Here is a 55,527-nt window from a genome sequence, read left to right on the forward strand (position 1 = left end):
ACCGTCGAGCATGTCGCGGAGGCGGCGAAGACGATGATCCCTTCGCTTTCGCGCGTTCGTATTCTTCGGTCCTGGGGGGGTATCATGGACATGTCCATGGACGGTTCGCCCATCATCGATCGAGCGCCAATCGAAAATCTCTATCTCAACGCGGGCTGGTGCTACGGCGGATTCAAGGCGACGCCGGCATCCGGCTATTGCTTCGCCCACTTGCTCGCTCGCGGGACATCGCATGCGACCGCATCGGCATTCCGGCTCGACCGTTTCGAGCGCGGTTATCTGATCGATGAAACCGGAAGCGGCGCACAACCGAACCTGCACTAACCCCTGCCGATCTGGATTGAACGAATGGCAAGTCTTATTCCCTGCCCACATTGCGGCGGCCGCCCGAAGGAAGAGTTCACGGTAAAGGGGGCCGCCCTCCCACGCCCAGAAACGCTGGCCAACCCGGAAACGTGGTTCGAGTATGTCTATTTGCGCACGAATCCCCGCGGCCGTCATGACGAGTTTTGGCACCATACGGCCGGATGCCGCCGCTGGCTGATCGTCACCCGCGACACTGCAACCCATGAAATTGAGGCGAGCCGGGATGCTACGCTCGAAGGAGAACACCCTCGATGAGCACCCATCGTCTACCGGCCGGCGGTCTCATCGACCGTGCCGCACCACTAGCATTCACCTTCGACGGAAAGTCGATGCGAGGCTTTGCTGGTGACACGTTGGCATCTGCGCTTCTGGCCAACGGTCGTCAACTTGTCGGTCGCAGCTTTAAATATCATCGTCCGCGCGGCATCCTTACAGCCGGTGCCTCCGAACCGAACGCACTGGTTACGGTAGGCCGCGGCGGGCGCTCTGAGCCCAATACGCGGGCCACGACGCAGATGCTGTACGCCGGTCTGGAAGCCTCCAGCCAGAACCGCTGGCCCTCCCTTGAATTCGACCTTGGCGCGGTGAACGGTCTGCTCTCTCCCTTCCTGGGCGCCGGTTTCTACTACAAAACCTTCATGCGGCCGTCGTGGTTCTGGGAAATGGTCTACGAACCGCTGATCCGGACAGCGGCGGGTCTCGGAAAAGCGTCGGGCGAAGCGGATCCTGATCGCTTTGAAAAGACTTGGGCGCATTGCGATCTTTTGGTGATCGGCGGTGGACCCACCGGCATAGCGGCCGCTTTAACGGCCGCGCGATCAGGTGCGCGCGTTGTGCTCGTCGACGAGCAGGCAATGATTGGCGGCTCGCTTCTTTCGGAAACCGCAACGATTGGCGACGTGTCAGCCCCGGAATTCGTGCGGCAAGCCGTGGGCGAGCTGAACTCCTTCCCCAATGCGCGGGTGCTGGCCAGTACGACCGTATTCGGTTGGTTCGATGGTAACGTTTTCGGCGCGGTGGAGCGTGTCCAAAGGGGGGATAGCGTTGCCGATGCCGGCCGGCTCGCGGAAAGGCTCTGGCGCATCGTTGCCAAGAAGGCGCTCTTGGCCAGCGGCTCGGAGGAACGCCCGCTCGTCTTCGGTGGCAATGACATTCCGGGCGTCATGATGGCGACGGCAATGCGAACCTATTTGAATCGCTTTGCTATCGCACCGGGCACTCGAACTGCGATCTTCACGACGAATGATAGCGGCTATGCTCTTGCGCGCGATCTCGAAGCGAGGGGGCAACCGGTTGTTGCCGTTATCGACAGCCGAAATGACGCGAACCCGCCATATTTCGGTGAATTCCGGGTCATCCGCGGTGCGGTGGTTTCGGACGCCCGCGGCGGCAAGATGTTATCTTCAGTCGATATCTGGCACGGCAATCGGAGAGAAAACCTGAAGGTCGATGCCTTGGCAATGGCTGGAGGTTTTAGCCCAATCATACACCTTGCCTGCCACCGCGGCGGCAAGCCCGATTGGTCTGATCAGTATGCGGCATTCCTCGCACCGGAATTGAGCGGGCTCGTCGTTGCGGGCTCTTGCAATGCTATTTCCGGGATCGCCGCATGTCTGGACGATGGTGCTGCAAAGGCAGCGAGTCTCGTTGGCGATCTCGGTTTTCGCGTAGAGCAGCAGGATTTTGGAACCATCGAGGATGATATTGTTGCCCCGCCGGCGCGCGCCTTGTGGTCGATTCCGCGTATCCGCGGTAAAGCCTTCGTGGATTTTCAGAATGACGTTCACCACAGAGATCTCGGTCTTGCGGTCCAGGAAGGCTATGGCCATGTCGAGCACGCGAAGCGATACACGACGAATGGGATGGCAACAGATCAGGGCAAGCTGTCGAATGTGAACGCGATCGGTCTCCTTGCCGACGCGCGCGGCGTGTCCCCTAGAGAGGTCGGCACAACGACATTTCGCCCGTTCTATACGCCTGTCTCCTTCGGATCGCTAGCGGGTTCCTACCATGGGGAGCATTTCCAGCCGGTCCGGAAGTCGCCGCTCCACGATTGGGCGGCAAAGCACGGCGCCGTGTTTGTAGAATCCGGTCTATGGTATCGCTCCGCCTGGTTCCCGCGTGACTACGAAACGACCTGGCGGGAGAGCGTCGATCGAGAGGCAACCAATGTTCGGGCGAATGCCGGCCTTTGCGATGTTTCCATGCTTGGCAAAATAGAGGTCCTCGGAACAGATGCGGCGGAGTTCCTCGACAGGGTGTACTCGAATGGCTTGCGCAAGCTGCCCATCGGGAAAGCGCGCTACGGCCTCATGCTGCGCGAAGACGGTATGATCTACGATGACGGAACCGTCAGCCGGTTCTCTGAAGACCATTTCTTCATCACCACCACGACAGCCTATGCAGCAGGCGTTCTGAACCATCTCGAATTCTGCGCCCAGGTGTTATGGCCGAATCTCGACGTTCATCTTTCGTCGTCTACCGACCATTGGGCGCAAATGGCGGTTGCTGGACCCCAGTCACGAAATATCCTGCAGCAGATCGTTGATGAAGACCTGTCGAATGCGGCGTTTCCTTTCCTCGGCGCTAGGGAGATATCACTTTTCCAAGGTCAACTTCATGGGCGGCTGTTCCGCATCTCCTTCTCAGGGGAACTTGCCTATGAACTTGCGGTGCCCGCAGGTTACGGCGAGAGCGTCGCCGATGCGCTGATGATCGCCGGCCAGAACCACGGCCTTCAACCCTATGGGGTCGAGGCGCTCAGCGTGCTCAGGATTGAAAAAGGCCATGTAACCCATAGCGAGATTAACGGTACGGTCGTTCCGGCTGATCTCGGCTTTGCCAAGATGGTCTCACCTTCCAAAGCGGATTTCATCGGCAAGCACATGCTGGCGCGCGAGGGCCTCCGTGACCCGGAGCGGCCGCAACTTGTCGGGATCGTTCCCCTTGATCACCAAGCCGCAATCCGGAGTGGCGCGCACATCCTCGAAAAGAATGCTTCGTGGACGCTGGAGAACGATCAGGGCTATGTGACCTCGACGGCGTTCTCACCGCATGTCGGCTCCAAGATCGGGTTGGCCTTGGTCAAGCGTGGGGCGGCTCGACATGGGGAAGAGGTGATCGCCTACGACAGCCTTCAGCAAGAATTCACTCCCTGCCGGCTTTGCAGCCCGGTCTTCTACGATTCAGAAGGTGAAAGACTCCATGGCTGAGGCTGGTATCAAACATCGGGCCGTCCTTGCTGGTCTAAGACCGATCAACGTGAAGCAAGTCGATCTTCGTGCTTTGCCGGAGGGGTCGATCATTCAAATTCTAGCCCGAAGGGGAGCCGGTGATCTCGCACCGCTCCTGGCAGATCTCACGGCCGACAAAGAGTGCGAGGTTCGACCGGCCGCTCCGGGCGAGTGGCTTCTCGTCGGGAATACTGCTTGGGCGCGGGAGGAACTGGACAGTCTTGAAGCAAGTATTCATGCGGTAGGTTATGCCGTTGACCAGAGTCATGGGCGCGTTCGCCTATCGCTTGCCGGATCGGCCGTCGAGGACGTCCTCGCAAAGGGAAGCGCGGTCGACTTCGACGCCGCCGCATTTCCCATCGGGAACTCCACGGTGGCGTTGATCGGCCATGTTTCCGTCCACCTTACCCGCGTGAAGGACAGCGGATTCGAACTTATCGTCGGGCGCAGCCTTGCAGAGGGTCTTTGGCAGGACCTGGCTCGCATGTCCTCCGAACTCGCCTGATAACCCCATATCCCAGGGAGAGAATTTCAATGTCGCACTCGAGCAAGAAAATCGGAACCAATACGCAGCTTGGCCACGCCGGCTATGATCCGCTGTCATTTCATGGTTTCGTCAACCCGCCGATCGTGCGCGCCTCCACAGTTCTTTTTCCGGATGCCGAGACGCTTGCAAGCGAGAACCAGAAATACACCTACGCAACACATGGCACGCCGACGACTGATGCTCTTTGTGCGGCGCTGACGGAACTCGAAGGTGCTGCCGGAACAGTTTTGGTGCCGTCCGGACTGGCCGCGATCTCTGTCCCGCTTCTGACCTTTCTCTCGGCAGGGGATCATGTGCTTATCACGGATTCCGTCTATGGCCCGACCCGTCGGTTTGCGAACGAGGTGCTGCCGCGAATGGGGGTCGCGGTCGAATACTACGACCCGTTGATCGCCGGAGATATCGTCTCTCTGTTTCGCCCGGAAACGAAGGTTGTGTTCTTGGAGACGCCCGGCTCGAACACCTTTGAGATGCAGGATGTGCCGGCGATCGTCGCGGTGTGCAAAGAACGCGCTATCGTCACGATGATCGACAACACCTGGGCGACGCCCCTCTTTTTCAAGCCCATCGGTATCGGCGCGGATATCGTAATCCATGCGGCAACCAAGTATTTTGGAGGACATTCAGACGTTCTGATGGGTACGGTCTCCGCCAACGAGGCATGCTGGCCGAAACTCAATCGCGGGCACATGGTTCTCGGCATGTGCGTAGGGTCTGATGACGCATATCAAATCCTCCGCGGATTGCGGGGAATGGGCCGAAGGCTCGACACGCACCAGCAATCAACGCTTGCCATTGCCAAATGGCTCGAAGGCCACCCCAAAGTCGAGCAGGTCTACCACCCTGCTCTTGAAGGCAATCCTGGTCACGCAATTTGGCGACGCGACTTTTCCGGCTCTTCCAGTCTTTTCTCGTTCGCCCTGCCGCGTGCCGCAGATCCAAAGAGTTTCCTGAATGCATTGGAGATCTTTGGCCTTGGCTATTCCTATGGTGGCTATGAGAGCCTTGCAGTTCAGGTGGGCCTCTCCGACCGAATTGTTCGACGGCCTGATTTCGAGATGTCGATCATCCGCCTCCAGGTGGGACTTGAGGATGTGAACGATCTGATCGACGACCTCGATCGTGGATTCGCGGCGGCCTTCGCATGACCGAAACGGCGGAACTCCCCGAACGCGAGAGTATGGAATTCGACGTGGTGATCGTAGGTGCCGGTCCTGCGGGGCTTTCTGCGGCGATCCGGCTGAAGCAGGCCAATCCGGATCTGACGGTCGTCGTGCTGGAAAAGGGTTCGGAAGTCGGCGCGCATATCCTGTCCGGCGCGGTTGTGGATCCGATCGGCATCGACCGCCTGCTGCCCGGCTGGCGTGAGGATGACAGCCATCCGTTCAAGACCGAGGTGAAGGACGACCATTTCCTGCTGCTCGGCCCGGCCGGCTCGGTGCGGCTGCCGAACTTCGCCATGCCGCCCTTGATGAACAACCACGGCAACTACATCGTCTCGCTCGGCAATGTCTGTCGGTGGCTCGCCACCAAGGCGGAAGAGCTCGGCGTCGAGATCTATCCCGGCTTTGCCGCGACCGAGGTGCTCTACAATGACGAGGGCGCCGTCATCGGCGTGGCCACCGGCGACATGGGCATCGAGCGCAACGGCGAGCCCGGCCCGAACTTTACCCGCGGCATGGCGCTGCTGGGAAAATACACGCTGATCTCCGAGGGCGTGCGCGGCTCGCTCGCCAAGCAGCTCATCGCGAAGTTCGACCTTCAGAAGGATCGCGAACCCCAGAAATTCGGCATCGGCCTCAAGGAACTCTGGCAGGTCAAACCCGAGAACCACAAGCCCGGCCTCGTGCAGCACTCCTTCGGCTGGCCGCTCGGCATGAAGACCGGCGGCGGCTCGTTCCTCTATCACCTCGAAGACAACATGGTTGCCGTCGGCTTCGTGGTGCACTTGAACTACAAGAACCCCTATCTCTTCCCCTTCGAGGAATTCCAGCGCTTCAAGACGCATCCGGCGATCCGCGGCACCTTCGAAGGCGGTAAGCGCTTGTCCTACGGCGCACGCGCCATCACCGAGGGCGGCTACCAGTCGGTACCGAAACTGTCGTTTCCGGGCGGTGCGCTGATCGGCTGCTCGGCGGGCTTCGTCAACGTGCCGCGCATTAAGGGCAGCCACAATGCGGTGCTCTCGGGCATGCTCGCCGCCGAAAAGCTCGCGGATGCAATCGCGAGTGGCCGCGCCAATGACGAGCCGATCGAGATCGAGCAGGGCTGGCGCGACAGCGCCATCGGCTCGGACCTCAGGAAGGTGCGCAACGTCAAGCCGCTGTGGTCGAAGTTCGGCACTGCGGTCGGCGTGGCGCTCGGCGGCCTCGACATGTGGACGAACACGCTCCTCGGCTTCTCCTTCTTCGGCACGCTGAAGCACGGCAAGACCGATGCGCAGTCGCTGGAGCCGGCGGCCAAGCACAAGAAGATCGACTATCCGAAGCCGGATGGCGTTCTGACCTTCGACCGTCTGTCCTCGGTGTTCCTGTCGAACACCAACCACGAGGAAGACCAGCCGGTCCACCTTCAGGTGAAGAACCCGGAGCTGCAGAAGACCTCCGAACTCGACGTCTATGCCGGTCCGTCGACCCGCTACTGTCCGGCGGGCGTCTACGAATGGGTGGAGAAGGACGGCAGGCAAGTTTACGTCATCAACGCGCAGAACTGCGTGCACTGCAAGACCTGCGACATCAAGGACCCCAACCAGAACATCAACTGGGTGCCGCCGCAGGGCGGCGAGGGGCCGGTCTATCCGAATATGTGAGCCAAACCCTGGCCGAAAAGGTGAATCCCACCAAGAACATGGTGGTCGCATCTCACTCCATGGAGATTTGCGTGCGATCACCGATTTGCGAAGGCGAATATCAACGAAGGATATGAACATGGACCAGTCTTTGCTTGGGCAGACGATCTTGGTTACTGGTGCCTCAGGTGGGATCGGAGCGGCGGTCGTAGAGCGACTTGCGTTGGAAGGGGCGAGGCCGATCATTCACTACAGGAAGAATGAGGATAAAGCGCAAGAATTGCTGGCCAAGATCGGTGGCAACGGTCTCATCGTACAAGCTGACCTTTACGAAGACGAGGGAGTATCCGCGCTTTGGCGGAAATCGGTTGATTTTGCGGGCCGAATCCACGGCCTCGTCAACAATGCTGGCAATCGCTCGGAAATTTCGATTGAAAACTCGCACGGCGAGTGGAAGGCACTATGGCAGAAGGAGTTTCAGGTAAATCTCTTCGCCGCCGCCGATCTTTGCAAGGAGGCGGTTCTTCATTTCAAAACCGAGGGCGGTGGGCGCATCGTGAATATTGCTAGCCGCGCTGGTCAGCGCGGTGGGGCACGGGATTCGATGCCTTATGCTGCGGCGAAGGCGGCTATGATCAATCTCACGAAATCAATCGCTCGCAGCTTCGGTCGGGAAGGTGCATCTGCAGTCTGTATAGCCCCCGGTTTGGTACGCACCGACATGGCAGAGAAGTTCATCGCTACGCATAGCATGGCAGAGGCGATAGATGACATCCCGATCGGCGACATGGCCGAACCCAGAGAAATTGCGGAACTCGTCGCCTTCGTGCTGCGCTACGGCCAAGACTCGCTGAACGGTGCGACGCTTGACGTCAATGGCGGTAGCTATCTCCGCTGAGATGTCGGAATAGTGTAACGCGGCCCATCGCGGTGGCCATCGACCAGCCTTTTAATGTCCGTGTTAAAGTGTTCCGGATGTTGGGCTATTCGTCGGAAAATACCGATGCGACTTCCCTTTGGACTTTTTTGGCCGCCCGTTTCTTGACGGGCGTGCCGCCAAGCAAAGTAAGTATCCTCTCGAGGGACTTGTCCGCGTTCGCTTGTCGCTCTGCACTCCTCTTCATGGCAAATCTAAAGTCCGGCTCGTCGCCGCCGGCTTCATGAACGGCATGCTGAGAATCAGCTACCACCCGCTGCGCATCATTTCGGTTGTCGGGAATACGTGCAGTGGACGGTGTTCTCGATGGCTCGTTGCCGGCTTCGAAACTCTTGGCGACAAACGTTGCTCCAGCGAGCGAAGGCGCTGGGAAGTGCAGCTCAGAGGACAGAGCGACCTCGAAATCCGTATGTTTGGCGCCGATTGCGACTGTGACACCCTGCTCCTTTTTCGGCGTTCGCACACGCCACCACGCCCGCTTCATCAACCCGCCGTCGGCATAGTAGAAATTGCGCACGCCGAAGATCGGCTGCTGGTTCCGCAGCTTGATGACGCATCGCGTCTCGTGCATTGCACCAAGCTCGTCGGGCCGCATGAGCGGGCGCATCGTGGTCTTGTGCGACATGGTAGCGCCCTTGCGATCGAACAGGGTCACGCCCGTCGATACCGCTTTATCGACGGTCACCTCTTTTCGCTCGCCGAGAAGCTGCGAGACGTATCGCTGATCTTCTGGATCCTGGGCGCCAAGGAAGATCTGCGCGCGTGCCGAATTCACCAGCGTCTGCCGGCCCTCGCGGGTGTAAACGTTGTCGAGCGAGCGCAGGGACTGGACGAAGAACCAGCACGGAATTCCATAACCGCCGAGGACGGTGGCGACGGTCAGGGCATTTTCCAGCTTGCCGAGATTCTGGAACTCGTCGAGCAGCACGAGCACGCGGCGTTCGCCCCGCTTCATCATGTTGCGCGACATGTAGTCCATGAACTGGACCATCAGCACGTTGAAGATTGGCCCGATCGAGGCGATCTGCTGGATACGGAAATCCAGGTAGAGGCTCATATTTTCGCGGCGCATCGCCCGGATGTCGAAGGTGGACCGCGCCGTCGCGCGCAAAATGCGATTGTTCTTGAAGGGCCGCACGGCGGCGGCGAGGGAACCATAGACGCCGTCGAACTGCTTGCTGGCCATGACGGCGAAGCGGGCGAGGGTGGTATAGGTGAAGGAGCTGATCCACTCGGCACGAAGCTCGGGATTGGCAACCTCCTCCAACCATTCGCGCAGCGGCTGGTCGCCACCCTCGACGACATTGAGGACCGTTCCAAGGTTCTTGTCCTTGTCGATGATATCAGGGTTTTCGAGCACCCAAGATGTGACGCCAGCGAACAGCGCTCGAGCATCGGAAATCCAATAGGCATCGCCTTTGGGCGTCGGCAGCAGCGCGGTCGCAATCGAGTTGATGTCGATATCGCGCTGATCTGGATCAATGGCCACGAAATCCAGCGGGTTATAGCATTCGGTATCGCCATTCTCATCTGCCGGTGAGAAGCGCAGTACGCGCGAGAATTTCGAGCGATAGCCCGCCGTCGCCTCATAGGTTTCGCCGCGCATGTCGAGCACGACGATGCTGTCAGGCCAAAGCAGGCAGTTGGGCACAATCAGCGAAGCACCCTTACCGGACCTCGGCGGGCCGATGACGAAGCCGCCGACGTCATCGCCATCGATCCAGAGCTTCTTGCCGCCGAACAGCATGGGCTTCAAGAACCGCCGCCGGCCGGACCCGCGCTGCGTGAACCCGCCCGGAACCTTGATCAGACTGCCGCCGATCCGTCCGACGAACACGCCGCCCGTGCGGGTAAGCCCGAGGGTCCGCGCTTCCAGCGGGCTCAGAAACCGCGCATCCGTCGATTTCTTTTTGCCGGTCATCGCCGTGATGAGCATTGCGAAACCAGCAACCGCGCCAGCGCCAGCCGCAATCGCAGGCCGATGCCAGTCGCCGGCGGCGAGATCGAGACGCGCCGCTCGATAAGATGCGAGCATATCGTCCTGCAGCGCCTGGAACATCCCGGTCGAGTTATCGAAGGCGTAATAGAGGCCGGCATAGGCAAGCGAGGCGACGAAGGCCGCCATCGCGGCGGCGATGACCAATCCGAACAGCAAGATTGCCGGGTTCACAGTACGTCTCCCTTGGTGAAGACGATTTCCGACACGACCCGCCGACCGTCCGGGAAACGATGAAGCTGAACAACCACCGGGATCACCTCCTTCAGGTAGTCGATGATCTCGTGCTTCTGCAGCCGGACGCCACTCTGCATGACCATCAATGCCAGACGGTCATAGGCGTCACGGGCGGAATTGGCATGGACCGTGGTGAGCGAGCCGGGATGTCCGGTATTGATCGCCTGAAGGAAGGAGAACGCCTCCTCGCCGCGAAGTTCGCCCAGCATCACCCGATCCGGCCGCATGCGCAGCGACGCTTCCAGCAATTGCTGTGGCGTCACCTTCGCCCGGCCTTGATCACCCTTGGAGGCGAGAAGGGCGACGGTGTTCGCAGTCGGCGGTCTCAGCTCGCGGGTGTCCTCGATCGTTACGATGCGCTCCTCGTCCGGAACCTCCTTCAGCAGAGCATTAAGGAAGGTGGACTTGCCGGTCGAGGTGCCCCCGGAGACGGCGATCGAGACCCGCGAACGCACGGCGGTCCGCAGAAACTGCATGACGTCGACATCGCCCTGCAGCATGGCGGCAAGGGTCTCTTCGGCCGGAGAAAGCCGGAGTTGGCGACCGACGCGCGTATCGTCGAAGGCGCCGCGGCTCTTGTAGACGTCCAGGCCGATGTCATGGATGACCTGCTTGCGGATGGAGATCGCGCCTCCGGCAGGTGCCGCCGGCGGCAGCACGCACTGAAAGCGCTCGCCGGTCGGAAGTGAGGCCGACAGGATGGGATGTTCCTCGTTGACAACCTGGTTGGTGGAGCCCGCCACCCGCTCGCTCAGGGTTCTGATCCAGTCGGCGGTAAACTGTGCGTCGACAACGCGTTCCATGCCGGCGACGCCAAGTCGCTCGATGAACACCTCGCCAGGGCGATTGACCGAGATTTCGGAGACGCGATCATCCGAGAGGAACGGCTTCAGCCGCTCCAGGGCTTTGTCGAGAAACGGGAACTGCTTCATTTGTAGACCGGCGCGATCGGATAGTAGGGCGTCGGGTCGACATTGCGCCGGATCTGGCCACCGCGCTTGAGCCGCATCATCTCCTGCCGGACCGGGTCGGCATAGAAGGCGGAGAAGTCGAGATCGCGCCTGAGGAAGACGATGATCGACTCGCCCTGCGCGACATAGATCGTCGGCGGAATCTTCGAGCTTTCCTTGAAGGCTTCGTTGGCGATGTCCTGGAGGACGGCCGACGATTTCTCGGCGGCGATCGAACGGGCTTCAGCAGCCGTGCGGCTCGGCTCCGTGGTGACCGTCGTCACCGCGCCGGTGAGCGGATCGACCGTCGAGATTGAACGAGCGCTTTCCGTGGCGGTATCGCCCAGCGCCGAGACATATTCCGCAGCTCCGCCGATTACCGACAGCATGATGGCCGAACCGAACCGCTCCCAGAAATGCGTGTCGATCTCGCCGGTGAGCCCGGCGCGGCCGAGGCGATCGGCGCCAGGGGAGGCGATCTCGACGGAGACGCCATCCGAGCGGATGACGCGGGACCAGACGATGAAGATGCGCTTCTGGCCGCGGGCCAGGCCGGACTTGTATTCCCCGACCAGCCGCGAGCCCTTCGGAATGAGGATGCGGCCGCCGTCGAGAGAGCGGACATCCTCGCGCACGATAGCGCGCACCATACCGGGCAGGTCGGTATTGATCGCCGTCTCGAGGAAGCCACGGATCATAGTGCCTTGTGCGACCAGCGCATCCGTCCGGTCGAAGCGGGTCGCCTTCACGATGCCCGCGGTCTGCTTTTCCGACTGGGCGAGAAACGCCTTGTTGGCGTCGCTTTCCGCGCCGGGGACGGCGACGAGCTGGCCGTCGTCGGCGATGGTCACGGCCGGGTCGCCGGACAGCGTCTCCCGGTTCGAGCCATCGAGGACGATTTGCTCGGAGCGCAGCCGTTCCCACCGCGCCTTTTCCTCATCCGCCAGCCGCTTGGCCTCGAGTTCGGCGAGACGAGCGTTTTCTTCCGCGCGCCGGCGAGCCTCTTCCATTCGTAGCCGCTCTTCCTCGGCCTTGCGACGTGCTTCCTCGATCTGCCGCAGCTTTTCGAGATCGTCGCCCTGGTTGACGGTGACGTCGACATCAGCGGAATCCACTGGCTTCTTCTCCGCGACGGGGATCTGCACGAGGTTGGGATCGGCGGCCTGCTTCACCGGCTCGTCAGGGAAATCGCGAATGCTGGAGTTCGAAGTCTCGAAGCTCTCGCCGCTGCCTTCGGAGAGGCTGGGGTTCTGTGGTCCGGTCGGCCAGTTGACGTATGCCAGGACGCCCACGCCGACGACGAGCAGGACAGGAAGGGCCAGCTTGCCGAGGCGACCATTGCGGTCGCTTGCCACGCTGCTTTGTCCATCGAGATGGTCGAAGTCGATTTTGCTCACCGCTGGCGCTCCTCTTTGTGGCCGAGGCGCTTCGGCCCGTAGGCGTCCTCGATGAGATCGAAGGATTGGCGATTGGCCTGCCGATTATAGAGGCACAGCCACTTGTCGCCGGCGCGCAGGGTGAACTGAGCCGCGATCTTGTCGACGACGACATATTTGCCTTGCGTGCGCAGGTTGACGAGCGACTCCTGGCGCTTGCCCTCGACCACGAAGATCGCGGGAATATCGCCGGGAAATTCCAGATACATATGCGTGCCGTCATCGAAGGCGACGCGCGGCTTCAGGCTGGTGTCGCCCTTGAAGACATAATCGTAGTTCAGGCGGTTCGGATCGAGATCCTTCAGCAATGGATCCTTGGCGCTCTCCTGCGCGGCGGCCAACAGCCGGGCATTGACGTCCTCATCAGGATATTTGAACCGCACCTGAAACGCGGCGCGCAGGTCGGCCGCGGCGGAACCTTTGAGGAGCAGGGCATAGACGCGCTGGTTCGTGACGATGTTGACGTTCGTTTCGGCGTTTTCGCGCAGAGGCTTCACGAACAGGATGCCGGAGCCCTTTTTCGGCACGATCGACCAGCTGGCGGTATCGCCGGCCGAAATCGTTTCGATCACTTCTGAGCTGCCAAGCTGGATCATGGTGGAGACACCGAGGCCGGCCGGGACGGTGACGACGGCATTGTTGTTGAAGGTGATGTAGCGGATGCGGGGATCGGCCGCCGGCGAGGTGGTCGCAGTGGCGAGCAGCGTGAGCGTCGCGAGGGCGAGGACAGGTTTCCGCATCATCGCACCGCCTTGTCCGCCGGCAGAACTTCCGGCAAGGATTCCTGGTCGCGCCTATATTCAGTTGCTTGGAAGCCGAGTGGATTGTCAAAACGATATTCGTTCTTCAGCGGCGCGGTCGTGTAGCGGAAGCGAACCACCGAGACCCAATGCTCACGGCGCAGGGTGTTGTCGCGTCGCGTTTCCGTCGAAAAGCGCACGGTTGCCGTGGAGGCATTGAGGAACGAGACCGACTTGATGGTGACGGCAATACGCGTGTCGCGGCCGAGCAGCTTGTCCTTCGATTGCGGGTTCGACGGCTCGAATTCGTGGCGAAGGTCGGTCGCGGCCTGTCCCGTCGAATAGAGCTGGGCGAGATCGAAATTATCCTTCAGCGCCCGCGGATCATAGGTCTCGCGCGCCCGGATATAGCGGACGATGTTGGCGGTCTTGATGGCGTCGTTCTCGGAAAGCTTGCTCTCGTTCAGGGAACGGGCGACCTCGACGAAGCCGGTGGTCTTGTCGGCGATCACCACCACGGCCTCGAACTGCTTCAGGGGAACAAGGAGATTGAGGGCCGACAGGCTGAGCAGCGTGGAAATGCCGGCGACGGTCGCCACGGTCCAGGCGATTTTCCGGGAGCGGCGTTCCTTGCGATAAAGCTCGGCCTCCCAGGATGCGCCGGCTTTCCAATAGGCGGTGAGATCGATCGGCGGGGTTTCTGGCGTTTTTGCGGCGGCATCTTCGTTGGTCATTTAGGTATCCGGTGATCGCCGACGGCGAAAAAAGAAACTATAGTTTATTCACTTAGCCGAGCGATCTCCTCTGCCGGGTGGACCAGCGTCAGGATCAATCCGCAAAGCCTGGGATTAGGGAGCGCTCAGCTCCTCGGTGCAGCGGCTCTAGGTCCTAGCTGCACAAGCGCATCAGCGTTTTCTTGGACGCCGTATTGGAGAAGAAGAAGGAGCGATCGTCCTTCACCTCGATCGTGACGGTATCGCGGTCGCCATCCGCTTCGTCGGCGCCGGCCTCGATCCACAAGACATCGAGCGTATAGGTGCTGCCGTCCTGTTTGACGGACAGCACCTTGCCGGCGGTCTTGTTGGCGCCGATCGCCTTGTCCTCGACATAGATAAACGCGGCGGCCGCGGCTTCGCAGCCGCCTTCAGCGGGTGCATAGGCCCCGGTCAGCACTGGCAGGATCGAGCTTGGCGATTGTGCCTGCGCCGCGCCGGGGAGCAGCAGGCCGAGCGCGAGCATCGTCGATACGATTTTCTTCATTCTCAAGCCTCCTTGTTCAGAAACCGAACAATGCGCCGAGGCTTTGAGCATAGCCGGCGAGCGTGTTGTAGAGATCGATGCAATATTCCGCGAACGGCTTGAAGAAGATAACCGCAAGGATGAACAGCAGATAGCCGAAGCCGCCGCCCTTTTTGGATTCAGCGCGAGCGTGTTCCGCAGCTTCTTCGTTGATCTGAGCCTGCTGATGTAAGGCCGCCTGGTAGCGACGGGGATCATTCCAAGGGTGCATTCAAGCCTCCTTCATATAAACTATATTTAACGAGCAGCGACCTGTCTGGCTAGCCTAAAATTGCCCGTTCCTTTCGGTTTCCCGCTGTATCGCACGCGCCCGTGCTGCCTGAACGTCGGCGGATGTTCGGCGACGCCCGAGGCCAGTTCGGAGAATCTGCGCTCGGTTGGTGAATTGGTATCCGGTGCGCCGCAACGATTCCCTTCCCCCCTGGAAGGGGACATCGCCTTGGCCTGGCGCTGTGCCCCCGGTAATCGCGGCAGCAAAGGCCGGAATAAACCGGAACACCACAATCCCGAGCAGGCAGACGATTACGAAGGGCGCGACATAGGAGAGCTTGCTTTCCGTCGCCGTGTTGTTGGCCGTGTTGATGGCGAGCTCAATCAGCTGGTAGAGGAAGGCGAGGAACGCCATCATCAGGGTCTGCGTCACCATCAGGTTGACCATCAGCAGCAGCCAGCCGTCGGTGAAGCGGAAGGTCCAGCGATAGAGCGCCAGGATGATGAACACCGGCGCCAGTGCAAGAGTGATGAACAGCATCAGCTTGGCGGCGAGGATCGCGGCCGCTGCGACGGCGATGAAGATCATGGCGACGACAAAGACGATCGCACCGATCAGCGCGCCGACATATTCGAAGGTGCCGGTCGCCACCTGCTCATAGATCTTGCCTGCGGTCTCGAACACGGCGTCGAGGATTCTGACGACGCCGGTCGTGTCGCCTGTGCCGCCATCGAGTGTACCACCGGAACCCGCGATCGACTCGATGATGGTATCGGAAATCAGGTTGGGCACGGACTGGACCAGCTGGTAGAGCGTGGCGGAGAACGCCCCCCAGTTGGTCGCCATATAATAGATGGCGAAGGCGCGCCCGAGCCGCCAGGCCGCCTCGGGTACGGAGAAGCCATCGCGGCCGGCAAGGATCATGTATCCCCACCAGATGACATAGAGGGTGAGCATCGACCCGAACAGGACATTCACCTGGAGCGCGAGGCCGTCATAGGCGTTCTTGATGAACGTCTCGCCGATGCCGTCGAGCTTGGCAAAAATGTCCGAGATGATCGTGGTCGCTGCCATCGGCCTATTCCTTCAGCACGGGCGCGAACACGTCATTGACCGGCATTGCCCGGCCGCACAGGTCATCGGCTTCCGCATATCCGGAGATCGGCGGGCAGGGGGCCTTCTTCTCCCCCTTCGTCTGACAACCGGCGAGCAGGACGAGACCTGCCAGCATCGTGACAACGAGGAAACGCATGCGGCCTCACTTGAAGGGGTTGATGTCTTTGTATTGCAGCATCTTGGCGGTCTCCGATTGCTGGGTCAGCCGCATCTGCATCTCGGTGTTGAGCGCCGAGACCGCTCCATTCGAGACGCCGATCAGCTCGTTGATCGTGCGCGCCGTCTCCAGCTGCATGCGGGTGTTGGCGTCGACCGAGCCCTTGACGTCTTCGGCCGAGCCGATCTGACCGGTGGCCGACTGCAGCGATTGCTCGCGCTGCGTCACGCCTTTCGTCGCCTGCTGGGTCAACGCCGAGAGCAGCGCCACCGTGTTGACCGCGCCCGAGAAAGCATTGTTCATCGCGCCGGCATCCTCGCCTTCGACGATGGCCTTGACCTGTTTCACCAGCTGTAGGCCGTTGATCAGCGTGGCGGCGATATTCTGGGCGTCGGAGCCAAGACCGCCGAAGGACAGTGTGCCGCCGTTCATGATTGACGAGAAGGACGGCGCGGCCGAGACCGACATGTTGCCGCCGAGACCGGTCGAGGAAATGCCCATCGATCCGTCGCGGCTGCCGGAGAGCGCGCCGAGGATTTCCTTGGTCTTTTCCAGGATGTTGGTGTTGGTCTTCATGATCTCACCGGTGTTTTCGGCGTTCTTCTTGGCGATGGCGAGATTGGTGTTGTCGATCACCGGAATGTCCGCGAGCGCCGGCGTCGCGAAGGTGAGGGCGGCGGTGACGACGAGAAGCTTGTTCATGGAGAACCCCCTTAATCGGCCGCGTTGGCGGCGTTCTGGATGGATGAGAGATTGTCACTGACCGAGCGATCCGAGCCTCCCGACGAGAGGATTTCGCTGTCGGCGTCGGCGGCCGCGACCACCGCGCAGCGCGGCCAATCCTCGCGCGGCACCTTCATCGCCTCAAGGATGACCGGATCGCAGCTATAGGGATTGACCTTGCTGTCGGACTTCAGCGTCTTGGCGGTCTCGGATGTTTTCGAAAGCCGCATCTGCATGCGCGCCTGCAGGAGCTCGTTGAAGAGGTTGCGCGCGGTGATGAGGTTGTTCAGAAGCTCGGCATTGACGGCACGAGCCTGCGTGTTGTCGTCCCAGGCATCCTGATAGATCTCGGAGGCGCCGACCGACGCCGACAGCGCATCGATGCGCCGGCCCGCCTCCTGGACGCGCGCGGAACTTGCGTCGATGCCGGAAACGGCCCGGTCGATCGCGTCGGCCGCAGCGCTGCTCGAGCTGCGCGTCGCGCCCGAGCCATAGTCGACATAGGATTTATATGAAGGCGAGGCGATGTCCTCGATGTTCGAGCCGCCGGCATAGGCGTTGAACCAGGTATGGTTCCGGCCAACTTTGCCGGCCCAGTTCTTCTGCTCGGCCGCGGTCGATCCGTTGTACCAGGAGGCGAGGCAGGCATAGTTGGTGCTGCCGCATTTGTTGACGCCCATGCCGAGGTATTTGACGCCGCCCTCGATATTCTCCTCGTTGATGTCGCGGTCGAAGCCCATGCCCTTGCCGGTCCGCTTCGTCAGCTGCATGACGCCCTTGACGCCGGTGGGCGAGCCAGAGCACGTCGAAATCCCGGACTCGGCATGGGCGACCGACAATGCGAGGCCGACGGGGACATTGTGCTTTTCCGCATAGTGCTTGATCAGTTCGACGTTCTTTGCGTCCTCTTTCACGGCTTGCGCCGGCGAGCGGTAAAGCCGCCGTTTCTTCTCCTTCTGGGAGATGTTGCAGTTGGTGATCTCCTGCCCCTCGAGCTGCTCGGCTTGCGTTTCCGTGTCCTTCTTCGAGTGCTCCTCGTCCTCGGCACGCTTGTCCTCCACATCGTCGTCGTAGACCGGAATATCAGCCCGGACCGAGGGCGCCAGGGCTCCGGCGATTGTGGCGGACAGCAAAAGAATGATCGCTCTACGCATCGGTCGCCTCCGGAATGGTCCAGCCGCAGAAATGGGGAAGCCACGCCGCCGGCGCCTCGCCATACGTCTCGCGCAACGCCTGGCATTCGCGCACGGTCTCCGGCCGTCCGGAAAGCACCTTGACCAGATCGGGCATCGCCGAGAGGTCGAGCCGGGCGATGATCGAATCCTGCGCGTGTTTGATGAGAAAGGTGCGGCTGGCCTTGTCCGCTTGCTTCACGAAGCGGAATTCCTTTTCCGAGAGGCCGAACGCCTTGCGGTAGCTTTCCTCGTCGGCGGACGCGTTCGGGAAGAAGATGTTGGTCATCGTCTGCTCGATGATCGTGTTGCGCAGATCGGAGCGCACGACGTCGGCCGCCGATTGCGTGCCGAAGCCGACGATGCCGTTCATTTTGCGGATAGTTTTGAGCCAGTCCTTGATGAAACCGGAAAAAACCTCGTCATCGAGCAGCCGCCAACCCTCATCGAGAAAGATCATCGAAGGACGGCCGTCTAGGATTTCGCCAATGCGATGAAACATATAAAGGAGGGCGGCCGAGCGCGTTCGCTTGTCGGAGAGGATCTCCGTCATGTCGAAGCCGATAACCGAGCCGTCGAAGTCGAGCTTGTCCGTGGGGTTATTGAACAGCCAGCCCTTGTCGCCCGTGGTCCATTCCTTCAGCCGGTCGGCCAGGTCGCCGATCCCCGACCGCATCCGCCCGCGCATCGCCTCGGCAAGCATGTCGAGCCGGCGCTGTGGCCGCTCGAAATCGGTATAGATGCTGTCGACCGCATCGGAGATCACAGCCATTTCCTCGGCATTCAGAACCCGGTCCGAGGGCGTGACGAGGTACGAGACCAGCGTCTTGCCGAAGCTCCGGTTGGCCGGCGTGTCCTCAAGCTGCAGCGGTGCGAAGCCGGTCGGTTCACCGGGCGACAGCCGCTCGTAGCGTCCGCCCATCGCGCGCACGAAAATCTCGCCACCCCTGTCCTTGTCGATGAAGACGCAGCGCGGGCGCGGCTGGATGCGCATGCCTTGGGCAAGCAGGAAGGAGAGGGCGACGGTCTTGCCCGAGCCGGTCGGACCGATGACGGTGAAGTTGCCGACATCCGCCTCATGGAAATTGAAGAAATAGGCCGTCTGGCTGGTGGTCTCCAGCAGCGAGACGGGCATTCCCCAATGGACCTTATGCGTCTGCCCGGACGGGAAATTGTGCGCCGAGAACAGGCCGGCGAAATTCACCGACGAGATCAGGCCCTGCCGGGCGATATAGGCGAAATTCGTCGGCAGTTGCGCCCACCAGGCCGCTTCCTGATTGAGGTCTTCGCGTACGGCGACGACGCCCATGCGCGCCAATTCGGCGGTGACGTCGGCCACCGCCCGGTTCAGCCGCGGCAGGTCGCGCTCGAGCACCGCGACGGTCATATGGTGCTTGCCGAACACGACTTCGCCTGACGCCAGTCGGTCGCGGGCCGTCTCGATATCGTCTTCGACGGCCGTGCCGCCGTCGTCGGAGTTGGAAATCTGCCGGCTGATCGTGGCGATCGCCTCCGTGACCGTGGTGCGGTCTTCCGGCGCGAAGGAATGGGTGAGAATGAACTCGTAGGGAAGACGCAGCAGGCCGTCGAGCTGGCCGGGTGTCGTCATCGGCGGATATTCCTTGATCGACACCATGGCGGCGACCTTCGACGTCGCGCCATCGGCCGACCAAATCTCCGTCGCCTTGCGGCCGAACATGATCCGCCCAGTTCCGATATAGTCGGCAAGCGACATGCGGGGCAGGGGCATGCTGCGCTCATCGCCGGCGGCGAGGATCTTCGCGAAGAATTCGGCCGGTTCGGAAAAGAGGCCGCCATCGCGCGTCACGCAGGAGAGGATCTCCGGGCGGTAGGTGCGGAAATCGCCGACGATGCCAGAGACCATGTCCTTGAGGTCGCGCAGCGCCTCGCCCCTGGCTTCGACCTCGTTGTCGGCCATGCGGAAGATGTCGAACATGCGATCGACCTTGCCGGCGCGCCCGGTCATGGGGCGCCGGATCACCGTCAGATAAAGCTCGTTGACGAACATCGTCCGGTGCTGGAGGCCGTCCATGTAGCGGGCGTTCAGCTCGTCCGCGAAGGGATTGTCGAAATCGCCATCGATGGCAGGTGCGATCTTGCGCCGGATAATGGTGGCATAGAGCGCGAAACGCGACGAGCCGAGCGAACGGACCGTCATGTTGCGATTGGCAAGACGCGCATTGATCTCCGCCTGGTCCATGGTCTGGTAGGGCAGGCCTGACAGCCGGATCACCTGCAGCAGCAACCCGGACTTGGTGACGATCGTCTCCTCGTCGACATGGCGAAGGTAGGGAACATGCGTGCCGATCCCCAGATCGCGGGCACGCTCCCGCCCGAACTTCAGATCGTGATTGACGATGTTCATGGGGCATAGCTCCCCGCTTTCCAGAAGCGCCGGTTACGGATCGCCCGGCGCATCGACAGAAAGACCTGCGCCACGCGGACGATGTGGATGTCGCGCTGGCAGAGGTAGAGCCCGATGAAATGAACCGGCAGGACGACCAGTGGCGCGAGAAAGCTCGACGATGCGATGAAGATGACGATCCCGAAGATGCCGTTCACCACGAACACGATGATGTCGACCCCGAAATATGTCGGCGGCCGGGTCAGCGGCTGGATGAGCGGTTCGACATCGGGTGCATCATCACGCATGTCAGACACCCCCTGCCGCCTTCATGGCGTCGACCAGTTCGGCGGCGCCGAAGATGATGGCGATGCCGATGACGATGGAGATCGCGCCCTGCCAGGCCATGCGGCCGGTTAGGAACAGGAAGCCGAGGAAGCAGACGGCTATGATGGCGAGCGAGCGGGCGACACTGCCCTGGAGGACACCGACGAACCATTCGAGGATGCCTTCGACGGGCGCTGCCGACTGCGCATAGGCGAGTTCGGGGACCAGCGCGATCGTGGTCGCGAGCAGCGCCAGCGACAGGACGGCCTTGCCGCGCCGGCGCGGCGTAATCGGGGAAATGCTCATGCGAAGTCCTTCATGTCTTGGGAGGATGATCGGGGGGCCGGCGCTATTCGGCGGTCCAGACGTGCTGGTCGCGCCAGGGCGAGGGCGCCAGCGCAACGGTCTCTTTTCGGGGGAGGCGGTTTCCGGCGCGCTTTTCCTGCGCCACTGACGCCTTGGCGTTCAGCGTCCAGCGGTTCATCACCTTGACGATGTACTGGGCGGTCTCGTTGAATTCGGGAATGCCGCCTTGTCTGTAGACGCGCTCAGGGCCGGCGTTGTAGGCGGCGAGCATCAGCAGCGGATCGTCGAATTCCCCGTAGAGCTTTTTGAGGTAGCGGACACCGGCGCGGATGTTTTCTTCGGGGTCGCAACGGTCCGTGACGCCATAGTCGGAGGCGGTCTCCGGCATCAGCTGCATGATGCCGACGGCACCCGCCTCGGAGACCTGGTGCTGGCCGCCCGCGCTCTCGACGTCAACCACAGCGAGCGCCAGATCGGGATCCAGGTCTTCTTCGGTGGCGATGGTCCGCACCATCTCCAGAACGCGGTTCGTATCGACCGGATCGCAGGCTTGCGCCGCGATCGGCGAGGTCGAGACGAGGAGGAAAAGCAGGGTGGTTTTCAATTCGAATGTCCGGGTTGCCGCGTTTGCGAATAAACTATAGTTAATTCGCGAAGGATTCCTCTGTCAATTCAGAAATGGCTTTTTCTGCAATGCACAAACAACTCAAGGTTCTCGAGATGGCCGCTTGGCTCCTCGTCGGAGGCGCTGGATTCGCCGTTGCGGAGGGTGAAGATCCCTATGGTGAGCCGTCGCCAAACTACCTTCGTCAGTTCCGGGATGAGGGGGCGAAGACGTTCGTACTGGAGCGCTTCGACGCCGAAGGAAGACTTGCGGCGCGGTCTGTGGAAAAGCTCGATGGGGAGGTCGAAATCGGCGGCCCGGTCGAGCGGATGATCGCCGGCCGGCGGTTTACCCTGCGCGGCCTGAACGCCTGCCCGACGGAGAAGGTCGTCTATAACCGGGTGCAGTCCTGGAGCTGCACCGACGCGGCGCGCGACTACGCCGGGGCGGTCTATCACAGGCGCGCCAGCGTCATCCTCTGCAAGACCCTGGTGCTGACGCCGGCCGCTGGCGAGACCACTCCGGCCTCATGTTTCGTCCTCGTCGGCGGCAAGGGCGAACCGTTCAAGACCGTCAACGATGACGACAGCATGGTCTTCCTCGGCCTTGCCGCAATCGGGCGGACAGCTGAGGGCCGATCCCGTCGGCCGGACCTCGAAGCATCGCAATCGCTTTCTCGATCGATGGGGTTCCAGAATGCGGATTGAGCTTTCCATTGCCGTGGCCTTAGTGCTGGCGACGACGGCGCGTGCGCAAGAGGAGACGATCTCGTTTCCTGCGGCCGTGAGTTTTGAAACGGGCGATAGCTGGCAGTACGAAGGCCGGAAATTCAGGCTGTTCGCCGTGCAAGCGTGCATTCGAGGCACGATCTATCGTGCCCCTGACGGCGCGGAAAGCGATTGCGGCATGCAGTCGATTGCGTCTCTTGCGGCACTGTTTTCGACGGGTATGGTCGGGTGCCAGCCGGTCGGCCGGGCGAAGGACGATGCGACCTTCGTCGTCTGTGCCGCCCAGCTCGACAACACCACCGTCGATGTCGGGACCGCGCTGATCTCTTCCGGCGCAGCCTTCGCCGCAGTGTTTCCGTCCGGTGCCCCGGTGTCCGCGGCCTATGCAGTCGCCGAATCATCCGCCAGGGATAAGGCCAGCGGCTTATGGTCGGGGACGTTCGCCCATCCCGTTTCCGTGCTTCTGAACAAGTGACCAGATCGCGGTGAAATCGACATGCAGGCACTCGGCGATCGCGCCGATCTCCTTGACCGTCAGGCGATGCCAGGCGCCGGCCTGAAGGTATTCCAGCCGCTCTTCCGAAATACCCGTCATCTCCGAAAATTCATGGAGCTTCGTCCCGCGCTGTCGAAGCTCCTCCGCGAGGAATTGCACAAGGTCGGCAGCACTCTCAATGGCCATTTGCGGTCATCCTTTCCTTGTCCCGTCGCACGGCGTCCGAGGGGCGGGAACCGCTGGCTCTGATCGCGAAGTATGGCGGAGGATCGTCGATAAGCTGATGGCGGAGCGGGCGGATACGGTACCGCCAGCCTCCAGTTTTGTCGCGCAACCTCTACACGAGCAAAAAGCGGCGTTTTCGCGGCGGCTCGGCTTTTTGGTTGGTCTACAAGTAAAATATAATTACTGTCGTGACTCGCTTCATAAGCAATCGAGCGGTGGAGGTGCCATGCCGTAGACAAAATAAAACCCGCCTCGGAGAGACGGGTCGAGTGACACACGAAGATGTGCGCAAAAGTCTTATAGCCACTGATTTTTTCGCACATTGACGCCGCCGCTGCAAGCTAATTCTTGCCACGGATACGTGTGTCCTGCGCGCCGGTCCCTCCGTTGTCATCATTGAATATGGAGAGATCATGCCTGCCACGATCCGAACGGCCTATGGGCCGAGCCTATTGGCGCGCCTGCTTGCAGCCGGTACGCAGCAACAAGTCGATGAATGCGCGAAAGCTGCCTGGATACTAAACGGCGAAGGACTGATCGCCGACGAGGAGATGGAATATCTTGCTCCTGTGATCGAGCACCGGCGGCTGTCGATCAGCGCAATGATGCGAACGGTTCGGGCGAAGGGATGCACCCGTCATTGCCGTCCGGCGATTCCTTTGCAGAAGCGCGCTGCTTGCTGGCTTCGCCGGCGGGGGCTCGCCAAGGACTGCATCATTCCAACGTGCCTGGCTCAGGCCTTCACCGTCAGCAAGCTGGCGGTGCTCTCCGTCATCGCGCGGGCGGTCATGGAGCGAGGCCAATCGACGATGTCATTGCCCGAAATCGCTGCGCGTGCGGGTGTCGGATGCACGACAGCGCGTTATGCGATTCGCGATGCTGCAAAGATGGGTCTCATCAGCGTGTCTGAAAACCGCATCAATGGATTTTGGAACCGCCCCAACACGATAAGGATCGTCTGCGGCCGCTGGCTACGATGGCTGAAGGTGTGCGCGGCATCCCGCGCACAAAAATCTGCGCGACCGGCGGGTCGGGGCGATCTCAGCACCCCCCTCAGAAATCTGATCCCCACGATTGAAATAGTAAGATTCTCCCTGCGAGGTGCGATAAGGCAAGGGACGAGTAGACCCGTATTGCCGCCCTGCTGGCGAGTTTGCCTTGGATCGAGTGAGGAAGGGTGGCCCTTGTAGCAACGATCCGGCTGGCGGCTCGACCTATATCGCAGGCATATCCGTAGTCGTTCGGCTAATTGCGATGCCGCAACGCGTCGACAATGACCTTGAACGCCGGAAGGTTCTGGCGGCGGCTGGGATAGTAGAGGAAATAGCCGTCGAAAAACGGCGACCAGTCGTCCAGCACCTGCACCAGCGCCCCTGAAGCGATATGCGGCTCGACAATATTCTCCGGCACATAGGCGATGCCGTAGCCACTCACCGCAGCGTCGATCATGGCATAGGAGTTGTTGAAGGTGAGCTGGCCGCTGACGCGTACGCGCAGTTCCTGTCCGTCTTTCTCGAATTCCCATGCGTAAAGGCCGCCGGCAGTCTCGTGGCGCATGTTGATGCAGGCATGCCCGACCAGGTCCTGCGGATGGTCCGGCAAGCCATGTTCGTCGAGATAGCCGGGCGAAGCGACCGCGACCAGCCGCCAGTCCGGCCCGATGCGCATCGCGATCATATCCTTCTCGACGCTTTCGCCGAGCCGCACGCCCGCGTCGAAACCGTCCTCGACGATATTGCGGAAGGTGCTGTCGAGGATCAGTTCGACGTTGATATCGGGATAGGCCTTGAGCACCGGCTTCAGCTTCGGCCAGACGACGCTTTCGAGCGCGTGGTCGGAGAGCGTCAGCCGGATCGTGCCCGTCGGCGTGTCGCGGAACGTCGATAGTGCAGCAATCTCATCCTCGATCTCCGCCATGCGCGGCGTGATCGTCTGCAGAAGCCGCTCGCCCGCCGGCGTCGTGGCGACGTTGCGCGTCGTGCGCGTCAGAAGGCGAATGCCCATGTTCGTCTCAAGCTGCCGGATGGCGTAGCTGAGGGTGGACTGCGCCACGCCGATCCTCGCCGCCGCCTTGGTGAAGCTCTTCTCCTCGGCGACGATCCGGAACCAGGTGAGTTGGTTGAAGTCCGTCTTCTCCATGTTCCCTCGCGATGTTCGATGAGCGGAGATTAATCGATGACATCGATTGATCCAATCAAATTGCGACGGCTAATCGCCTCAGTGTCGACGAGCTATATCCGCATCGAACCCGATGGACAGGAGAATGCGGACAATGGTTTCCGCCGTGGAAAATGCCGGCAGCAAGCCTGCCGCCTGGGGCGCCGTCCTTTCGATGGCGCTTTGCGTGGCGATGCTGATCGCCTCGGAATTCATGCCAGTCAGCCTGTTGACGCCGATGGCCGAGGGGCTGAACGCGACCGAGGGGCAGACGGGGCAGGCGATCTCGATCAGCGGGCTGTTCGCCGTTGCGGCCAGCATGCTCGTCACCACCGCTGCCGGACGGCTGAACCGGAAATGGGTGCTGATCGCGATGACGGCCTTCATGCTGCTTTCGCTGGCCCTGGTCGCCGCCGCGCCGAACTTCCTCGTGCTGATGGCCGGTCGCGCGTTGCTTGGCATCTGCATCGGCGGTTTCTGGGCACTGGCGACCGCCGTCATCATGCGGCTGGTTCCGGCCGAAGACGTGCCCCGCGCGCTCGCCCTGATGTATGGCGGGCAGGCGATTGCCGCCGCCTTTGCGACTCCCGTCGGCAGCTATCTCGGAGGCCTGTTCGGCTGGCGTGAGGTGTTCTGGGCGCTAACGCCGATCGTCGCCGTCAACCTCGTCTGGCATGCGGTCGCGCTGCCGTCGCTGCCCGCGCACCGGAAGCAGGATTTCCGGGCGATGCTCGGCCTGCTGAGGCGTCCGTACTTCATGCGGGGTCTGATCGCCTGCATGCTGTCCTGGGGTTCGGCCTTCACCATGTTCACCTATCTGCGGCCGTTTCTGGAGCAGGTGACAGGCGTGGATGTGACGACGCTGTCGGTCCTGCTGCTGCTTCTCGGCTGCGCGGGGTTCATCGGCACATGGGCTGCTGGCCGTTTCCTCAAAGGTAACGTCGCTCCCTTCCTGAAGCTGCCGGCGCTCGTCATGGGCGGAGCCACCGTCGGGCTGCTTCTTTTCGGTTTCTCGGTCGCCGCCATTGGCTTCTTCATGATGATCTGGGGTGCGATGAACACCATGTTCTCGGTGATCTGGATGACGTGGATGTCGCAGAACGCCGACGATGCGCCCGAGGCCGCAGGCAGCCTGATGGTCGCGGCGATCCAGGCCTCGATCCTGCTCGGCGCGCTCGTCGGCGGGCTGCTGCTGGACGGCATTTCCATCGAGGCGACATTCATCGGCAGCGTCGTGCTGGCGGTGCTCGCAATCGCCCTGATCGGCGATGGCCAGCGCCTGCTGAAGCCGGAGGCAATCTGACATGGGCTCGTCCGTACCGATCTCCCGGCGTCGATTGCTGGCAACAGGCGTCGCCGGCCTTGCCCTGCCGATCTTTCTGCCCTCGACCACCCAAGCCCAGGAAGGAGCGATCATGCGCCTCAAACTGACCTTCGCTGACCAGGATTTCTCGGCAACGCTGGAAGACAATGCCGCGGCGCGCGAGCTGTTCGCGATGCTGCCGCAGGATCTCACGATCGACGACTATTCGACCAACGAGAAGATCGCCTACCTGCCGCGCAAGCTGAGCGATGACGGTAGCGCACGCTTCGAGAACGAGGCGGTGGGCGACCTCTGCTACTACGCGCCCTGGGGCAATCTCGCGATGTTCCATGGCCCCTACCGCTGGTCGCGCGGGCTGGTTCGGATCGGCCGGCTGGATCAGGGCGCAAAACCTCTGCTGGTGCGCGGCGAATTTCCGCTCCGCATCGAAGCGCTGACCTGACGCGCGGCGCGCGCCCCCTTTCTCACAACTGCAAGGAGAACCTGCCATGAACCGGAACACCGACTCTGGAATCGAACTCCATCATCTGGACGCGCCCAATGCCGGCCGCCGCAACCTGCTCAAGCTGACCGGCGCGGGTGTTGCTGCCTTCGGTGCAGCGTCATTTCTCAAAACTCCCAACGCAAAGGCTCAGAACATGTCACAGGAATGGGACAAAGTTTTCCCCAAAAGCGAAAAGGTCGACCATCAGAAAGTCACCTTCAGGAACCGCTACGGCATCACCCTTGCGGGCGATCTCTACCTGCCGAAGGACCGGGCGAATGACCGCCTGCCCGCCATCGTCGTCAGCGGTCCGTTCGGCGCCGTCAAGGAACAGTCGTCGGGTCTCTATGCGCAGACCATGGCGGAGCGCGGCTTCGTCACGCTGGCGTTCGATCCGTCCTATACCGGCGAAAGCGGCGGCGAGCCGCGCAACGTCGCCTCGCCCGACATCAACACAGAGGATTTCATGGCAGGGGTGGATTATCTCGGCCTGCACGCCTCCGTCGACCGCGAACGCATCGGCGTCATCGGCATCTGCGGCTGGGGCGGCATGGCGTTGAATGCCGTCGCCGCCGACAAGCGTGTCAAGGCCGTCGTCGCCAGCACCATGTACGACATGACCCGCGTCATGTCGAAGGGCTACAACGACAGCGTAACCCCCGAACAGCGCACGCAGGCGCTGGAGCAGATGAGCCGGCAGCGCTGGGACGATGCCGAGAAGGGCACTCCGGCCTACCAGCCGCCGTACAATGAGCTGAAGGGCGGCGAGGCGCAGTTCCTGGTCGATTACCACGACTATTACATGACGCCGCGCGGCTACCATAAGCGTGCGGTCAACTCAGGCAACGCCTGGACGATCACGACGCCGATGGCGTTCATGAACATGCCGATCCTCAGCTACATCAAGGAAATCTCGCCGCGACCGCTGCTGCTGATCCATGGTGAAAAGGCGCATTCGCGCTACTTCAGCGAAACCGCCTATGCAAATGCCGCTGAGCCGAAAGAACTGATGATCATCCCCGGTGCCAGCCACGTCGATCTCTACGACAAGGTGGACGTAATCCCGTTCGACAAGATCGCCAGCTTCTTCGAACAGCATCTCGCTGCCTGACGCGCTGGCGGCACCCGTGTGAAAGGACATGGGTGCCGCCCTAAGCCGCCAACATTGCTCGCTTCCTTGTTGTTGGCCATGGCTAGTGAAAATTCCGGGCTTTCACCTTCAGCGTATCGATATGCAAGTCTTTTACGAACATGTCGCGTGGGCGCACGGCCGGCGCCTGGCGATCGCGCGGGTCCGGCCCGCCACCATGGGCGAACTCGTCGCCGCGCCCGGCCGGTAGCCGAAATTCGGTATCGCGCTCCGACAGGCTCGACAGATCGACGGAGAGATCGAACAGCTGCTGGGCGATGAGATGCACGACCTCGCCTTCGCGCTGAATCCTGCCGTTGATCGCCATCATGGATGAGCCGAGCACGACGCGCCGGCGCCGCTCGAACAACTTTGGCCACACCACGACATTCGCGGGGCCGGTCTCGTCCTCGATGGTGATGAACATCACCCCCTTGGCGCTGCCCGGCTTTTGCCGGACCAGCACCAGGCCGGCGGTCATCAGCCATCGCCCGTCTCGCGCCGCCATCGCCTCCTGGCAGGTCACAATGCGCCGCTCGGCAAGATCTCGGCGGAGGAAGGAAAGGGGGTGCTCGCGCAGCGTCAATCCCGTGTGGCTGTAGTCCTCGATGACATTGTGGCCCTCGGTCATCTGGCGCAATTCGACATCCGGCTCCTGCTGCTCGGCAATGGTGCGCGCTTCGCGCTCGGCCGCGGCGGCAAAGAGGGGGAGGGGCTCGTCGCGCAGGGCCTTGATTGCCCAGATCGCGTCGCGCCGTTCAAGCCCAAGGGAAGGCAGAAAGGCGTCGGCCTCGGCGAGCTCCACGAGCGAAGCGGCCGGCACGCCGGAGCGACGCCACATATCGTCGACGCTGTCGAACGGCTGGTCGGCGCGCGCCGCAGTGATTTTGGCGGCATCGGCGGTCGCCAGCCCGCGCACCATGCGCATTCCAAGACGCACGGCGTGCCGCTCGCCATCCCCGACCGGCTCGAGCGTGCAGTCCCAGCGGGAGCGGTTGATGCAGACCGGACGCACCTCGACACCATGCCGGCGGCAATCGCCAACGATCTGGGCGGGAGCGTAAAAACCCATGGGCTGGGAATTCAAGAGGGCGGCGCAGAAAGCATCCGGATAGTGGCATTTGATGAAGCTGCTCGCATAGGCGATCAATGCGAATGACGCGGCGTGCGACTCGGGGAAACCATAGGATCCAAAACCTTCGAGCTGGCCGAAGGTCTTGTCGGCGAATTCCGCCGAATAGCCGTTGTCGATCATTCCGTTCACAAGCTTGTCCTTGAAACGCGAGACGCCGCCAGTGAACTTGAAGGTCGCCATGCTTTTCCGGAGCTGGTCCGCCTCTCCCCCCGAAAATCCGGCGCAGACCATTGCCACCCGCATCGCGGATTCCTGAAACAGCGGCACGCCGAGCGTCTTGCTCAGCACCGCCTCGAGCTCCGGCGTCGGATATTCCGGCTGTTCCTTGCCTTCGCGCCGCCTGAGATACGGATGGACCATATCCCCCTGGATTGGACCCGGCCGCACGATAGCCACCTGAATGACGAGATCGTAAAATGTCCTGGGTTTCATGCGGGGCAGCATCGACATCTGCGCGCGGCTCTCGATCTGGAAGGTGCCCAGCGTGTCGGCCCGACGGATCATCTCATAGGTCCGCGCGTCCTCCGGCTCGATCTTCGCCAGATCGAGATCGCGGCCCTTGTGCTCGCGGATCAGGTCGAAGGCTTTGCTCATGCAGGTCAACATGCCGAGGGCGAGCACATCGACCTTCATGATCTTGAGCGCCTCGACGTCGTCCTTGTCCCATTCGACAATCCGCCGATCCTTCATCGTCGCCGGCTCGATGGGAACGAGATCGTCGAGGCGGTCGTTGGTCAAGACGAAGCCGCCGGGATGCTGACCGAGATGGCGAGGCGCCCCCATCAGCTGTTGGGCAAGCTTCAGCGTCAGGACGAGACGCCGATCCTCCGGGTTTAGGTTGAGTTCGCGGACGTTGCGATCGCTGACTTCTTCCGACCACGACCACATGCCCGACGACAGCGCCTTGATCACGTCCTCCGGCAAGCCGAGCGCCTTGCCCACATCCCGGATGGCGCCTTTGGCGCGGTAACGGGTGACGGTCGCGCACAGGGCCGCCTTGTCATGCCCGTAGGTTTTGTAAATCCACTGGATGACCTCTTCGCGCCTGGCATGTTCAAAATCCACATCGATGTCCGGCGGCTCGTCGCGCTCGCGAGAAACAAACCGCTCGAACAGCAGGTCGTTGGTCTCGGGATCGATGGAGGTGATGCCGAGAATATAGCATACGGCGGAATTGGCGGCCGATCCGCGCCCCTGGCAAAGGATGCCTTGCGAGCGCGCGAACCGCACGATGGAGAACACCGTCAGGAAATAGGGCGCGTACTTCATCGCCTTGATCAGGTCGAGTTCGTGCCGGACGATCTGCAGCGTCTTGGGCGGCAGGCCCTCCGGATATCGGTCGGGAACGCATTGCCAGACATAATGCTCGAGCGAAGCCTGCGCGTCCTTGCCGGGAACGATAGCCTCCTCGGGATACTGATAGGTCAGCTCTTCGAGGCTGAACTTGCAACGCGCGACGATCTCCATCGTCCGCGCCAGCGCTTCCCTGTATCGGGGAAAGAGCCGTTCCATTTCCTCCGGCGGTTTCAGATAGCGGTCGGCATGGCGCTCGCGTTCGAAGCCGACATCGTCGATGGTGGTGTTGGTCCGGATGCAGCTGACGACATCCTGCAGCTGGCGGCGCTCCGGATCATGAAACAGCACGTCGTTCGTCACCACCGGGCGGACCCCGACGCGGGTGGCGAGGTTCGACAGATTGTGCAGCCGCAACTGGTCGCGCGGCCGGCGGCGCAAGGTCAGAGCCATATAGGCGCGGCCCCCGAAAATCTCCGCCATCTTGCGGAGCTGCACCGCGCAGGTCTCGTCCGCCAGATCTGGGACGAGAACGCCGATCAGCCCTTCCGCATACTGGGCGACGTCATCGAGGTGCAGGATGCAATTAGCCTTGCCGCCTCTAGATTTGCCGAGCGTCAGTAGCCGGGTCAGCCGGGAATAGGCGGCGCGATCGGTCGGATAGACGAGGATCGACATGCCGCCCTGAAGGTCGAGCCGACAGCCGACGACCAGCCGGATCTTCATCTCGCGTGACGCTTCCAGCGCCCGGACGATGCCGGCGAGCGAATTGCGGTCGACCACGCCGAGCGCCGAGATGCCGAGCGCCTTGGCCGTCTGGAATAGCTCGTGCGCCGACGATGCCCCGCGCAGAAACGAGAAATGGGTGGTCACCTGAAGCTCGGCGTAGCTCATGCGAAAATCCCATGCACGAACCAGCGATGCGAGCCGGTCGCCGGATCGACGCCGTCGCCGCTGCGGAAGATCCACAGGCGCTCGCCGGTTTCGTCCTCGACGACGAAATAGTCGCGCACCGCCTCATATTCCGCGTCGCGTGTCCACCATTCCCCGAATATACGCTCCGGGCCGTCGGCGCGCTTGACGCGCCGGCGCTTGCCCCGCCAGGTGACGGATACGGGAGGGTGGTCGGGCATGAGCGCGATCACCTCGATCAGCTCCGGCCGGGAAAGCAGGCGGACCGGCCGCGGCCAATGCTGGGTCCACGTCGCGCCGGCGGCGACCGCCGCAGGATCGATCCGCCGCACGCTGCGCTCCGGAACGTCGCTTGCCACCGGCATCACGCGATAGACCCGCTGGCCGCGATTGGCGAAGACGTCGATGAGGGGGACGACGTCCGTCATCTGGTCTTCGACCAGCGAGGACGCCCTCTGAACTTCTTCCAGCGGCTCGGTCATGACGGCGACCAGCGTCAGCCGCTCGATGCCGAAGCCGGGCTCGATCTTCTCCGTCCTATCTCGAAACAGCTTGGTGAGCCATGTGACGTCGCGCGAGGGCTTGGCCGTGCCGGCGCGAATGGCCTGTCGTGTGCCGTCGACCTTTTCGACGATGAGGTCGGTGCGGCGAACGCCGTGCCCCCGGCGCTGCAGCTTTTCGACGAGCTGCGTCACCAGGCCGGCGACATAGCGGTTGATGGTCTCGGCCGCGCCGATGGGCTCGGCGAAGGCCTTGCTGACCTCGACAATATCCGGGGTGCGGATGGGATCGATGGGCTCGGCCATGCGCCCATACATCTGATCGAGCCGACGGCCGATTTCCGGCCCGAAGCGGAGGGCGAGGGGCGCGCGCGGCGTCGCGGAAAGCTGGCCGATCGTTCGGAAGCCAAGAGTTCTGAGATCGCCGACGATTTGCTCGGGCAGGCGCAGCAGGGAAATTGGAAGACGCTCGACCGCGCGCGCCGTTTCGCCCGGCGGCACGATGACGGTTTCGCGGGCGATGACACGGGCGCAGGCATGCGCCGCGCCCCAGGTGTCGGCGATGGCGACGCGGGCCGTCAGGGATTTGCCCCGGAACCGGTTGGCGGTCGCGGTCAACATGAGCTGCTCGCCGCCCTGCAGATGGTCGGCGCCTTCGGTGTCCATCACGATCCCGTCTGGCGCATCCATCGCGACGATCGGCGAATATTGCGTCAGCGCCCAGAGCGTGATGCGTTCCAATGCAGCGGCGTCGGCCGCCGGATCGGCATCGATCAGCATAAGATCGCGAAACAGCGCCTGCGCTTTTGCCGCCGGCATCCCGACCGTCACGCCGACCTTCCGCGCGGCGGCGTCGGCCGCGGCCACCCAGCGCCGGGAACCGCTGCGCGCGATGACGGCGATGGGCTGCTCAGCCGGCAGCGAAGGATCGGCCCGCCTGATCCTGTCGGTGGGCAGGTCCGGTAGATAGATCGATACGACCCGAGGCATCACAGGCTCCAACGATAAACTCAGCGCACTCGCCCGCTTTCACGCGCATAATTTCCACAAGCCAGTTCGGCCGTCCGACGCAAGGGACCGGTAACTCCTCGGATGGAAGTACGCTCACCCGCCATCGTGTGGTCGAGGCGGTCGGCTGGCCGTAGTCCGATGCCTCCGTCGGCCGCCGCCAGCGCCGGACAACCAGCGCCATCGCCCCGGTCTTTTCGGCGGCAAGCTGCAGCCGCCGGCTCGCCACCATCGGCAGACGCACCAGCTCGGCGACGACGGCGCCGAGCCCGCCATAGGCAAGCGCCTCCTCGGCATTGGCCAGGACATCTTCCTCCTTGTCGCTCTCGACGAAATAGACGCGGTCGGGATGCAGTCCCACCTGAGCCAGCGCCGGAAAAAACAGGTCCGGCCGTGTCAGGCACCAGACAATCGGTCCCGTCGTTCGAGCCGCGATGCCGGCGGCGAACAGCGCGGCCGCCGCGCCATCGACCGCGCCGGCCCCGCCACCCGAGACCTCATGAAGCGCGCCGTAGGCAAGACCGCCGCCGGGCAGGGCGGCATCGACCTCCGCCACTTGAAACGGCAACGCACCGGCTTTGCGCGAGGCAGGGCTCTCCATCGAGGCGATGCGCTCTCTCAGCTCGGTTATCACCCTGTTTCGGGCAGCATTCATCGTTCACGGACTCCAGCGGGTTCGTGTTGGCAGGCGACATCATGTCGTACAGGTCTATTTGTTCTGTATCTGTTCCTCACGGCAAAAAGAGTCAAGCCACCCGAAAATAGGAAAATTGTCTCACATTTTTGCCCGCGCGGGATTCTTGCTTGCGAATCATTGACATGAGGTCGGAGGCGACGCGCTTGCCGACTTCAAAAAAACTTATGCGGTTCGCCGTCGCGAGGGCCGACAATTGTTCCTCGTATGTTCCCATGATAGTTTGGGGAACCAAACTGGATCGGAGGCCGAAATTGTCGCGCCTGTTTTCTATATCTCGGCCGATTGAGGAAATCGTCGAGCATTTCGGCGTCAATCTTTCCTCGGTAGCGAGCGTTCCTTCCGAGACCGTCGAGGGCACCCCTGGCCTGATCGTGCTCGAAAAGGATGGCCTGCGCCTCCTGAAATCCCCAACCTGGGGCTTTCCCCGGCAGACCAGCGAGATGCGCCATAAAGGCGAGCCGCCGGGGCGCATTGGCCTCGTTGCCGACCTCACCAATCCGCTGTGGGATCGGCTTGTCGTCGACGCCAAGTATCGATGCCTGATAGCGCTAACACACTTTGCCAATCCTGACGGGTCAAAGGGTCGAAGACGAGGACGTGGTTCTCGCTTCATCGCCAGCCGCTGGTCGCCTGGGCCGGCTTCTGCCGCAACACGCCGGAGTTCGGACCCGTCTTCGCAGGCATGACGATGAAGGCGAACGAGAAGATCAGGCCCCTGAACGATCGGATGCCGGTCCTGCTGAAGCCGGACGAATACGAGCGTTGGCTTCATGGATCGATCGAGGATGTCATTGCGTTCCAATACCGCGAGCCGCCGCCGTCCGAAAAGTTCGAGGTCCTGCGAACACGGGATCGATGGCAAAGCGGCACACCGCCGTCCAAGGCTTCACGGCGCCGGGATGACGTGCTTAAGAAAGGCAAGATGACGAGAACCTGGTTCAGTGTTCGCGAGGAACCGATCTTCGCTTGGCGGGCCTCTGGCGCGTCAGCGATGAGTGGGGGCCGGTCTATTCCGGCGTCGTGACCGATGCCAACGAGGCGGTCGCGCCGGTTCACGAGCGTATGCCGGTGCTGCTCCATCGCGACGAATACCGGCAGTGGCTTCAGGGCAGCTTTGATGACCTGCTGGCATTTCAGAAGCGGGTCTTCCCGGCCGACCGCGTCTTGGTGGAGAGGACCTCGGAACTTTGGCTAAAAAGATGAGTGCCGGTTCCGCAGATGCAGCGCCTGTTTTCTGAGGCTCGAGTGCTATATCTGTCGGCTTGTAGGTCAAACCGCGAATCCTGACATTTAGAAAGTTTGGCGTTCCTGCTCTCCTGATCGGAGATGGCTATGCCGAGCGAAACGCCATTTCGTGGGGGAGTTCGAACAGGTGGGGCTACACCTCTGGCTTGTGTCGTTGGGGCGGGCACTGTAATGAGCATACTCTCCGGAGGACTTTTTTGACAGACCAACTCAAGCCCGTTGACATTCCGACCAAGTGGCCCGGCGCGAATGCTAGGCTTCTGGGTGTCGGCGTCGGATACGGACTACCGGTGAAACCCTTAGATCGCTTGGGTTTGTTCAGCGCCGATGACTTCGAGCGGTTCGTTCTCGAATGGGCTCATGGCTACCTCAAGGAGAAGCTGCCCGGCGTGACCGATGTCCAGCAACGTGGAGGGGCGGGGGACAAAGGACGTGACATCGTCGTTTGGTTTGGTAAGCCCGGGGCTCCCGACCGATTTTGGCATCTCTACCAGTGCAAGCGCTACGCCAACAAAATCGGTAAAGGGGTCGCGTTCGAGGAGATAGGGAAGGTACTCTATTTCGCATCCATCGGAAAATACACGCTGCCGAAAGAATACTGGTTTGTGACGCGGAAGGGCGTAACCGGTGACTTGCAGGACCTAGTCGATGATCCCAAGAAGTTGAAAGATGAGCTGATCGCGAATTGGGACGAATATTGTGCAGAAGGAATCGCCAAGAAAACCAAGATCAAGCTTGAAGGCAAGTTGCTGGATTTCGTAAAGAAGGCAGACCTCTCGATTGTCAAGGTGAAGCAACCCCTGGATATACTCGAAGAGCATGCTCAGACCAATTTTCATGACATCGTGTTCGGCAAGCCATTGATCGAGCGACCGCCCGCTCCCGCACCGCCGTCGTCCATAACAGAAGAGGAGCGGACCTACGTTCAGCAGCTCTTCGAAGTGATCAGCGAAATGATCTCCGCTCCCGTGAGGGCAGAGGCAGATTTCGCGGGCCATTCAAAATCGGCCACGTTGTTCGAGCGGTCGCGCATCACGTTCTATAGCGCTGAGGGCCTAAAGCGTCTCGCCCACGATCAAATGCAGCAAGTCGAGTTTTTCCACGATCTGGTGTCGCAATTTGGCGACGGCCTCTATCATACCTATAACGGTCCCGCTTCCAGCGGACACGAACGCCTTCGTTTGACGATCAATGCCGCGCAGGCGCAGGTTGTTAGCGGTCATGTCCTCGACCCTCACCTCAAGCCATTGGATCGCGAAGGTATATGCCATCATCTTGCCAATGACGGCATCGCCAAGTGGTGCCAGAATGAGTGAGGCGGCAAAGCTTGCGCCGAGACCGCAACCGCCGCGCTTGTTCAATACGCCAGTCGAATGTGGTTTCAGGCTCCTGTTCATTCTATCGGCGTCTCGCCCGGCCTTATTCGACGTGCAAAGGCTGATAAGTTACGACTATCTGCTCGTCCACTCAGGCGACGTCGACACGTCCTACCCAAGCCTTCATCCCGCGGTGCCTAACCGCGGGGCGGAATGGGTGATCAAGCGCCAGGTCGTCGACACGGGTCTGTCGCTCATGTGCGCTCGCGAGCTGGTAATCAGAAACATGACCGATCTGGGAATCTACTATTCGGGCTCGGACCTCACGTCTGCTTTTGTAGGCCTTCTCAAAACGTCATACGCCGAAGGACTTCGCGATCGGGCAAAATGGCTCGCCGAGCGGTTCGATTCCTATACCGACGAACGCTTGCAGTCGTACATGGCCGCACAAGTTGGAGAATGGGGCGCAGAATTCGACACACTCTCAGCATTGAAGGACGTTGATCTGTAATGTCTCGTATTGCCGAGATAAGGATGACTGGGCGAGGACAGATTGACGCGGTGATCCGCTTTGATCCTGGCCCCAACGTTGTGTCCGGCGATTCCGACACCGGAAAGAGCTATCTCCTGAGACTGGTCGACTATGTCTTGGGTGCCGATCAGCTGACCAAGACGATAGACGAAGCCGCCGCATACGAGACTGTATGGCTCGAGTTCAGGAACGAAGCGGACGATGTCCTTACCTTGGAGCGGAGCCTTCAGGGTGGCGAAGTCATTGCCTACTCCCAGCCCATTGGCGACTTGATCAGCGACGACTATTTCGAACTCCCCCGATCTCCAGATGACCATATCCGGAATGGCAACAATCAGGGCGAGACCTTGGCGTCGAAACGTCAAGGGCGATCTGTTGATCCAGATGTCACCGCGAGGGTGTTTCCCTTTTTTGGTCTGCCAGAGACGGTGAAGCTGAGGAAGAATAGTGACGGCGAGATTCAACGCCTGTCAATCCGCACTTTGTTGCCGATCTTCCTCGTCGATGAAGAGGCCATTATAACCGAAAGTTCCCCGATTTTAAGGGGTGGGTTCAGTGACACCGCTGAAAAACGAATGTTTTCCTATCTCCTGACCGGAAAGGACGACGCGAGCATCGTTGCCCAAGAGAAGCGCGAGATCATATCCGCCAAGCTGAAGGCGCAGCGCGATCTCCTCGCCGACCTTCTTGCTCCCTTGCATGCCCGGTTGAAGGATCATGTGGAAGCTGAAGAGGAAGAGAGCATAGAGCGTCTCGAAGGTACCATAGCAAGATTGTCGGACACCTTGGAGCAGAACGCCACCGAACGGACGCGATTGCATTCGGAGCGCGTGGCCGTCTACCAGTCTCTTGTGAAGTCAGAGACCCAAGTCGTCGCCCTCGACGCGATGCTCACCCGCTACCGTTTGTTAGACGACAGGTACTCATCAGACCTTCAGCGCCTCGATTTCATTGCCGAGGGTTCCTATTACCTGGACGGCTTGCAGACTAGCGCATGTCCTCTCTGCGGACAGGCGCTCGAAGGCGCTGAACACGATCACCCGGATCAGCCGGGACCTAAGTTCAGTTCCGATGAGGTTTACGCTTCGGCGTCGGCCGAAGCGGCTAAAATACGCGGCTTGCAGGCCGATCTCAAGAACGCCATATCGGACTTACAAAAACGGCGTGACGGTTGGCACAAAGGTGCTCGCGAGGACGCGGACCGGCTAAGGGAGATCGACAGGCTCCAGGACGTCGTTTTGGCTCCAGCACGACAACAAACCAAGGCCTCGCTTGACCAGTTGGTCAAGCGGCGGCTTGAACTACAGTCGACCCGTGCCGACCGGACTGAAGCGGCCCGGCTAGAGGGGCTGAAGGCAGAGCTTGAACGGGCCATCGAGGAACCGCCGAAAAAACTGAAATGGGCTCCTCTCGACCCGATGGCGACGACGGAACTCTGCAAGGAGATCGAAGCTGTCCTGAGAGATTGGTCTTGGAAGGACGATGTCAGGGTAGAGTTCGAGGAAAGCCAGTACGACATCAAGGTCAATGGCAAGTTCCGCCGCGCACATGGGAAGGGATTCCGCGCTGTGCTCCACGCTGCCCTTTCGGTCGCGTTGTTGAGGTATTGTCACAGCCGCGGGAGGCCTCATCCGGGGTTTCTCGTCCTTGACTCTCCTTTGACGACCGTGAAACAGCGTGGTGGGCAATCTGTCGTTGAAGCGGAAAGTGACCGCATTGAGCCAACAATCGAGCCGAAATTCTGGGAGAGCCTAGCGGCTCTCAATCCTTCTATGCAGATAATAGTCCTCGACAACAAGGAGCCGCCTCTGGAGTTTGCCAAAGCGGTAAACCTCCAAATCTTCGCAGGTCCGGGTGCTAACCCTGGCGAGCGGAAGGGTTTCATTCCTGCTCAGGTCAGGAGCTAAAGCCCATCTTTTTAGGTAAAAGATAGGTATGTAATGGTGTTTCTGCGGTTTATTGTTTAGAAATTCCAAGAACGGATCTCCAATCCATTTTCTAGACCCTCTATACCCCATCAATGACATTCCCAATGACGAGATCGCCCTTCTCGGTGAGATGATGGCCTGGACAGCTTACATCGAGGTCGATCTCTTCACTCTGTATATTCTTGGAAAACCTGGAAGCGAGGTGAAGCGCCGGAAAGAATTTTACAAGCAGACGGCCGGTCTAAAGCAACGGGTCCGCCTTGTCCGCGAGACGCTCCATGCCAAATTGCATGCGGAACTCGCCGGCCCTTTCAATGCGCTCATGACGGAGGTTGAGATCCTCGCAGACGTGCGCAATACCTGGGCACACAATCCAATTATCCGCTTTGGCCCAGAGCGTACCCTCGTGCGCTGGGAAATCGGTTCAGGCGAGTTCGCCGGTCGACTTGTTCGAGTTGACGCGAAGGTCTTGCGTCCGCTCATGCCTCGCGTCGAGCAACTTCACCTTAACCTTCGCAATCTGGCTGCACTTGTAAACAGCCCAACTGGAGAGCAATTCGCGATCACCTTCGGGGAGCGCGATGCTCGAATGGATGCGCAGCTTAAACGATTACTAGCGGCATCCCGGCCCAAAGACCCATGAACGAAATCGCAATTTTGAAGAACTTCTATTGTTGTGCCTTTAAATCACTCTCGATGAGATGGAGCTACCTTTGTCATTGCCTCCCATTCCTAAGAGGCTAGCTGCCCGCATCCGGGCTGCGCAAATGAAAGTCCAGGAGGCGAGAGGTTGGATCGACGCGACGGAGTTCAACGCCCTGCAATATGAAGCGCGTTGGAACGAGTTTGCGCGCGACCCTGCGGCATTCGCTCAAAAATATTATCCGGGCCACGGCGTGGATTCGTATCCAGTGCAAACGAACATGGCTCGCATCCGGGAGAGGCTAGAGAAACTGCCAGCGCAGCGGGACCGAAATTATCGTGATCTCGAAGAGGCCGATGCCCAACTATCGAAGGTCGAGGCCGACGTTCTGAAAGAGGTAGGCCACATGCGAGCGTCTCCTGGTCGCACCCCATGGCCAGCACCTCTAGAGCAATACAAAACGTTCCATACCAGAGCGATGGCGCAGGCTTATCACCAGCGCGACACTGCCGATGCGCAGCGTGAGGGGTATCTTGCCCGAGTCCAGAAAGACTACGATGAAGAGATCGCCGCAAGCGAAATCGAGCGTCAAGCCGAGCTTGACGAACTGGCCGAAGACATGAAGTCTTAGACGCCAGCACAACGAGCGAAATTCAAAGAAATCGTGGGGCGATCGCAGAAGGACTCCGAAACCGGACGTTGACGCCGAGTCATATCGGCGATTTCATAAAGGAGGAGCTCAAGCGGTAGTTTAAATTTTTAAGGATCGATGAGGTGCACGTATAACGGAACGAATTGTCTCATGGTTGTAGCGAAAGTCCTAAGTTCTGCTGTAAATAATCAAGACGTGACGGAGGGGCAAATATGGGGATGAGTGCACATGAGCGCGCCGCTTTCGAGCGACTGCTGAAGATCGGTCGCGGCGACACCGGCCAATCTCGCAAGGTGGCCAACTTCATCCTGGCATGGTGGAACGCAGACACTCATGGCGGGTTCGACCTCACGGAGCTATTCGGCGTGGACGAGGTAATCGCCGCCGATATGGCGACCGTCTTTGTTTGCCTGTCCCGCAACCCCGTCACATTCTACCCGGAAGAATGTCGATCGCAAATCGAGCAGATTATCAAGGGCAGGCGTCCAGAGGCATGGGCGCGCGCCAATTCCCCCGAAGCATGAGGACGCGGGCGCGCTGCGGCGGTCTCCGACTGCGAACTTCTATGGAATTTCCTCTATCGCGGAGGCCTGCTACTATCTCCGGCATCCCGTGCTGGCCAACAGATTGGCGCGAGCGGTCGATGCGGTGCTCGGGGTAGCCGGCCGTTCCGCCCATGAGATTTTCGGCTCGCCTGATGACCTAAAATTCCGCTCGTCGATGACGCCGTTCAGCAAAGCTGCCGGCGAGGAGGGCGAGAGGTTTCGTCTGGCCCTCGAGCGCTTCTTTGCCGGCGAGCCAGATCCCGTTACCCCTGAATTGCTCGGCGGGGGCATCGACTAGCCGCCGCCCTTGCCGCGTCGATCAGAGCGCGCGAACGTTTTCCGCTTTCGACTTGCCGGTCTTGCGGTCCTGGCCGAGGTCATAACTGACCTTCGAACCGTCGCGCAGGGGCCCGCCGGCGATCACGCCGGAGACATGGACAAAGACATCCTGTCCGCCGTCGTCGGGCGTGATGAACCCGAAACCCTTGTCCTGATTGAAAAACTTGACCGTACCAATCGCCATGAAGATCCTCGTAAGCTGAGCGGCGTTTCGCCGACCGCGAGCATATTCGCCACGCGAGATACTCGCAACCTGACATGCGCGGCGCGGCGGGAACAAGAATCCTTCGCGGGGGGTTTTCGTCTCGACGTGGCCTGACCTTCTGTCGGGATCGGCAATGCGAAATCGAACGAGGTCGATGATGGTGGCTGACAAGCTCTCAACCTACAAGAAGAAGCGGGATTTCAGGCAGACGCAGGAACCGAGCGGATCGACCGAGGTCAAACCGTCGAACCGGCTACGTTTCATCATCCAGAAGCACGATGCCACCCGGCTCCATTACGATCTCCGCCTCGAACTCGACGGCGTGTTCAAATCCTGGGCGGTAACCAAGGGGCCGTCGCTCGATCCGAGCGACAAGCGGCTCGCGGTCGAGGTCGAGGACCACCCGCTCGACTATGGTGATTTCGAAGGCACGATCCCGAAGGGCCAATATGGTGGCGGCACGGTCATGCTCTGGGATCGGGGCTACTGGGAGCCGGAGGGCGGCAAGTCGCCGGAAGAGGCGATGAAGAAGGGCGACTTCAAGTTCGTGCTGCACGGCAAGCGGCTGCACGGAAGCTTCGTGCTCGTTCGGATGCGTCACGACCGCGACGGTGGCAAGCGCACCAATTGGCTGCTGATCAAGCACCATGACGACCATTCGGTGGGAGAGAACGGCGCGGCAATCCTCGATGAGAACATGACCTCCGTCGCATCCGGGCGCACGATGGATCAGATCGCCGCCGGCAAGGGCCGCAAGCCGAAGCCGTTCATCATGGCGAGCGGCGATGTCGAGGCAGATGCCGTCTGGGATAGCAAGCACGGCCTCGCCGCTGATGAGCGGAAGAAGAAGACCCTCAAAGATGTTGCGACTTCCACGGCCGCCGACCTGCCCGACTTCATCCCGCCGCAGCTTTGCGAGACGCTGGACCGCCCGCCCGCCGGCGACAGCTGGCTGCACGAGATCAAGTTCGACGGCTATCGCATCCAGATGCGGGTCTCCGACGGGAAGGTGACGCTGAAGACCCGCAAGGGCCTGGACTGGACCGCCAGATATCCCGAGATCGCCGAGGTTGCCACGTCGCTTCCCGACTGCATCATCGATGGCGAGATCTGTGCCCTCGACGACAATGGTGCCCCTGACTTCGCCGCGCTACAGGCGGCATTGTCGGAGAAGAACACAGGTAACCTCGTTTATTTCGCCTTTGACCTGCTGTTCGACGGCGGCGAGGATTTACGGGAAAAACCGCTGACCGAGCGGAAATCGCGGCTGCGAGATCTTCTCGGAGATGCCACCGACGACCCGCATCTGCGCTTCGTGGAGCATTTCGAAACCGGGGGCGATGCGGTGCTGCGGTCCGCGTGCAAGCTCTCGCTGGAGGGCATCGTCTCCAAGCAGGCGGACGCGCCCTACCGATCCGGCCGCACCGACACCTGGGCGAAATCAAAATGCCGGGCGGGCCACGAGGTCGTGATCGGCGGCTACGCCAAGACAAACGGCAAATTCCGCTCGCTGCTGGTCGGCGTTAACCGCGGGAACCATTTCGTCTATGTCGGCCGGGTGGGAACGGGCTATGGCGCCAAGACCGTCGGGACGCTGCTGCCCATGCTGAAAGCCGTGGAGACGGACACATCTCCCTTCACCGGGATCGGTGCGCCAAAGAAGGAAAAAGAAGTCGTCTGGCTGAAACCCGAACTCGTCGCCGAGATCGAGTTCGCCGGCTGGACTGCGGACGGCCTTGTGCGCCAGGCAGCCTTCAAGGGCCTGCGGGAAGATAAACCGGCGGCGGAGGTCGAGGCCGAGAAACCTTCTTCGCCTATCAAGGCCGAGACACCAGACCCGGCGGCCGTCGCAAAGGAAAAGCCCAGCCGCCGCAAGGGCGCAAAAGCCGAGGTCATGGGCGTGCTCATCTCCAATCCCGACAAGCCGCTCTGGCCGGACGCCGGCGATGGCGAGCCGGTCACCAAGGAAGATCTCGCCCGTTATCACGAGGCCGTCGGTTCCTGGCTCATCGACCATGTGAAGGGCCGGCCATGTTCGATCATTCGCGCGCCCGACGGGATCGGCGGCGAGCAGTTCTTCCAGCGGCACGCCATGCCCGGCACGTCGAACCTGCTGGAACTGGTCAAGGTCTTCGGCGACAAGAAGCCGTATTTGCAGGTCGATCGCGTCGAAGGGCTGGTCGCCATCGCCCAGATCGGCGGCATCGAACTGCATCCCTGGAACTGCGAGCCCGGCCAGCCGGAGGTGCCGGGCCGCCTCGTCTTCGATCTGGATCCCGGTCCTGACGTGGATTTCTCCACGGTCGTCGCTGCCGCGCGCGAGATGCGCGACCGGCTGGACAATCTCGGTCTCATCAGCTTCTGCAAGACCACCGGCGGCAAGGGGCTCCATGTCGTCACACCGCTCGCCATCAACAAACGCAAGCCGCTGTCCTGGGCGGAGGCCAAGGGTTTTGCGCATGACGTCTGCCAGGAGATGGCCCGCGACAATCCGGACCTATATCTGATCAAGATGACCAAGAGCCTGCGCGGTGGGCGGATCTTCCTCGACTACCTGCGCAACGATCGCATGGCGACCGCCGTGGCGCCGCTTTCACCGCGCGCGCGGCCGGGCGCCACCGTCTCGATGCCGCTCACTTGGACGCAGGTCAAATCCGACCTCGATCCGAAGCGCTTCACGATCCGCACGGTCCCGGCGCTTCTGAAGAAAACGGCAGCCTGGGAGGATTATTGCGATGGACAGCGTCCGTTGGATCAAGCCATCAAGCGGCTCGGCAAGCAAAAGGCCGCTGCATGAGCGCGGGACAGGGCAGGGGGATCGCGATCCGGCATGAAGCATGACATCCCGATCGATCACTTGATGCGTCTTCGCCGGATACGGGGCTTGGCCAGGTTGATGGATACCGCCTTGAGAATTCCGGGCACGGGCGTCTCGCTTGGCGCCGACTCCGTTCTTGGCCTGATCCCCGGCATCGGCGACTTCGGCGCTGCCGCTGTCAGCCTCTTCATCGTCAACGAGGCACGCCGTCTCGGCGTGCCGAAGGAGACGCTCTTCAGGATGCTGGTCAATGTGGGCTTCGATACGGTTGCCGGAAGCGTGCCGGTGCTCGGCGACGTCTTCGACGTCTACTTCAAATCCAATCGGCGCAATCTGCAACTGGTGCTCGATCACTTCGGACTCGATCACGCCGATCTGGATCGGCAGCGATGATCAGCGGCGGCCGCCCGCCGCGGCCCTATCGAACACCGCGGCATTGTCCTGGATTTCGCGCAGCCCCTTGTAGGAGGCGTGGCGTAGATTGCCGTCGTCGGTCCAGCCTCTAAACTCGATCTCGGCGATGAGCGTCGGCTGGGCGAAGACGTAGTTCTTTCCCTTCAGAGGCACGACCGGCTTTTTGGTCTTGAGCTTGTCGAGCGTCTTGCGCAGATATTCGGCGTCGGCGGTCTTGAAGCCCGTCCCGACCGAGCCGACCGACACCCAGCCGTCGCCCTTGCGAGCCGCCAGCAACAGGCTCCCGATGCCGCCGCGTGCCGCTTCCGACTGCTCGTAGCCGACGATCATGAAGCTCTCGCTCTGGATGCACTTGATCTTGATCCAGTCGCCGGTGCGGCCGGACCGATAAGGACGATCGCGATGCTTGGCGATGATGCCCTCAAGACCCATTCTGCAGGCGTTTGCCAGAAGCTCCGTTCCGCCGCCATGAGCTTCCTCCGAGAGCTGCACCGCGCCAACCGTTCCGTCGAGGAAGTCTTCGAGCAGATGCCGGCGGACGGCGAGCTCGGTCCTGGCCAGATCGTGGCCGTCGAAATAGAGGAGGTCGAAGGCGAAGAACACTGCTTCGGTCGAGGCGCGCTTTCCGCCGCGCCCACCAAGCGAGCGCTGCAGCGCTCCGAAATCCGAATGACCCGCCTTGTTGAGGACAACGGCTTCGCCATCGAGGATGGCGGTCCCCACGCCAAGTTTCCTGGCGTCCGCGGCGATCACGGGAAAGCGGTGGGTCCAGTCATGGCCGCCGCGTGTGATGATCCGCACGCCCTTCGGCTCGATATGAATGGCCAGGCGATAGCCGTCCCATTTGAGTTCGTACAGCCAGTCAGGGCCTTCCGGCGGCGTCGACCGGAGCAGGGCGAGGCATGGCTCAACGCGGTCGGGCATCGGATCGAACGGCAGGCTCGGCTGCTCGGGGTGGCGCTTGCGCACCGGACGCGACTGCAGCGTCTCGCGGGACTCGTCGTAAAGGGGGATGGCGGATTGGCGCTTTCGTTTCATCGGTGTCCATCACATGCGGAGAGTCCGAACATAGGTGCCTTGCGCGAAGAATTCAGGATGCACGCTTGCCTTTCTCGCCTGCGGCGAGACTCTTGCGCAGCGCATCCATGATGTCGATGACATTCCCGCCCGACGGGCGGTCGTCGCCCTTGGCCTTGCCCTTTCGCGATGGTCTCAGCGCCTTCTTCTTTTTGGCGATGATATCGAGCAGGGCGTCCTGCACCGGGTCGGATACCATGTCGGGCGACCATTCCTTCGTGTGCTGCTTGATGAACTTCTGCACCAACGGAATAAGCTCGGGGTCGGCCTTATCGTCGATATCCTCGAAATAGGATTCCTCCGGCCGAACCTCGTCGCCGAAACGCAGCGTCCAGAGCACGATGCCCTCGCCGCGCGGTTCGAGCACGACGGCGCGCTCGCGCCGGCCAATCACCAGCTTGGAGACGCCGAACACCTTGTCGGCCGCCATCGCGTCGCGAATGACGGCGAACGCCTCATGACCGACCGGATCCTCCGGCACCAGATAATGCGGCTTTTCCAGATAAATCCATTCGATGCTGTCGCGTGGCACGAATTTCTCGATGTCGATGGTCTTGACCGTATCAAGGGCGACGGCGTCGAGATCGTCGTCGGTGAGGAGCACGTAGTCGTTCTCGCCGCGGGCATAACCCTTCACCTCGTCGTCGTATTTGACGGGCTTCCTGGTGACGGCATCGACATATTGTGAGGCGACACGGTTGCCGGTCGCCTTGTTCAAGGTGTGGAAGCGGACCTTCTCGCTCTCCGACGTCGCCGGCGACATGGACACAGGGCAGGTGACGAGAGAGAGCTTCAGATAGCCTTTCCAATAAGGGCGCGGTGCCATGAGTTCTCTCCTCAACCAGCTTTACGCTGCGCGGCGGCCGGGCTGCGCGCCTTCGAGGCCGCCGACCGGGCTGCCGGCTTGCGACCGGTGCCCTTGTTGGCATTGGCGGCGGCGCGCTTCGGCTTGTCGTCGCCGGCCTTGAGCATCTTCGCGCTCTCGCGCAACGCGGCCAGCAGGTCGTCGGGTTTCGAGACCTTGACCTCCTTGCGCTTCGGCAACGCCTTGCCTTCGATCTTCGCTTTCACCAGCTCGGCAACTGCCGCTTCGTAACGATCGTCGAATTCGGCCGGATCGAAGGTCCCTTTCTTCGTCGCGATGATATGCTTCGCAAGATCCAGCATCTCGCCCTTGATCTTCAGTTTTGGCATCTCTTCGAACGCCTTATCCGACGAGCGAACCTCGTAGTCGTATTGCATGGTCGTGGCGATCATCCCCTTGCCATGCGCACGGATCAGCACCGTCCGTATTCGGCGGAACAGGACAGTGCGCCCCACCGCAGCGACTTTGGATTTCTCCATAGCGTCGCGCAGCGCAGTGAAGGCATCGGAGGAGACCCGATCGGTCGGCACGAGATAATACGGCTTGTCGAAATAGACGTCGTCGACGCCGGCGCAGGGAATGAAGGCTTCGACCGTCAGCGTCTTGTTGCTTTCCGGGATCGTCGCAGCGACCTCCTCGGGATCGATCATGATGTATTGGCCATTCTCGATCTCGAAGCCCTTGGTCTGGTCCTCGCGGTCGACTTCCTTGCCGGTATCGCTGTCGATAAAGATGCGGTTGACGCGGTTGCCGGTCTTTTTGTTGATCGTGTGGAAGGAGATGCGCTCGGAGGTGCTCGCCGCCGTGTATAGACCGACGCCACAGCTCACCTCGCCGAATTTGATGAAGCCTTTCCACTGAGCACGCTGGGCCATCTCGAAACTCCCGACTCGACGCAACCAACGCGAGTCAAGCGAATCACTTGCGAATTTGTTCCGATTCAAAAATGAATCGGAAATCAATGACTTAGGGGCGGCGCGCCTCCCTCATTGCGAGTCTGCAATATGTCCTTGATTCGCTGCATCTTTCTTGCCGTTCCGTGCGTTCTTCCCGGACCACCACCGGAAAGGAATATTGTAATGACGAAGCGTGAGACCATCGATACCGGAACCGACAGGCGCTATGTCCGTCGTGACGAGAAGGGCCAGTTCAAGGAAAGCGTCAATGTCGGACGATCCCTGTCCGCCGACCGCCGCCACAAGGCGAAAACCGAGGCCAAGCCCGGTGAAGGCGACCGGGGCGATCGGCATACAAAGCACTGAGTGCCTGCTATCCTGAGCACGGTGACGCCATGGACGAGGAACGCGAGATCGGCCATAAGGCCGAAGAGGACGGCGAGCATGCCGCCGTCGCGTTCCCGTTCGACCGGATGACGGTGCAGCGGTTTCGCGAGACGTTCCCGCGGGCTCGCTGGAGTGACCGGCGAAAGGCGTGGATCCTCCCTGGCAAGACGGCCCGCCGACGCATCGATCGCTGGATGGCGAGAGAGCAATCCCGCCTCGACCCCTATGCCGAAGCGAAGGGGAGGGACGCCTATGCCTTCGAACCAATCCTCAGCCCCTATCTCAGCGTCGACAGGGACGGGTTTCGCGTTAGGACGCCCTATTCGCGCAAACTCGTCGAGGAAATCCGGCAAGTTCCCTTCGCCCGGTGGGACGGCGCCGAAAAGGCCTGGCGCGTGCCCTTTTCTTCCTATGACGATCTTGTCGATCACTGGCAGGCCATTGAAGCGGAGGCGCAGCGCTGCGAGCCAGAGGAAAGGCGCAAGCGCGCCGAAGCGCGCAAGGGCACCGATGAAGAAAGAATAGCCCGCCGTCGCACAGCCGAGCGAAAGCGGAGACGCATCCCGCTTCCGGCCGAGGATCTGCCGCCACTGGATCGTCCGGTCGCGACCGCGCTCTATGGTATCATCGTCGTGGACGACGTCACCGGTGAGCTCGTCGACCCAGGTGAGATCAGCGATCTCTATCCGGACTTTCACGGTGATCGCGTCTGGGGAGCCTGGCGCGTTCCCTCGCTCGAAGAGCTTATCCACACGTGGGCGTCAAAGGTCGAGCCGACGGAAAGGGAGCGTCAACGAGGTTGGTGGCTCCCCACCATCGAGGAACTGCGTGAGGCAAGGCGGACAGCACGGTCACGCGAGAGACGGATGGTTTCTCAGCCGCCCGCCTAATCCGCATCCGCCGGCAGATCGATCTCGATCATGACGGGGGCGTGATCGCTGGTGTGCTCCCAGCTTCGCGGCGTGCGTCGGACACTGGCCGACCTCAGCCACGGTGCGATGGTCGGGCTGAGCAGGAAATGATCGATCCGCAGCCCTGCATCGCGCTCGAAGGAATGTCTCCAATATTTCCAGAATGTGTAGATGCGCTCATCGGGATGGAGATGACGGATCGCATCCATCCACCCTTGCGCGACGAGATCGCCATAGGCCTCGCGAACCTCCGGGCGAAACAATGCGTCATCGCGCCAGCGCTCCGGTGCATAAACGTCGAGATCGGTCGGCATCACATTGTAGTCGCCGACCAGCAGGGCCGGAATATCGAGGTCGATTAGCTCGGCGGCATAGGCATGCAGGCGCTCGAACCAGCGCAGCTTGTAGTCGAACTTCGGGCCGGGCGCGGGATTGCCGTTCGGGAGATAGAGGCAGCCGACAAGGATCCCGTTGATGGCTGCTTCGATATAGCGGCTGTGCGTATCGTCGGGATCGCCCGGGAGTTCGCGGCGTGTCAAAACCGGAAGCGTGCCCTTGGCAAGTATCGCTACGCCGTTCGAGCTTTTCTGGCCGTGCGATATGCCCTCGTAACCGAGGTTCTGCAGCTCGCGCCGCGGAAAAGTCTCGTCCGTTGCCTTGAGTTCCTGAAGGCAGACCACATCCGGCGCGTCCTCCTTCAGCCATCGAAGCAGCACCGGTAGCCGGCCAATCACGCCGTTGACATTGTAGGTGGCAATCTTCACGCAGTCTCCTTACGACGATCGATGATCGTTCCGGGAAACAGGTGGTGGAAATTAAAAGGTCCGCTCGCGGCGATCGCCGAGACGAGCCCTCAGGGATCGCGACGACCGTAGTGCTCACGGGCGATGGATTCGAGGAGCGGTCGATCAAGGCCCGGTCGATAGGTCCCGCCTGGATAGGCGTCGAGCAGATATCGCGCAAACGCCCTTCTCGCCTCGGGATCTCGGCTGAACCATGGTTGCGAAGTGATCTCCTCGTAAACGTCCTTCATTGTCGAAAGCTCGTCGGGTGCAAAGATACCGTTGCTCATTTTCTTACCCCCCAAATCACAGTTCGTCTGGGAACAAGCGGCCGTGCGACGGGTTTGCAGCCACGTTTACAGTTGAGCACGCCGGGGACCGCGACGGATGATTTCATGCCGCCCGCCTCGGCGCTCTCTCGTGCCGAACGACCACCGGGATATGATATCGTGAAATACGAAGATGGCATGCAGATTCTGTACGACGTCCTCAGCAAGGGCGTGTTCATCCAGTTGCGCGGCAAATCAGGGTTCCTCAAAGCCCCTTTCCAAACCAGCGGGAGGCGATACGCGCTGCGGAGGACTACTGCCGAGAGCTCGGGATGGGGCGATTCCCGCCCGCAATAGGGGCCCGAGAGAAGATGGGAAGCGCCCGGCGTATGTTGCCGTCTCAGGCTGAACGGCCTTGTTTTCCGATCGGACCGATCTACCCCACCTGCTCCACCGATAAGGAGCCTTTCGGAAGCGGTTTGATCAACGCCTTTGCGGAAACCGAACTATCGAGCCAATCGGCCCAACTCTCCTGTTCGAGAATGACGATCTGACGGTCATGGTAGGGAGCGATATCCGGCCCCGGTTCCATCGTCAGCATGGTGAACGCCTCGCCGACGTCCTCGGTCTCGCGCCAGATGCCGGCAATGGCAAAGATGGGCTCGCCGGTCTTGCGGAACAGCCACTTGTCCTTCCGCTTCTTCTTCGGGTCGGCCGGCGCGGTGAACTCGTAGAAGCCATCGGCGACGATGAGGCAGCGGTTGGAGGCGAACTCGCGGCCCTCAGAGCGAAAGTTATAGACCGGTTTTCTCGTCGGGCTCGGCCAGCTCCACCGGCGCTGAACCAGTTCCCCGGCTCCGCGCTCGCCTTCGATAGTCCGGACAATCGGCGCAGTATCGGTGATCTTGATATCCTCGCGCGCCTCGATATTGGGACGCCCCTCGGGAAAGCGGATCTTGATCTTGCGATGCTCGAACTCCTCGATGACCGAGGCCAGTTCGACCATTAGCCGGTAATCGTTGCACATGGCTCCTCCGAATGATCAGCATCTACAGCACCTCGCGGCGCGCTGCATTTGCAATGTAAGGCGCTGCGTCCGGATTTCGACTGCAGACTGGAGGCGCGGCTAGATCTGCAACTCCAATTGGTCCGCCGCGGTTTCCTCGTCATCCATGAAAGACGATAGCGTGATGCCGAGCAGGCGTATGCCTTTTGGCGTAGGGAACAACGGCTCAAGGAGCGATTGCGCGATTGCTTCGAGATCATCAAGCCGGCCGATCGACGTCGACGTCGTCCTGCTGCGGGTGATAATCTGGAAGTCGGCATATTTGACTTTCAGCGTCACGGTCCGCCCATGGAGGCCCTTGGCACCGCAATGACGCCAGACCTTGGCGGCAAGCGGTGGGATTTCGGCGCGGGCGGCGGCGAGATCGACAATGTCGACAATGAAGGTGTCCTCGGCGCCAACGGACTTGCGCGGCCGATCCGGTTGCACGGCCCGGTTATCGATGCCGCGGGAGATATTGTAGTACCAAGCACCCGACTTACCGAAATGCTCCTGTAGCCAGGAAAGCGATTTTGCCTTGAGATCCGCACCGGTCAGGATGCCAAGCCGCTCCATCTTGGCGGCTGTCGCCGGCCCGACGCCGTGGAATTTCTTGACCGCGAGCGCTTCAACAAACCCCGGACCATTCTTCGGTAAAATTACTGCTTGGCCATTGGGCTTGTTGAGGTCCGAGGCCATTTTCGCCAAGAATTTGCAATAGGAGATGCCGGCGGATGCGTTGAGGCCAGTGACCTCCTTGATGCGCGCCCGGATGATTGTCGCGATCTCGGTGGCGATTGGAATTCCCTGCTTGTTTTCGGTCACGTCCAGATAGGCTTCGTCCAAGGAGAGCGGTTCAATCAAGTCTGTGTGTTCGGCAAAGATCTCGCGAATTTAAGCGGAGACCGCGCGATAGGTGTCGAAGCGCGGCGGCACAAAAATCAGGTCCGGGCAGCGCCTTTTCGCCGTTACCGATGGCAGGGCCGATCGAACGCCGAAGGCGCGCGCCTCGTAGCTCGCCGCGGCAACGACGCCGCGCGCTGCTGAGCCACCGACGGCGACTGGCATTCCGCGAAGCTCTGGATTGTCGCGCTGTTCGACCGACGCATAGAAGGCATCCATATCGACATGGATGATCTTCCTTATCGGGTTGTCGCCGTCCGCGCTCATGTCATTTCCACATCGATCGCATGCGCGCGGTGACATCGATGCGGATCTGCTTGGCGCTGCGCTCGCTGGCGGCCGCCGAGACCTTTGGCCAACTCGTCCCCTCGAAGAACTGCAGGAGCGTGGCCGGGATGAAGCGCGTCCGCGACGCATAGACATGACGGTCGCCTTGGGCGTTCTGTCCGTGCGTGAAGAACCGTTGCGGCGTGAGAAGGGTGAGTTTGTCGCGCGCCCGCGTCATCCCGACATAGAGCAGCCGGCGCTCCTCCTCGAGTTCCGCGGTCGTGCCTGTGCCGAGATCCGAGGGAATGCAGCCGTCGACGACGTTAAGCATGTAAACGGCGCGCCATTCCTGCCCCTTTGCGGAATGGATTGTCGAGAGGATCAGATAGTCCTCGTCGAGCAGGGGCACGCCGGCCTGGCCACTGGTGGCATCCGGCGGGTCAAGCGTCAGTTCGGTGAGGAAGCGTTCGCGGTTGGGATATCCACCGGCGATCTGCTCGAGCTGGATGAGGTCGGCCTTGCGGGTATCGGCATCCTCGTGAATGCGATCGAGATGCGGTTCGTACCAGAGACGTGCGAGGCCGATTTCTCCAGGCCATCCGCCCTCGACTTTGCGGAGGGCTGTGAGCAAGGTGACAAAGGCGGGCCAATCCTCACCCGTCTTGGGCGGCGGCGGGATCTCCGCAAGCGATTGGAGTGGTTCGGGATCGGCCGCGATCGTGTCGAGGATCTTGCCGGCCGTCTGCGGACCAATGCCCGGCAGCATCTGCAGGAGGCGGAAGCCGGCGACGCGGTCTCGCGGGTTCTGCGCAAAGCGCAACGTTGCCAGGAGGTCTTTCACATGCGCGCTGTCGAGGAACTTCAGGCCGCCGAACTTCACGAACGGGATATTCTGACGCGTGAGCTCCACCTCCAGCGCACCGCTATGGCTCGATGTCCGGAAGAGCACCGCCTGCTGCTTTAAGGTCATGCCGACTTCGCGGTTCGCCAGCACCTGCTCGACAATGTAGTTGGCCTGGTCGGTCTCGTCCTTGACGGTGACGAGCATCGGCTTTTGTTCGGATTTCCGATCCGTCCAGAGGTTCTTCGTGAAACGCTCGCGGGCAAGATCGATCACGCCGTTGGCCGCCGCGAGGATCGGCTGCGTTGAGCGATAATTGCGATCGAGCGTGATCACGTCGGCCGGTTTTGGTGAGAACTTCTTCGGGAAATCGAGGATATTGCGCACCGTCGCCGCTCGAAACGAATAGATCGACTGGGCATCGTCGCCGACGACTGTCAGGCCGCGGCCGCCGGGCTTGAGACCCATCAAAATTGACGCCTGCAGGCGGTTGGTGTCCTGGTATTCGTCGACAAGGACGTGATCGAACCGGCCGCCGATGTCGTCGGCAAGCTCGGGGTCGGACATGACCTGCGCCCAGTAGAGCAGCAGGTCGTCGTAATCGAGCACGTTCTGCGCCTGTTTCGCCTCGACATAGCCGGCGAAAAGTTGCTTCACCTGCTCCTCCCAGCCCATCACATAGGGATAGGACGATTTCAGAACCTCGTTGATCGAGCTTTCCGAATTGACTACGCGCGAATAGATAGCAAGGCATGTGCCCTTGGTTGGAAACCGGGTTTCCATCTTCGAGAAGCCAAGCTCGTGGCGGACGAGGTTCATAAGGTCCGCGCTGTCCTCACGGTCATGAATCGTGAAGTCGACGTTGAGGCCGATCTGCTCAGCATACATCCGCAAGAGCCGCGCACCGATGCCGTGGAAGGTGCCGGCCCAGGCCATGGCGTCCGCCATGACGGCCGAATTGTCGCCGAGCACTTGCCGGCAGATCCGCTGCACGCGGCGCCCCATCTCCGCCGCCGCGCGTCGCGAAAAGGTCATCAGGAGGATGCGACGCGGATCGGCGCCATTGACGATCAGATGTGCGACGCGGTGGGCCAGCGTATTGGTTTTGCCGCTCCCGGCGCCGGCGATGATGAGCAGTGGCCCGCCAACTGAACCGTCGGCCAGGCCTATGCCATGCTCGATCGCCTCGCGCTGGCGATCATTTAGTTTTTCCAGATATGTCGCTGCCATCTGTCTATAGCTCGAAAAAAGAGGATACATCCCAAGATCGAAGCGCAAAGGATGACCGGAACATATAATGAACGTAGCAGCGTCACGGGCGAAAGAAAACCCTGGAGAGTGACCTCGCCTGCCCGCCATTGAGCGGTAGGTTCCATAATAGAACTTATGCGATATATTATAACATAACGAATCGTGCGATGAAAGACTTTCTGTGTTTGCAGGGTCCCCAGCCGTTTCCTTGACAACCTACATTTCAACCAGCAAGTGCCACAGCTCAATTGGCGGGCGCCCAACACGGTTATGTGATGATCTACCCAAAATGGTACGGGCCACTGCATCGTGGTGCTCGATTGCTATGGAATCCGCGGTTGTCCATGGTTTTACGGTGCAAGCGACAAAGGCCTTCACCCAATGGTTCAAGGTTTCCATCCAAGCGTCAGAAGTTCGCGATTGAACATAGCCAATTATAGCCGCGGTTTCGTAATTTCCGCCGTGAAGGCCAGCCATAAATCGCTGAACGCCACCGGTTGTCGACCTTCTGGTGTGAAGATACTCGCGCCGTTCTCGCTTTTTAAGGTCTGGAGTTGGAAGCCTTTTACATTCGATAGGAATTAGGGGATCATAATATGTATGCTGGCGGCCGTTGATCCAAATAGAGCAGCCTTTCGGGGAAGCTATCAGATCAATTGTCCTCCCCCCTTTTGCTGTATCCGGATCCTCAGGTTGAAAATTGATATGGTCGAGTTTGGCGCGCCGGGTATGGTTGTTTAGAAATTTGCACAACTGGCTCGTCAACGTCGTTTCGCTCGTTACATTTTTTCGGCGAATGGGGTCGTCCCGCCATAGTGGAAGGCAAGATAGTACGAATTGCATCATCTCACGCAGGAACGTTCCAGGTAGATGCATATCGGTGTCGAATGCGCCAGTTGCAGCGCCTGAAGGATCGTCAGCGAGCATCAAAAACCCTGGCCGCGAAGATCAAAGAGAAGGTCATCTGCATCTCGCAGTGCGATTGATTTTAACCAGTAACGTTCCCTGTCGGGTTTGATCAGATAGACAAACTTTCGATCGTAAATTCGCGCAATGCGGGTCATCGCTAGACTTGTGCCTCGCTTTTCATGCAGAAGTGCTTCGACGTGCTCCTTCAGATCTGACATTCCGCCCAGATCGACGTTGGCCTTTCCGAATGCAAAGAGTTCGCACCTCATCCCCGGCCAAGTTTGCGATTCGAGTGGGACTAGTTGATTGTCGCGATAAATTGCATTGATCTGAGAGCAAAGGAGCGAGCGAAACGCATCGATTCCGGTCGGCGGCTTGCCAGCTGGCGAGGCGAAGCCATGACGCATGAACTCTCTATAGTAGAGCGCTATGTCGTCTAGGACGATTGACTCGTTTTCGCTTAGGTCCAAATCGCCATTGGATGGGAATGGAAGCTCATAGATATCCTTGCAGGAGATCGCTGTCGCCTTTTTCGTGAAAAGCTTCGTACTATTTGCCGCGACGAACCCCTGTAGTTTAAGTTTGTTTTTGTTAAGCCATTTCGAGGCAGCTTTAAGCGGGCGTGGATCCTTACCAGAGAATCCAACGATCTGGTCTTTATAGGTAAGGTCGCCTTTGTCCCAAAAGCTATGATGTAGGTCCATTTGTTCGCGAACGAGAAGAAGTGGAGGTCGGAAAATTTCCGCCCTACGCGGCACTTCGATCGGAACTCGTGGCATCACCTTAATCTGGTCCGTCTCGACGCCATTCCCCGTCAAGCCTTCCGATGGCAGAAACTGCTTTCCGGTAATGTAGTCGACAATACTGCCTCGGCCCTTGTCTCCTTGGA

General features: G+C 60.8%; 56 protein-coding genes and 1 pseudogene (2 of these 57 cut by a window edge). 27 read left to right on the top strand and 30 right to left on the bottom strand.

Going from position 1 to position 55,527, the window contains the following annotated elements; genetic code table 11:
• The 7 genes from ACIQJ2_RS31315 to ACIQJ2_RS31345 form a co-directional block, all read left to right on the top strand.
• Positions 1-324, top strand: partial view of a sarcosine oxidase subunit beta family protein gene (locus tag ACIQJ2_RS31315; protein WP_137934800.1) — the end only. The gene continues 927 nt to the left of window position 1, outside the view; only the last 324 of its 1,251 coding nucleotides appear in the window; its start codon lies beyond the left edge, outside the window; the stop codon is at positions 322-324.
• Positions 325-348: 24 nt separating this feature from the next.
• The gene (locus tag ACIQJ2_RS31320; RefSeq protein WP_137934790.1) at positions 349-621 is read left to right on the top strand and encodes a sarcosine oxidase subunit delta; all 273 of its coding nucleotides are present in this window, start codon (positions 349-351) and stop codon (positions 619-621) included.
• Complete coding sequence (locus ACIQJ2_RS31325) at positions 618-3,578, top strand: sarcosine oxidase subunit alpha family protein (protein ID WP_151652874.1); 2,961 nt, start codon at positions 618-620, stop codon at positions 3,576-3,578. The genes ACIQJ2_RS31320 and ACIQJ2_RS31325 overlap by 4 nt, the downstream gene beginning before the upstream one ends.
• On the top strand, positions 3,571-4,104 hold the full coding sequence (locus ACIQJ2_RS31330; protein ID WP_137934788.1) for a sarcosine oxidase subunit gamma family protein: 534 nt from the start codon (positions 3,571-3,573) through the stop codon (positions 4,102-4,104). Before ACIQJ2_RS31325 ends, ACIQJ2_RS31330 begins: the two co-directional genes overlap by 8 nt.
• Before the next feature lie 29 nt (positions 4,105-4,133).
• A complete protein-coding gene (metC, locus tag ACIQJ2_RS31335) occupies positions 4,134-5,294 on the top strand; it encodes a cystathionine beta-lyase (protein ID WP_137934787.1) in 1,161 nt (386 codons plus the stop codon).
• The gene (locus ACIQJ2_RS31340; RefSeq protein ID WP_137934786.1) at positions 5,291-6,955 is read left to right on the top strand and encodes an electron transfer flavoprotein-ubiquinone oxidoreductase; all 1,665 of its coding nucleotides are present in this window, start codon (positions 5,291-5,293) and stop codon (positions 6,953-6,955) included. The genes metC and ACIQJ2_RS31340 overlap by 4 nt, the downstream gene beginning before the upstream one ends.
• A gap of 112 nt (positions 6,956-7,067) precedes the next feature.
• Positions 7,068-7,832, top strand: a complete 765-nt coding sequence (locus ACIQJ2_RS31345) for an SDR family NAD(P)-dependent oxidoreductase (RefSeq protein ID WP_137934785.1) — start codon at positions 7,068-7,070, stop codon at positions 7,830-7,832.
• A gap of 85 nt (positions 7,833-7,917) precedes the next feature.
• Here the strand turns inward: ACIQJ2_RS31345 and ACIQJ2_RS31350 are convergent, their stop codons facing one another.
• The 15 genes from ACIQJ2_RS31350 to ACIQJ2_RS31420 all read right to left on the bottom strand — a co-directional run bounded on the left by ACIQJ2_RS31350 (position 7,918) and on the right by ACIQJ2_RS31420 (position 21,510).
• Positions 7,918-10,041, bottom strand: coding sequence for a type IV secretory system conjugative DNA transfer family protein (locus tag ACIQJ2_RS31350; RefSeq protein ID WP_137934784.1), 2,124 nt, complete (start codon positions 10,039-10,041; stop codon positions 7,918-7,920).
• Positions 10,038-11,036 (bottom strand): P-type DNA transfer ATPase VirB11, encoded by a 999-nt coding sequence (gene virB11 / locus ACIQJ2_RS31355; protein ID WP_137934783.1) that lies wholly within the window; start codon positions 11,034-11,036, stop codon positions 10,038-10,040. The genes ACIQJ2_RS31350 and virB11 overlap by 4 nt, the downstream gene beginning before the upstream one ends.
• On the bottom strand, positions 11,033-12,451 hold the full coding sequence (gene virB10, locus ACIQJ2_RS31360) for a type IV secretion system protein VirB10 (protein ID WP_137934782.1): 1,419 nt from the start codon (positions 12,449-12,451) through the stop codon (positions 11,033-11,035). Before virB10 ends, virB11 begins: the two co-directional genes overlap by 4 nt.
• A complete protein-coding gene (locus ACIQJ2_RS31365) occupies positions 12,448-13,233 on the bottom strand; it encodes a TrbG/VirB9 family P-type conjugative transfer protein (protein ID WP_137934781.1) in 786 nt (261 codons plus the stop codon). Before ACIQJ2_RS31365 ends, virB10 begins: the two co-directional genes overlap by 4 nt.
• Positions 13,230-13,964, bottom strand: coding sequence for a virB8 family protein (locus ACIQJ2_RS31370; RefSeq protein WP_137934780.1), 735 nt, complete (start codon positions 13,962-13,964; stop codon positions 13,230-13,232). The genes ACIQJ2_RS31365 and ACIQJ2_RS31370 overlap by 4 nt, the downstream gene beginning before the upstream one ends.
• Positions 13,965-14,118: 154 nt before the next feature.
• Complete coding sequence (locus ACIQJ2_RS31375) at positions 14,119-14,490, bottom strand: hypothetical protein (RefSeq protein WP_137934779.1); 372 nt, start codon at positions 14,488-14,490, stop codon at positions 14,119-14,121.
• Between the two features lie 16 nt (positions 14,491-14,506).
• Positions 14,507-14,740: a hypothetical protein gene (locus ACIQJ2_RS31380; protein ID WP_137934778.1), complete on the bottom strand. Its 234-nt coding sequence runs from the start codon at positions 14,738-14,740 to the stop codon at positions 14,507-14,509.
• 54 nt (positions 14,741-14,794) lie between these two features.
• Positions 14,795-15,814, bottom strand: a complete 1,020-nt coding sequence (locus tag ACIQJ2_RS31385) for a type IV secretion system protein (RefSeq protein WP_137934777.1) — start codon at positions 15,812-15,814, stop codon at positions 14,795-14,797.
• Between the two features lie 4 nt (positions 15,815-15,818).
• Positions 15,819-15,992, bottom strand: coding sequence for a hypothetical protein (locus ACIQJ2_RS31390; protein WP_163602861.1), 174 nt, complete (start codon positions 15,990-15,992; stop codon positions 15,819-15,821).
• 6 nt (positions 15,993-15,998) lie between these two features.
• On the bottom strand, positions 15,999-16,715 hold the full coding sequence (locus ACIQJ2_RS31395; RefSeq protein ID WP_137934776.1) for a type IV secretion system protein: 717 nt from the start codon (positions 16,713-16,715) through the stop codon (positions 15,999-16,001).
• A gap of 11 nt (positions 16,716-16,726) precedes the next feature.
• The gene (locus ACIQJ2_RS31400; RefSeq protein WP_171026492.1) at positions 16,727-17,890 is read right to left on the bottom strand and encodes a transglycosylase SLT domain-containing protein; all 1,164 of its coding nucleotides are present in this window, start codon (positions 17,888-17,890) and stop codon (positions 16,727-16,729) included.
• The gene (locus ACIQJ2_RS31405; protein WP_137934774.1) at positions 17,883-20,294 is read right to left on the bottom strand and encodes a VirB4 family type IV secretion/conjugal transfer ATPase; all 2,412 of its coding nucleotides are present in this window, start codon (positions 20,292-20,294) and stop codon (positions 17,883-17,885) included. The genes ACIQJ2_RS31400 and ACIQJ2_RS31405 overlap by 8 nt, the downstream gene beginning before the upstream one ends.
• The gene (locus ACIQJ2_RS31410) at positions 20,291-20,581 is read right to left on the bottom strand and encodes a type IV secretion system protein VirB3 (protein ID WP_137934773.1); all 291 of its coding nucleotides are present in this window, start codon (positions 20,579-20,581) and stop codon (positions 20,291-20,293) included. Before ACIQJ2_RS31410 ends, ACIQJ2_RS31405 begins: the two co-directional genes overlap by 4 nt.
• A 1-nt stretch (position 20,582) precedes the next feature.
• Complete coding sequence (locus ACIQJ2_RS31415; RefSeq protein ID WP_137934772.1) at positions 20,583-20,906, bottom strand: TrbC/VirB2 family protein; 324 nt, start codon at positions 20,904-20,906, stop codon at positions 20,583-20,585.
• Positions 20,907-20,949: 43 nt separating this feature from the next.
• On the bottom strand, positions 20,950-21,510 hold the full coding sequence (locus ACIQJ2_RS31420) for a lytic transglycosylase domain-containing protein (protein WP_137934771.1): 561 nt from the start codon (positions 21,508-21,510) through the stop codon (positions 20,950-20,952).
• 116 nt (positions 21,511-21,626) lie between these two features.
• Here ACIQJ2_RS31420 and ACIQJ2_RS31425 point away from each other — a divergent pair, with 116 nt between their 5' ends.
• Both ACIQJ2_RS31425 and ACIQJ2_RS31430 read left to right on the top strand, forming a co-directional pair.
• Positions 21,627-22,217: a hypothetical protein gene (locus ACIQJ2_RS31425; RefSeq protein ID WP_298799544.1), complete on the top strand. Its 591-nt coding sequence runs from the start codon at positions 21,627-21,629 to the stop codon at positions 22,215-22,217.
• A complete protein-coding gene (locus tag ACIQJ2_RS31430) occupies positions 22,207-22,713 on the top strand; it encodes a thermonuclease family protein (protein WP_137934769.1) in 507 nt (168 codons plus the stop codon). Before ACIQJ2_RS31425 ends, ACIQJ2_RS31430 begins: the two co-directional genes overlap by 11 nt.
• Here ACIQJ2_RS31430 and ACIQJ2_RS31435 read toward each other — a convergent pair.
• The gene (locus ACIQJ2_RS31435; RefSeq protein WP_137934768.1) at positions 22,663-22,920 is read right to left on the bottom strand and encodes a helix-turn-helix domain-containing protein; all 258 of its coding nucleotides are present in this window, start codon (positions 22,918-22,920) and stop codon (positions 22,663-22,665) included. The two genes, ACIQJ2_RS31430 and ACIQJ2_RS31435, sit on opposite strands and share 51 nt — an antisense overlap.
• A gap of 452 nt (positions 22,921-23,372) precedes the next feature.
• Here ACIQJ2_RS31435 and ACIQJ2_RS31440 point away from each other — a divergent pair, with 452 nt between their 5' ends.
• Positions 23,373-24,149, top strand: a complete 777-nt coding sequence (locus ACIQJ2_RS31440) for a hypothetical protein (RefSeq protein ID WP_137934767.1) — start codon at positions 23,373-23,375, stop codon at positions 24,147-24,149.
• A gap of 55 nt (positions 24,150-24,204) precedes the next feature.
• On the opposite strand, the gene ACIQJ2_RS31445 is transcribed toward ACIQJ2_RS31440, so the two are convergent.
• Positions 24,205-25,098 (bottom strand): LysR family transcriptional regulator, encoded by an 894-nt coding sequence (locus ACIQJ2_RS31445; protein WP_137934766.1) that lies wholly within the window; start codon positions 25,096-25,098, stop codon positions 24,205-24,207.
• A gap of 133 nt (positions 25,099-25,231) precedes the next feature.
• Here ACIQJ2_RS31445 and ACIQJ2_RS31450 point away from each other — a divergent pair, with 133 nt between their 5' ends.
• From ACIQJ2_RS31450 to ACIQJ2_RS31460, 3 genes are read left to right on the top strand one after another with little or no spacing between them, the layout of a single operon-like run.
• Positions 25,232-26,419, top strand: a complete 1,188-nt coding sequence (locus ACIQJ2_RS31450; RefSeq protein WP_137934765.1) for an MFS transporter — start codon at positions 25,232-25,234, stop codon at positions 26,417-26,419.
• Between the two features lies 1 nt (position 26,420).
• A complete protein-coding gene (locus ACIQJ2_RS31455; protein ID WP_232375840.1) occupies positions 26,421-26,882 on the top strand; it encodes a cyclophilin-like fold protein in 462 nt (153 codons plus the stop codon).
• Between the two features lie 46 nt (positions 26,883-26,928).
• Positions 26,929-28,035, top strand: coding sequence for an alpha/beta hydrolase (locus ACIQJ2_RS31460; RefSeq protein WP_137934764.1), 1,107 nt, complete (start codon positions 26,929-26,931; stop codon positions 28,033-28,035).
• A gap of 82 nt (positions 28,036-28,117) precedes the next feature.
• On the opposite strand, the gene ACIQJ2_RS31465 is transcribed toward ACIQJ2_RS31460, so the two are convergent.
• Genes ACIQJ2_RS31465 through ACIQJ2_RS31475 form a run of 3 tightly spaced genes read right to left on the bottom strand, consistent with a single transcriptional unit; the run spans position 28,118 to position 33,556 of the window.
• Entirely contained in the window at positions 28,118-31,375 is a 3,258-nt protein-coding gene (locus ACIQJ2_RS31465) for an error-prone DNA polymerase (protein WP_137934763.1), read from the bottom strand.
• A complete protein-coding gene (locus ACIQJ2_RS31470) occupies positions 31,372-32,883 on the bottom strand; it encodes a DNA polymerase Y family protein (RefSeq protein WP_171026490.1) in 1,512 nt (503 codons plus the stop codon). The genes ACIQJ2_RS31465 and ACIQJ2_RS31470 overlap by 4 nt, the downstream gene beginning before the upstream one ends.
• The gene (locus ACIQJ2_RS31475; protein WP_137934762.1) at positions 32,804-33,556 is read right to left on the bottom strand and encodes an ImuA family protein; all 753 of its coding nucleotides are present in this window, start codon (positions 33,554-33,556) and stop codon (positions 32,804-32,806) included. The genes ACIQJ2_RS31470 and ACIQJ2_RS31475 overlap by 80 nt, the downstream gene beginning before the upstream one ends.
• Positions 33,557-33,849: 293 nt before the next feature.
• Here ACIQJ2_RS31475 and ACIQJ2_RS31480 point away from each other — a divergent pair, with 293 nt between their 5' ends.
• From ACIQJ2_RS31480 to ACIQJ2_RS31525, 10 genes are all read left to right on the top strand, one after another.
• Positions 33,850-34,284: a hypothetical protein gene (locus ACIQJ2_RS31480; RefSeq protein ID WP_232375839.1), complete on the top strand. Its 435-nt coding sequence runs from the start codon at positions 33,850-33,852 to the stop codon at positions 34,282-34,284.
• A complete protein-coding gene (locus ACIQJ2_RS31485; RefSeq protein WP_332313068.1) occupies positions 34,221-34,622 on the top strand; it encodes an SOS response-associated peptidase family protein in 402 nt (133 codons plus the stop codon). The genes ACIQJ2_RS31480 and ACIQJ2_RS31485 overlap by 64 nt, the downstream gene beginning before the upstream one ends.
• Entirely contained in the window at positions 34,565-34,801 is a 237-nt protein-coding gene (locus tag ACIQJ2_RS31490) for an SOS response-associated peptidase family protein (protein ID WP_232375838.1), read from the top strand. Before ACIQJ2_RS31485 ends, ACIQJ2_RS31490 begins: the two co-directional genes overlap by 58 nt.
• A gap of 239 nt (positions 34,802-35,040) precedes the next feature.
• Complete coding sequence (locus tag ACIQJ2_RS31495) at positions 35,041-36,159, top strand: ABC-three component system protein (RefSeq protein WP_210240495.1); 1,119 nt, start codon at positions 35,041-35,043, stop codon at positions 36,157-36,159.
• Positions 36,152-36,670 carry an ABC-three component system middle component 2 gene (locus ACIQJ2_RS31500; RefSeq protein ID WP_137934761.1) on the top strand — a complete coding sequence of 173 codons (519 nt, stop codon included), beginning with the start codon at positions 36,152-36,154 and terminating at the stop codon, positions 36,668-36,670. Before ACIQJ2_RS31495 ends, ACIQJ2_RS31500 begins: the two co-directional genes overlap by 8 nt.
• A complete protein-coding gene (locus ACIQJ2_RS31505) occupies positions 36,670-38,598 on the top strand; it encodes a hypothetical protein (RefSeq protein WP_137934760.1) in 1,929 nt (642 codons plus the stop codon). The genes ACIQJ2_RS31500 and ACIQJ2_RS31505 overlap by 1 nt, the downstream gene beginning before the upstream one ends.
• Positions 38,599-38,752: 154 nt before the next feature.
• Positions 38,753-39,262 (top strand): hypothetical protein, encoded by a 510-nt coding sequence (locus tag ACIQJ2_RS31510; RefSeq protein ID WP_137934759.1) that lies wholly within the window; start codon positions 38,753-38,755, stop codon positions 39,260-39,262.
• Positions 39,263-39,386: 124 nt separating this feature from the next.
• A complete protein-coding gene (locus ACIQJ2_RS31515; protein WP_137934758.1) occupies positions 39,387-39,893 on the top strand; it encodes a hypothetical protein in 507 nt (168 codons plus the stop codon).
• 233 nt (positions 39,894-40,126) lie between these two features.
• A complete protein-coding gene (locus ACIQJ2_RS31520; protein ID WP_332313042.1) occupies positions 40,127-40,438 on the top strand; it encodes a hypothetical protein in 312 nt (103 codons plus the stop codon).
• Between the two features lie 13 nt (positions 40,439-40,451).
• Positions 40,452-40,757: a DUF1810 family protein gene (locus ACIQJ2_RS31525; RefSeq protein WP_395773292.1), complete on the top strand. Its 306-nt coding sequence runs from the start codon at positions 40,452-40,454 to the stop codon at positions 40,755-40,757.
• Between the two features lie 21 nt (positions 40,758-40,778).
• Here the strand turns inward: ACIQJ2_RS31525 and ACIQJ2_RS31530 are convergent, their stop codons facing one another.
• Positions 40,779-40,982 carry a cold-shock protein gene (locus tag ACIQJ2_RS31530; RefSeq protein ID WP_137934796.1) on the bottom strand — a complete coding sequence of 68 codons (204 nt, stop codon included), beginning with the start codon at positions 40,980-40,982 and terminating at the stop codon, positions 40,779-40,781.
• Positions 40,983-41,160: 178 nt separating this feature from the next.
• Here ACIQJ2_RS31530 and ligD (ACIQJ2_RS31535) point away from each other — a divergent pair, with 178 nt between their 5' ends.
• Positions 41,161-43,800 (top strand): DNA ligase D, encoded by a 2,640-nt coding sequence (ligD, locus tag ACIQJ2_RS31535; protein ID WP_137934756.1) that lies wholly within the window; start codon positions 41,161-41,163, stop codon positions 43,798-43,800.
• A 33-nt stretch (positions 43,801-43,833) separates the two neighbouring features.
• A complete protein-coding gene (locus tag ACIQJ2_RS31540) occupies positions 43,834-44,214 on the top strand; it encodes a DUF4112 domain-containing protein (protein WP_137934755.1) in 381 nt (126 codons plus the stop codon).
• On the opposite strand, the gene ligD (ACIQJ2_RS31545) is transcribed toward ACIQJ2_RS31540, so the two are convergent.
• Genes ligD (ACIQJ2_RS31545) through ACIQJ2_RS31555 form a run of 3 tightly spaced genes read right to left on the bottom strand, consistent with a single transcriptional unit; the run spans position 44,215 to position 47,052 of the window.
• A complete protein-coding gene (ligD, locus tag ACIQJ2_RS31545; protein ID WP_137934754.1) occupies positions 44,215-45,273 on the bottom strand; it encodes a non-homologous end-joining DNA ligase in 1,059 nt (352 codons plus the stop codon).
• A 52-nt stretch (positions 45,274-45,325) separates the two neighbouring features.
• The gene (locus ACIQJ2_RS31550; RefSeq protein WP_137934753.1) at positions 45,326-46,138 is read right to left on the bottom strand and encodes a Ku protein; all 813 of its coding nucleotides are present in this window, start codon (positions 46,136-46,138) and stop codon (positions 45,326-45,328) included.
• Positions 46,139-46,149: 11 nt separating this feature from the next.
• A complete protein-coding gene (locus tag ACIQJ2_RS31555; RefSeq protein WP_137934795.1) occupies positions 46,150-47,052 on the bottom strand; it encodes a Ku protein in 903 nt (300 codons plus the stop codon).
• A gap of 204 nt (positions 47,053-47,256) precedes the next feature.
• Between ACIQJ2_RS31555 and ACIQJ2_RS31560 the strand changes: the two genes are divergently transcribed.
• Both ACIQJ2_RS31560 and ACIQJ2_RS31565 read left to right on the top strand, forming a co-directional pair.
• Positions 47,257-47,439, top strand: coding sequence for a hypothetical protein (locus tag ACIQJ2_RS31560; protein ID WP_137934752.1), 183 nt, complete (start codon positions 47,257-47,259; stop codon positions 47,437-47,439).
• Positions 47,440-47,468: 29 nt separating this feature from the next.
• On the top strand, positions 47,469-48,350 hold the full coding sequence (locus ACIQJ2_RS31565) for a hypothetical protein (protein ID WP_137934751.1): 882 nt from the start codon (positions 47,469-47,471) through the stop codon (positions 48,348-48,350).
• Here ACIQJ2_RS31565 and xth read toward each other — a convergent pair.
• The 6 genes and pseudogenes from xth to ACIQJ2_RS31595 form a co-directional block, all read right to left on the bottom strand.
• On the bottom strand, positions 48,347-49,135 hold the full coding sequence (gene xth, locus ACIQJ2_RS31570; protein ID WP_137934750.1) for an exodeoxyribonuclease III: 789 nt from the start codon (positions 49,133-49,135) through the stop codon (positions 48,347-48,349). The two genes, ACIQJ2_RS31565 and xth, sit on opposite strands and share 4 nt — an antisense overlap.
• Before the next feature lie 89 nt (positions 49,136-49,224).
• Complete coding sequence (locus tag ACIQJ2_RS31575; protein WP_137934749.1) at positions 49,225-49,443, bottom strand: hypothetical protein; 219 nt, start codon at positions 49,441-49,443, stop codon at positions 49,225-49,227.
• A gap of 415 nt (positions 49,444-49,858) precedes the next feature.
• A complete protein-coding gene (locus ACIQJ2_RS31580; protein WP_137934748.1) occupies positions 49,859-50,449 on the bottom strand; it encodes an SOS response-associated peptidase in 591 nt (196 codons plus the stop codon).
• A gap of 99 nt (positions 50,450-50,548) precedes the next feature.
• Positions 50,549-51,637 (bottom strand): annotated as a pseudogene (gene dinB / locus ACIQJ2_RS31585) (DNA polymerase IV).
• Between the two features lies 1 nt (position 51,638).
• A complete protein-coding gene (locus ACIQJ2_RS31590) occupies positions 51,639-53,708 on the bottom strand; it encodes an ATP-dependent helicase (protein WP_137934747.1) in 2,070 nt (689 codons plus the stop codon).
• Between the two features lie 947 nt (positions 53,709-54,655).
• Positions 54,656-55,527: the final stretch of an Eco57I restriction-modification methylase domain-containing protein gene (locus ACIQJ2_RS31595; RefSeq protein ID WP_137934746.1), read on the bottom strand. 2,005 nt of this gene lie beyond the right edge of the window; only the last 872 of its 2,877 coding nucleotides appear in the window; the start codon falls outside the window, past its right edge — the gene reads right to left on this strand; its stop codon occupies positions 54,656-54,658.

Source organism: Rhizobium sp. NPDC092011, from assembly GCF_044756305.1.
Lineage (GTDB): Bacteria > Pseudomonadota > Alphaproteobacteria > Rhizobiales > Rhizobiaceae > Rhizobium.

What these genes read in the sequence shown, in the direction of transcription:
- ACIQJ2_RS31505 (WP_137934760.1), top strand. Translation starts at nt 36,670, where the DNA reads ATGTCTCGTATTGCCGAGATAAGGATGACTGGGCGAGGACAGATTGAC.
- ACIQJ2_RS31375 (WP_137934779.1), bottom strand. Translation starts at nt 14,490, where the DNA reads ATGAAGAAAATCGTATCGACGATGCTCGCGCTCGGCCTGCTGCTCCCC.
- ACIQJ2_RS31370 (WP_137934780.1), bottom strand. Translation starts at nt 13,964, where the DNA reads ATGACCAACGAAGATGCCGCCGCAAAAACGCCAGAAACCCCGCCGATC.
- ACIQJ2_RS31340 (WP_137934786.1), top strand. Translation starts at nt 5,291, where the DNA reads ATGACCGAAACGGCGGAACTCCCCGAACGCGAGAGTATGGAATTCGAC.
- ACIQJ2_RS31440 (WP_137934767.1), top strand. Translation starts at nt 23,373, where the DNA reads ATGCCTGCCACGATCCGAACGGCCTATGGGCCGAGCCTATTGGCGCGC.
- ACIQJ2_RS31565 (WP_137934751.1), top strand. Translation starts at nt 47,469, where the DNA reads ATGGACGAGGAACGCGAGATCGGCCATAAGGCCGAAGAGGACGGCGAG.
- ACIQJ2_RS31580 (WP_137934748.1), bottom strand. Translation starts at nt 50,449, where the DNA reads ATGTGCAACGATTACCGGCTAATGGTCGAACTGGCCTCGGTCATCGAG.
- ACIQJ2_RS31385 (WP_137934777.1), bottom strand. Translation starts at nt 15,814, where the DNA reads ATGGCAGCGACCACGATCATCTCGGACATTTTTGCCAAGCTCGACGGC.
- ACIQJ2_RS31405 (WP_137934774.1), bottom strand. Translation starts at nt 20,294, where the DNA reads ATGAACATCGTCAATCACGATCTGAAGTTCGGGCGGGAGCGTGCCCGC.
- ACIQJ2_RS31470 (WP_171026490.1), bottom strand. Translation starts at nt 32,883, where the DNA reads ATGCCTCGGGTCGTATCGATCTATCTACCGGACCTGCCCACCGACAGG.
- ACIQJ2_RS31540 (WP_137934755.1), top strand. Translation starts at nt 43,834, where the DNA reads ATGAAGCATGACATCCCGATCGATCACTTGATGCGTCTTCGCCGGATA.
- ACIQJ2_RS31415 (WP_137934772.1), bottom strand. Translation starts at nt 20,906, where the DNA reads ATGAGCATTTCCCCGATTACGCCGCGCCGGCGCGGCAAGGCCGTCCTG.
- ligD (WP_137934756.1), top strand. Translation starts at nt 41,161, where the DNA reads ATGGTGGCTGACAAGCTCTCAACCTACAAGAAGAAGCGGGATTTCAGG.
- ACIQJ2_RS31475 (WP_137934762.1), bottom strand. Translation starts at nt 33,556, where the DNA reads ATGAATGCTGCCCGAAACAGGGTGATAACCGAGCTGAGAGAGCGCATC.
- ACIQJ2_RS31395 (WP_137934776.1), bottom strand. Translation starts at nt 16,715, where the DNA reads ATGAACAAGCTTCTCGTCGTCACCGCCGCCCTCACCTTCGCGACGCCG.
- ACIQJ2_RS31555 (WP_137934795.1), bottom strand. Translation starts at nt 47,052, where the DNA reads ATGGCCCAGCGTGCTCAGTGGAAAGGCTTCATCAAATTCGGCGAGGTG.
- ACIQJ2_RS31390 (WP_163602861.1), bottom strand. Translation starts at nt 15,992, where the DNA reads ATGCGTTTCCTCGTTGTCACGATGCTGGCAGGTCTCGTCCTGCTCGCC.
- ACIQJ2_RS31515 (WP_137934758.1), top strand. Translation starts at nt 39,387, where the DNA reads ATGAAAGTCCAGGAGGCGAGAGGTTGGATCGACGCGACGGAGTTCAAC.
- ACIQJ2_RS31400 (WP_171026492.1), bottom strand. Translation starts at nt 17,890, where the DNA reads ATGCGTAGAGCGATCATTCTTTTGCTGTCCGCCACAATCGCCGGAGCC.
- ACIQJ2_RS31325 (WP_151652874.1), top strand. Translation starts at nt 618, where the DNA reads ATGAGCACCCATCGTCTACCGGCCGGCGGTCTCATCGACCGTGCCGCA.
- ACIQJ2_RS31500 (WP_137934761.1), top strand. Translation starts at nt 36,152, where the DNA reads ATGAGTGAGGCGGCAAAGCTTGCGCCGAGACCGCAACCGCCGCGCTTG.
- ACIQJ2_RS31460 (WP_137934764.1), top strand. Translation starts at nt 26,929, where the DNA reads ATGAACCGGAACACCGACTCTGGAATCGAACTCCATCATCTGGACGCG.
- ACIQJ2_RS31445 (WP_137934766.1), bottom strand. Translation starts at nt 25,098, where the DNA reads ATGGAGAAGACGGACTTCAACCAACTCACCTGGTTCCGGATCGTCGCC.
- ligD (WP_137934754.1), bottom strand. Translation starts at nt 45,273, where the DNA reads ATGAAACGAAAGCGCCAATCCGCCATCCCCCTTTACGACGAGTCCCGC.
- ACIQJ2_RS31435 (WP_137934768.1), bottom strand. Translation starts at nt 22,920, where the DNA reads ATGGCCATTGAGAGTGCTGCCGACCTTGTGCAATTCCTCGCGGAGGAG.
- ACIQJ2_RS31560 (WP_137934752.1), top strand. Translation starts at nt 47,257, where the DNA reads ATGACGAAGCGTGAGACCATCGATACCGGAACCGACAGGCGCTATGTC.
- ACIQJ2_RS31550 (WP_137934753.1), bottom strand. Translation starts at nt 46,138, where the DNA reads ATGGCACCGCGCCCTTATTGGAAAGGCTATCTGAAGCTCTCTCTCGTC.
- ACIQJ2_RS31345 (WP_137934785.1), top strand. Translation starts at nt 7,068, where the DNA reads ATGAACATGGACCAGTCTTTGCTTGGGCAGACGATCTTGGTTACTGGT.
- ACIQJ2_RS31330 (WP_137934788.1), top strand. Translation starts at nt 3,571, where the DNA reads ATGGCTGAGGCTGGTATCAAACATCGGGCCGTCCTTGCTGGTCTAAGA.
- ACIQJ2_RS31455 (WP_232375840.1), top strand. Translation starts at nt 26,421, where the DNA reads ATGGGCTCGTCCGTACCGATCTCCCGGCGTCGATTGCTGGCAACAGGC.
- ACIQJ2_RS31380 (WP_137934778.1), bottom strand. Translation starts at nt 14,740, where the DNA reads ATGCACCCTTGGAATGATCCCCGTCGCTACCAGGCGGCCTTACATCAG.
- ACIQJ2_RS31530 (WP_137934796.1), bottom strand. Translation starts at nt 40,982, where the DNA reads ATGGCGATTGGTACGGTCAAGTTTTTCAATCAGGACAAGGGTTTCGGG.
- ACIQJ2_RS31410 (WP_137934773.1), bottom strand. Translation starts at nt 20,581, where the DNA reads ATGCGTGATGATGCACCCGATGTCGAACCGCTCATCCAGCCGCTGACC.
- ACIQJ2_RS31425 (WP_298799544.1), top strand. Translation starts at nt 21,627, where the DNA reads ATGGCCGCTTGGCTCCTCGTCGGAGGCGCTGGATTCGCCGTTGCGGAG.
- ACIQJ2_RS31430 (WP_137934769.1), top strand. Translation starts at nt 22,207, where the DNA reads ATGCGGATTGAGCTTTCCATTGCCGTGGCCTTAGTGCTGGCGACGACG.
- ACIQJ2_RS31520 (WP_332313042.1), top strand. Translation starts at nt 40,127, where the DNA reads ATGGGGATGAGTGCACATGAGCGCGCCGCTTTCGAGCGACTGCTGAAG.
- ACIQJ2_RS31510 (WP_137934759.1), top strand. Translation starts at nt 38,753, where the DNA reads ATGGCCTGGACAGCTTACATCGAGGTCGATCTCTTCACTCTGTATATT.
- metC (WP_137934787.1), top strand. Translation starts at nt 4,134, where the DNA reads ATGTCGCACTCGAGCAAGAAAATCGGAACCAATACGCAGCTTGGCCAC.
- ACIQJ2_RS31590 (WP_137934747.1), bottom strand. Translation starts at nt 53,708, where the DNA reads ATGGCAGCGACATATCTGGAAAAACTAAATGATCGCCAGCGCGAGGCG.
- ACIQJ2_RS31365 (WP_137934781.1), bottom strand. Translation starts at nt 13,233, where the DNA reads ATGATGCGGAAACCTGTCCTCGCCCTCGCGACGCTCACGCTGCTCGCC.
- ACIQJ2_RS31465 (WP_137934763.1), bottom strand. Translation starts at nt 31,375, where the DNA reads ATGAGCTACGCCGAGCTTCAGGTGACCACCCATTTCTCGTTTCTGCGC.
- ACIQJ2_RS31320 (WP_137934790.1), top strand. Translation starts at nt 349, where the DNA reads ATGGCAAGTCTTATTCCCTGCCCACATTGCGGCGGCCGCCCGAAGGAA.
- virB11 (WP_137934783.1), bottom strand. Translation starts at nt 11,036, where the DNA reads ATGAAGCAGTTCCCGTTTCTCGACAAAGCCCTGGAGCGGCTGAAGCCG.
- ACIQJ2_RS31575 (WP_137934749.1), bottom strand. Translation starts at nt 49,443, where the DNA reads ATGAGCAACGGTATCTTTGCACCCGACGAGCTTTCGACAATGAAGGAC.
- ACIQJ2_RS31450 (WP_137934765.1), top strand. Translation starts at nt 25,232, where the DNA reads ATGGTTTCCGCCGTGGAAAATGCCGGCAGCAAGCCTGCCGCCTGGGGC.